Origin of the sequence: Streptomyces sp. NPDC000348 (assembly GCF_042898795.1) — a bacterium.
In the GTDB taxonomy this organism is placed as follows: domain Bacteria; phylum Actinomycetota; class Actinomycetes; order Streptomycetales; family Streptomycetaceae; genus Streptomyces.
On record NZ_JBIAZD010000021.1, the window covers coordinates 1 to 57,671 of the forward strand.

Annotated in this window: 48 protein-coding genes, 1 tRNA gene and 1 riboswitch; of the genes, 27 read left to right on the forward strand and 22 right to left on the reverse strand. The window is 71.8% G+C overall.

Annotation, left to right across the window (positions count from 1 at the left end; genetic code table 11):
• Positions 1-199: 199 nt before the first annotated feature.
• Both ACFY3N_RS30755 and ACFY3N_RS30760 read right to left on the reverse strand, forming a co-directional pair.
• Entirely contained in the window at positions 200-505 is a 306-nt protein-coding gene (locus ACFY3N_RS30755; RefSeq protein WP_390820062.1) for a hypothetical protein, read from the reverse strand.
• Positions 506-526: 21 nt separating this feature from the next.
• Positions 527-2,206 (reverse strand): sodium:solute symporter family protein, encoded by a 1,680-nt coding sequence (locus ACFY3N_RS30760; RefSeq protein WP_390820063.1) that lies wholly within the window; start codon positions 2,204-2,206, stop codon positions 527-529.
• 176 nt (positions 2,207-2,382) lie between these two features.
• On the opposite strand from ACFY3N_RS30760, the gene galT reads away from it, so the two are divergent.
• Genes galT through galK form a run of 3 tightly spaced genes read left to right on the forward strand, consistent with a single transcriptional unit; the run spans position 2,383 to position 5,637 of the window.
• The gene (gene galT / locus ACFY3N_RS30765; protein ID WP_390820065.1) at positions 2,383-3,468 is read left to right on the forward strand and encodes a galactose-1-phosphate uridylyltransferase; all 1,086 of its coding nucleotides are present in this window, start codon (positions 2,383-2,385) and stop codon (positions 3,466-3,468) included.
• Entirely contained in the window at positions 3,465-4,436 is a 972-nt protein-coding gene (gene galE, locus ACFY3N_RS30770) for a UDP-glucose 4-epimerase GalE (RefSeq protein WP_390820066.1), read from the forward strand. Before galT ends, galE begins: the two co-directional genes overlap by 4 nt.
• Before the next feature lie 28 nt (positions 4,437-4,464).
• Positions 4,465-5,637 (forward strand): galactokinase, encoded by a 1,173-nt coding sequence (gene galK / locus ACFY3N_RS30775; RefSeq protein WP_390820067.1) that lies wholly within the window; start codon positions 4,465-4,467, stop codon positions 5,635-5,637.
• A gap of 19 nt (positions 5,638-5,656) precedes the next feature.
• Here the strand turns inward: galK and ACFY3N_RS30780 are convergent, their stop codons facing one another.
• Positions 5,657-6,112, reverse strand: a complete 456-nt coding sequence (locus tag ACFY3N_RS30780; protein ID WP_390820068.1) for a GNAT family N-acetyltransferase — start codon at positions 6,110-6,112, stop codon at positions 5,657-5,659.
• Positions 6,113-6,396: 284 nt separating this feature from the next.
• On the opposite strand from ACFY3N_RS30780, the gene ACFY3N_RS30785 reads away from it, so the two are divergent.
• Complete coding sequence (locus ACFY3N_RS30785) at positions 6,397-7,164, forward strand: LuxR C-terminal-related transcriptional regulator (RefSeq protein WP_390820069.1); 768 nt, start codon at positions 6,397-6,399, stop codon at positions 7,162-7,164.
• Here the strand turns inward: ACFY3N_RS30785 and ACFY3N_RS30790 are convergent.
• Positions 7,123-7,620 carry a MarR family winged helix-turn-helix transcriptional regulator gene (locus ACFY3N_RS30790; RefSeq protein ID WP_390820070.1) on the reverse strand — a complete coding sequence of 166 codons (498 nt, stop codon included), beginning with the start codon at positions 7,618-7,620 and terminating at the stop codon, positions 7,123-7,125. The genes ACFY3N_RS30785 and ACFY3N_RS30790 overlap by 42 nt on opposite strands.
• Positions 7,621-7,734: 114 nt before the next feature.
• Between ACFY3N_RS30790 and ACFY3N_RS30795 the strand changes: the two genes are divergently transcribed.
• Entirely contained in the window at positions 7,735-8,541 is an 807-nt protein-coding gene (locus tag ACFY3N_RS30795; protein ID WP_390820071.1) for a trans-aconitate 2-methyltransferase, read from the forward strand.
• On the opposite strand, the gene ACFY3N_RS30800 is transcribed toward ACFY3N_RS30795, so the two are convergent.
• Genes ACFY3N_RS30800 through ACFY3N_RS30815 form a run of 4 tightly spaced genes read right to left on the reverse strand, consistent with a single transcriptional unit; the run spans position 8,542 to position 10,770 of the window.
• Positions 8,542-8,790 (reverse strand): type II toxin-antitoxin system RelE/ParE family toxin, encoded by a 249-nt coding sequence (locus tag ACFY3N_RS30800; protein WP_390820072.1) that lies wholly within the window; start codon positions 8,788-8,790, stop codon positions 8,542-8,544. It lies immediately after the preceding gene.
• Positions 8,787-9,041 carry a type II toxin-antitoxin system Phd/YefM family antitoxin gene (locus ACFY3N_RS30805; RefSeq protein WP_258776548.1) on the reverse strand — a complete coding sequence of 85 codons (255 nt, stop codon included), beginning with the start codon at positions 9,039-9,041 and terminating at the stop codon, positions 8,787-8,789. The genes ACFY3N_RS30800 and ACFY3N_RS30805 overlap by 4 nt, the downstream gene beginning before the upstream one ends.
• A gap of 41 nt (positions 9,042-9,082) precedes the next feature.
• Positions 9,083-9,760 carry a TetR family transcriptional regulator gene (locus ACFY3N_RS30810; RefSeq protein ID WP_390820073.1) on the reverse strand — a complete coding sequence of 226 codons (678 nt, stop codon included), beginning with the start codon at positions 9,758-9,760 and terminating at the stop codon, positions 9,083-9,085.
• Positions 9,757-10,770: an acyl-CoA desaturase gene (locus tag ACFY3N_RS30815; protein ID WP_390820074.1), complete on the reverse strand. Its 1,014-nt coding sequence runs from the start codon at positions 10,768-10,770 to the stop codon at positions 9,757-9,759. The genes ACFY3N_RS30810 and ACFY3N_RS30815 overlap by 4 nt, the downstream gene beginning before the upstream one ends.
• 290 nt (positions 10,771-11,060) lie before the next feature.
• Between ACFY3N_RS30815 and ppc the strand changes: the two genes are divergently transcribed.
• Positions 11,061-13,793, forward strand: coding sequence for a phosphoenolpyruvate carboxylase (ppc, locus tag ACFY3N_RS30820; protein WP_390820075.1), 2,733 nt, complete (start codon positions 11,061-11,063; stop codon positions 13,791-13,793).
• 61 nt (positions 13,794-13,854) lie between these two features.
• On the opposite strand, the gene ACFY3N_RS30825 is transcribed toward ppc, so the two are convergent.
• The 7 genes from ACFY3N_RS30825 to ACFY3N_RS30855 form a co-directional block, all read right to left on the reverse strand.
• Positions 13,855-14,340: a hypothetical protein gene (locus ACFY3N_RS30825; RefSeq protein WP_390820076.1), complete on the reverse strand. Its 486-nt coding sequence runs from the start codon at positions 14,338-14,340 to the stop codon at positions 13,855-13,857.
• 100 nt (positions 14,341-14,440) lie between these two features.
• Positions 14,441-15,055 (reverse strand): aminoacyl-tRNA hydrolase, encoded by a 615-nt coding sequence (gene pth, locus ACFY3N_RS30830; RefSeq protein WP_390820077.1) that lies wholly within the window; start codon positions 15,053-15,055, stop codon positions 14,441-14,443.
• A gap of 73 nt (positions 15,056-15,128) precedes the next feature.
• On the reverse strand, positions 15,129-15,728 hold the full coding sequence (locus ACFY3N_RS30835) for a 50S ribosomal protein L25/general stress protein Ctc (RefSeq protein WP_390820078.1): 600 nt from the start codon (positions 15,726-15,728) through the stop codon (positions 15,129-15,131).
• 216 nt (positions 15,729-15,944) lie between these two features.
• Entirely contained in the window at positions 15,945-16,925 is a 981-nt protein-coding gene (locus ACFY3N_RS30840; RefSeq protein ID WP_085575173.1) for a ribose-phosphate diphosphokinase, read from the reverse strand.
• An 88-nt stretch (positions 16,926-17,013) separates the two neighbouring features.
• Positions 17,014-18,459, reverse strand: coding sequence for a bifunctional UDP-N-acetylglucosamine diphosphorylase/glucosamine-1-phosphate N-acetyltransferase GlmU (glmU, locus tag ACFY3N_RS30845; RefSeq protein ID WP_390820079.1), 1,446 nt, complete (start codon positions 18,457-18,459; stop codon positions 17,014-17,016).
• 123 nt (positions 18,460-18,582) lie between these two features.
• Positions 18,583-18,657, reverse strand: a tRNA-Gln gene (locus tag ACFY3N_RS30850).
• Positions 18,658-18,686: 29 nt separating this feature from the next.
• Complete coding sequence (locus ACFY3N_RS30855; RefSeq protein ID WP_390820080.1) at positions 18,687-19,544, reverse strand: hypothetical protein; 858 nt, start codon at positions 19,542-19,544, stop codon at positions 18,687-18,689.
• Between the two features lie 167 nt (positions 19,545-19,711).
• Between ACFY3N_RS30855 and ACFY3N_RS30860 the strand changes: the two genes are divergently transcribed.
• Positions 19,712-21,019 (forward strand): sensor histidine kinase, encoded by a 1,308-nt coding sequence (locus ACFY3N_RS30860; protein ID WP_390820081.1) that lies wholly within the window; start codon positions 19,712-19,714, stop codon positions 21,017-21,019.
• An 18-nt stretch (positions 21,020-21,037) separates the two neighbouring features.
• Here the strand turns inward: ACFY3N_RS30860 and ACFY3N_RS30865 are convergent, their stop codons facing one another.
• Both ACFY3N_RS30865 and ACFY3N_RS30870 read right to left on the reverse strand, forming a co-directional pair.
• Positions 21,038-21,532 (reverse strand): SUKH-3 domain-containing protein, encoded by a 495-nt coding sequence (locus ACFY3N_RS30865; protein ID WP_390820082.1) that lies wholly within the window; start codon positions 21,530-21,532, stop codon positions 21,038-21,040.
• 41 nt (positions 21,533-21,573) lie between these two features.
• A complete protein-coding gene (locus tag ACFY3N_RS30870; RefSeq protein WP_390820083.1) occupies positions 21,574-22,110 on the reverse strand; it encodes a YwqJ-related putative deaminase in 537 nt (178 codons plus the stop codon).
• 341 nt (positions 22,111-22,451) lie between these two features.
• Here ACFY3N_RS30870 and ACFY3N_RS30875 point away from each other — a divergent pair, with 341 nt between their 5' ends.
• The 3 genes from ACFY3N_RS30875 (at position 22,452) to ACFY3N_RS30885 (ending at position 27,187) form a co-directional block, all read left to right on the forward strand.
• A complete protein-coding gene (locus tag ACFY3N_RS30875) occupies positions 22,452-23,441 on the forward strand; it encodes an SMI1/KNR4 family protein (protein WP_390820162.1) in 990 nt (329 codons plus the stop codon).
• A 9-nt stretch (positions 23,442-23,450) separates the two neighbouring features.
• A complete protein-coding gene (locus tag ACFY3N_RS30880; RefSeq protein ID WP_390820084.1) occupies positions 23,451-26,099 on the forward strand; it encodes an SUKH-4 family immunity protein in 2,649 nt (882 codons plus the stop codon).
• Positions 26,100-26,302: 203 nt separating this feature from the next.
• A complete protein-coding gene (locus tag ACFY3N_RS30885) occupies positions 26,303-27,187 on the forward strand; it encodes a cellulose-binding protein (RefSeq protein WP_390820085.1) in 885 nt (294 codons plus the stop codon).
• A gap of 87 nt (positions 27,188-27,274) precedes the next feature.
• Here the strand turns inward: ACFY3N_RS30885 and ACFY3N_RS30890 are convergent, their stop codons facing one another.
• On the reverse strand, positions 27,275-28,768 hold the full coding sequence (locus tag ACFY3N_RS30890) for an MFS transporter (RefSeq protein WP_390820086.1): 1,494 nt from the start codon (positions 28,766-28,768) through the stop codon (positions 27,275-27,277).
• A gap of 493 nt (positions 28,769-29,261) precedes the next feature.
• On the opposite strand from ACFY3N_RS30890, the gene ACFY3N_RS30895 reads away from it, so the two are divergent.
• From ACFY3N_RS30895 to mfd, 3 genes are all read left to right on the forward strand, one after another.
• The gene (locus ACFY3N_RS30895; protein ID WP_390820087.1) at positions 29,262-30,101 is read left to right on the forward strand and encodes an ABC transporter ATP-binding protein; all 840 of its coding nucleotides are present in this window, start codon (positions 29,262-29,264) and stop codon (positions 30,099-30,101) included.
• Positions 30,098-32,677 (forward strand): ABC transporter permease, encoded by a 2,580-nt coding sequence (locus ACFY3N_RS30900; RefSeq protein WP_390820088.1) that lies wholly within the window; start codon positions 30,098-30,100, stop codon positions 32,675-32,677. Before ACFY3N_RS30895 ends, ACFY3N_RS30900 begins: the two co-directional genes overlap by 4 nt.
• Before the next feature lie 283 nt (positions 32,678-32,960).
• On the forward strand, positions 32,961-36,494 hold the full coding sequence (mfd, locus tag ACFY3N_RS30905; RefSeq protein WP_390820089.1) for a transcription-repair coupling factor: 3,534 nt from the start codon (positions 32,961-32,963) through the stop codon (positions 36,492-36,494).
• A gap of 73 nt (positions 36,495-36,567) precedes the next feature.
• On the opposite strand, the gene ACFY3N_RS30910 is transcribed toward mfd, so the two are convergent.
• Positions 36,568-36,753: an antitoxin gene (locus tag ACFY3N_RS30910; protein WP_390820090.1), complete on the reverse strand. Its 186-nt coding sequence runs from the start codon at positions 36,751-36,753 to the stop codon at positions 36,568-36,570.
• A 170-nt stretch (positions 36,754-36,923) separates the two neighbouring features.
• On the opposite strand from ACFY3N_RS30910, the gene ACFY3N_RS30915 reads away from it, so the two are divergent.
• The gene (locus ACFY3N_RS30915) at positions 36,924-37,703 is read left to right on the forward strand and encodes an HNH endonuclease family protein (protein ID WP_390820091.1); all 780 of its coding nucleotides are present in this window, start codon (positions 36,924-36,926) and stop codon (positions 37,701-37,703) included.
• A 113-nt stretch (positions 37,704-37,816) separates the two neighbouring features.
• Here ACFY3N_RS30915 and ACFY3N_RS30920 read toward each other — a convergent pair whose 3' ends face one another.
• Entirely contained in the window at positions 37,817-38,296 is a 480-nt protein-coding gene (locus ACFY3N_RS30920; protein WP_390820092.1) for a hypothetical protein, read from the reverse strand.
• A gap of 200 nt (positions 38,297-38,496) precedes the next feature.
• Between ACFY3N_RS30920 and ACFY3N_RS30925 the strand changes: the two genes are divergently transcribed.
• From ACFY3N_RS30925 to ACFY3N_RS30985, 13 genes are all read left to right on the forward strand, one after another.
• Positions 38,497-40,587, forward strand: a complete 2,091-nt coding sequence (locus ACFY3N_RS30925; protein WP_390820093.1) for an N-6 DNA methylase — start codon at positions 38,497-38,499, stop codon at positions 40,585-40,587.
• Between the two features lie 153 nt (positions 40,588-40,740).
• A complete protein-coding gene (locus tag ACFY3N_RS30930) occupies positions 40,741-41,379 on the forward strand; it encodes a hypothetical protein (RefSeq protein ID WP_390820094.1) in 639 nt (212 codons plus the stop codon).
• A gap of 38 nt (positions 41,380-41,417) precedes the next feature.
• Complete coding sequence (locus ACFY3N_RS30935; protein ID WP_390820163.1) at positions 41,418-42,914, forward strand: protein kinase; 1,497 nt, start codon at positions 41,418-41,420, stop codon at positions 42,912-42,914.
• A gap of 179 nt (positions 42,915-43,093) precedes the next feature.
• The gene (locus ACFY3N_RS30940) at positions 43,094-43,741 is read left to right on the forward strand and encodes a SurA N-terminal domain-containing protein (protein ID WP_390820095.1); all 648 of its coding nucleotides are present in this window, start codon (positions 43,094-43,096) and stop codon (positions 43,739-43,741) included.
• Positions 43,742-43,811: 70 nt separating this feature from the next.
• Positions 43,812-44,804: a nucleoside triphosphate pyrophosphohydrolase gene (locus ACFY3N_RS30945; RefSeq protein ID WP_390820096.1), complete on the forward strand. Its 993-nt coding sequence runs from the start codon at positions 43,812-43,814 to the stop codon at positions 44,802-44,804.
• A 185-nt stretch (positions 44,805-44,989) separates the two neighbouring features.
• Positions 44,990-46,252, forward strand: a complete 1,263-nt coding sequence (locus tag ACFY3N_RS30950) for a cytochrome P450 (protein ID WP_390820097.1) — start codon at positions 44,990-44,992, stop codon at positions 46,250-46,252.
• 198 nt (positions 46,253-46,450) lie between these two features.
• Positions 46,451-47,470 (forward strand): transglycosylase family protein, encoded by a 1,020-nt coding sequence (locus ACFY3N_RS30955; RefSeq protein WP_390820098.1) that lies wholly within the window; start codon positions 46,451-46,453, stop codon positions 47,468-47,470.
• 205 nt (positions 47,471-47,675) lie between these two features.
• Positions 47,676-47,844, forward strand: a riboswitch (cyclic di-AMP (ydaO/yuaA leader).
• Between the two features lie 4 nt (positions 47,845-47,848).
• A complete protein-coding gene (locus ACFY3N_RS30960) occupies positions 47,849-48,565 on the forward strand; it encodes a transglycosylase family protein (protein WP_390820099.1) in 717 nt (238 codons plus the stop codon).
• 232 nt (positions 48,566-48,797) lie between these two features.
• Positions 48,798-50,078, forward strand: a complete 1,281-nt coding sequence (gene eno / locus ACFY3N_RS30965) for a phosphopyruvate hydratase (protein ID WP_390820100.1) — start codon at positions 48,798-48,800, stop codon at positions 50,076-50,078.
• Positions 50,079-50,170: 92 nt separating this feature from the next.
• Positions 50,171-50,647: a septum formation initiator family protein gene (locus ACFY3N_RS30970; protein ID WP_390820101.1), complete on the forward strand. Its 477-nt coding sequence runs from the start codon at positions 50,171-50,173 to the stop codon at positions 50,645-50,647.
• A gap of 30 nt (positions 50,648-50,677) precedes the next feature.
• Positions 50,678-51,211 carry a DUF501 domain-containing protein gene (locus ACFY3N_RS30975; protein ID WP_390820102.1) on the forward strand — a complete coding sequence of 178 codons (534 nt, stop codon included), beginning with the start codon at positions 50,678-50,680 and terminating at the stop codon, positions 51,209-51,211.
• The gene (locus ACFY3N_RS30980; protein ID WP_390820103.1) at positions 51,208-52,173 is read left to right on the forward strand and encodes an exopolyphosphatase; all 966 of its coding nucleotides are present in this window, start codon (positions 51,208-51,210) and stop codon (positions 52,171-52,173) included. The genes ACFY3N_RS30975 and ACFY3N_RS30980 overlap by 4 nt, the downstream gene beginning before the upstream one ends.
• A gap of 419 nt (positions 52,174-52,592) precedes the next feature.
• On the forward strand, positions 52,593-53,978 hold the full coding sequence (locus ACFY3N_RS30985; protein WP_390820104.1) for an NAD(P)/FAD-dependent oxidoreductase: 1,386 nt from the start codon (positions 52,593-52,595) through the stop codon (positions 53,976-53,978).
• A gap of 229 nt (positions 53,979-54,207) precedes the next feature.
• On the opposite strand, the gene ACFY3N_RS30990 is transcribed toward ACFY3N_RS30985, so the two are convergent.
• Both ACFY3N_RS30990 and ACFY3N_RS30995 read right to left on the reverse strand, forming a co-directional pair.
• Positions 54,208-56,736, reverse strand: coding sequence for an ABC transporter permease (locus ACFY3N_RS30990; RefSeq protein WP_390820105.1), 2,529 nt, complete (start codon positions 56,734-56,736; stop codon positions 54,208-54,210).
• Between the two features lie 65 nt (positions 56,737-56,801).
• Positions 56,802-57,602, reverse strand: a complete 801-nt coding sequence (locus ACFY3N_RS30995) for an ABC transporter ATP-binding protein (RefSeq protein ID WP_390820106.1) — start codon at positions 57,600-57,602, stop codon at positions 56,802-56,804.
• Positions 57,603-57,671: the final 69 nt, after the last annotated feature.

Sequence of the window (57,671 nt, forward strand, 5' to 3'; positions counted from 1 at the left end):
CGATGGGGGTCCCCCCGCTCGAGCGGAGCCGAGAGTGGGGGAGGGTGGGCGCTGGGGGTCCCCCCTCTGGGGGAGGCACCCTGCGAGCGCCGGGCTGCGCGAACACCCCCGGCCCGCCCTCACGCAGGGCACCCGCAGGACGCCAGGGTGCAACCCGGGCCCGGGCCCACGCGGGGCACCCGCAAAGCGCCGGGCCCCGCTACTCCTCCCGTTCCTCCGGAACGACACGCGGCGGAACCGTCGGCCTGAGCTTGAGCCAGAGGAGGAACAGCAACCCCAGGACCAGCATCCCCAACCCCGTCCAGAGGTTGATGTTGACCCCCTCGGCCTTGTCGATGTCCGCATCGGACGCGGTGAAGCCCGCGATCGTGACGATCACGCCGTACACGACGAACAGCCCACCGATGATCCGCCGGATGTCGAACAACCGCGCGGCCGTCGCGGACTTGGTCTCCAGCTCGGAGATCTCCTGCTGGAGCTCACGCTCGGAAAAGTGCTCGGACATGCTCTCTCCATCCTCCCGCGATCAGAACGAGAACGGGATGTAGCAGGCGGCAGCCAGGATCACCGCACCCCAGCCCAGCAACGCCGGCTTCCGGTACCACGCGTCGTCGCCCTCCGCGGGCGGCTCCGCCATGCCCGGGGAGCGCGTCCCGTAGACCAGGCCCTGCAGCTCCTCCGCCGGCTTGGGCGCGGTGAAGAGCGACACGGCGACCATGACCACCGCGCCCGCGACGAAGCCGGCGATCGCGGACACGAAGTTGGCGCCCTGGTCGGTGGGGATGTCGATGATGCCCTGCTTGTAGATGACGAAGTAGTTGACCATCGCGGCGGTGGTGCCGGCGATCAGGCCCCAGAAGCCGGACTTCATGGACGCCCGCTTCCAGAACATGCCGATGATGAAGACCACGAACATCGGCACGTTGAAGAAGGAGAACAGCGTCTGCAGGTAGCTCATGATGTTCGAGAACGAGGACGCGAGGAACGCCGTGCCGATGGAGGCCAGGACGCCGATCGCGGTGATCAGGCGGCCGAAGCGGACGTAGTAGCCGTCCTCGCGGTGCCTCACCACGTACTTCGCCCAGATGTCGGTGGTGAAGACGGTGTTGAAGGAGGAGACGTTGGCCGCCATGCCGGCCATGAACGCGGCCAGCAGGCCGGTGACGGCGATGCCCAGGACGCCGTTGGGCAGCAGTTGCTGCATCAGGTACGGGATCGCGTCGTTGTACTGCAGGTCCGAGTCGGCGGTGCCGATCGCGGGGACCATCACGGCGGCGACCAGGCCCGGGATCATCACCAGGAACACGATGAAGATCTTCGGGAACGCGGCGATGAGCGGGGTGCGCTGGGCCGCCGAGAGGTTCTTGGCGGACAGGGCGCGCTGCACCTCGGCGAAGTTCGTCGTCCAGTAGCCGAAGGAGAGGACGAAGCCGAGGCCGAGGACGATGGTCAGCCAGTTGGCGCCGAGCGGGTTGTCGCTGCCGATGCCGGTGCCGCCCCAGGCGGTCATGAAGTCGTCGCCGCGCGCCTCGGTGAGGGAGTCGGACAGGCCGTCCCAGCCGCCCACGCTCCTCAGGCCGAGCACCGTGATCGGGATGAGCGCGGCGAGGATGACGAAGAACTGCAGGACCTCGTTGTAGATCGCCGAGGACAGGCCGCCCAGGGTGATGTAGGCCAGGACGAAGAAGCCGGCGACGACGATCGCCACCCACTGCGGCCAGCCGAGGAGGGCCTCGACCACGATCGCGAGGGCGTACAGGTTGACGCCGGCGATCAGGATGGCCGCCGCCGCGAAGAGGATCGAGCTGAGCAGGTGGGCCGCCTTGTCGAAGCGCAGCAGCAGGAACTCGGGGACCGAGCGGACCTTGCTGCCGTAGTAGAACGGCATCATCACCAGGCCGAGGAAGACCATCGCGGGGATGGCGCCGATCCAGTACCAGTGGGTGGTGTAGACGCCGTACTGGGCGCTGTTGGCCGCCATGCCGAGGATCTCGGTGGCGCCCAGGTTGGCCGCGATGAAGGCCAGACCGGTGACCCAGGCGGGCAGGGAGCGGCCGGACAGGAAGAAGTCGAGGCTGGTCTTGACCGAGCGGCGGGCGGCGAGGCCGATGCCCAGGACGACGACGAAGTAGATCCCGAGGATCGTGTAGTCCAGCCAGTTGGTGGGGAGTCGAAGCTCTGCGGCTAGGTATGTGGGGGTTTGCATACACACTCGCTTCGTTCGCGAACTGATCCGGTGCGGAACCCATGCCTCTGTGTTCAGTGATTGAACACTTCCCGTGGCGTTCTTTGTTTGATTGTGATGAGCGGGGCTCGCTGGTGAGTTGTGATGTGTTATGTTTGATTGTGTTGAGTGAGGGACGGGTGCAGAGGAGTGCGGCAGTGAAGAAGACCTCGACCCGGCTGGCCGACGGCCGCGAGCTCATCTACTACGACCTGGGCGACGACACCGTCCGCGACGCCGTCGACCGCCGTCCGCTGGGCGCCACCGTCACCACCTCCGAGACCCGCCGCGACGCGCTGCTGGGCGACTCCGTCGCCATCGCCTCCCACCGCCAGGGGCGCACCTACCACCCGCCGGCCGACGAATGCCCGCTGTGCCCCTCCGAGGGCGACCGGCTGAGCGAGATCCCGGACTCCTCGTACGACGTGGTCGTCTTCGAGAACCGTTTCCCCTCGCTGGCCGGGGACTCGGGCCGGTGCGAGGTCGTCTGCTTCACCTCCGACCACGACTCCTCCTTCTCCGGTCTGAGCGAGCGGCAGGCGCGGCTGGTGCTCGACGCCTGGACCGACCGGACCTCCGAGCTGTCGCATCTGCCCTCCGTCGAACAGGTCTTCTGCTTCGAGAACCGGGGGGCCGAGATCGGCGTCACCCTCCAGCACCCGCACGGGCAGATCTACGCCTACCCCTTCACCACCCCCCGCACCGCCCTGATGCTGCGCCAAGTGGCCGCACACAAGGAGGCGACGGGCGGCGAGAACCTGTTCGACGCGGTGCTGGAGAGGGAGCTGGCCGACGAACGGATCGTCCTTGAGGGTGAACACTGGGTGGCCTTCGTGCCGTACGCGGCGCACTGGCCCTACGAGGTCCACCTCTACCCCAGGCGCCGGGTGCCCGACCTGCTCGGACTGGACGAGGCGGCGCGCACAGAGTTTCCCCAGGTGTACCTGGAACTCTTGAAGCGCTTCGACCGGATCTTCGACGGGCGGGACGGAGGAAACGAAGGCGGGGGCGAGCCCCCGACGCCGTACATCGCGGCCTGGCACCAGGCGCCGTTCGGGCAGTTGGAGGACTTCGAGGGCGTCACCCGCGACGACTTCGCCCTCCATCTGGAGCTTTTCACCATCCGCCGCACATCCGGCAAGCTGAAGTTCCTCGCGGGCTCCGAGTCCGGCATGAACGTGTTCATCAACGACGTGCCACCGGAGCGCGCGGCCGAGCGACTGCGAGAGGTAGCGAGTTCATGAGCGGGAAGTACCTGGTGACGGGCGGGGCCGGTTACGTCGGCAGTGTCGTCGCCCAGCATCTGCTGGAGGCCGGCCACGAGGTCGTCGTGCTCGACAACCTCTCCACCGGGTTCCGGGAAGGCGTCCCCGCGGGTGCGTCGTTCATCGAGGGCGACATCCGCGACGCCGCCGCATGGCTGGACCCGTCGTACGACGGCGTCCTGCACTTCGCCGCGTCCTCGCAGGTCGGCGAGTCGGTGGTGAAGCCGGAGAAGTACTGGGACAACAACGTCGGCGGCACCATGGCGCTGCTCGGCGCGATGCGCGGGGCGGGCGTGCGCCGGCTCGTGTTCTCCTCCACGGCGGCGACCTACGGCGAGCCGGAGCAGGTCCCGATCGTCGAGTCCGCGCCGACCAGCCCCACCAACCCGTACGGCGCCACGAAGCTCGCCGTCGACCACATGATCACCGGTGAGGCGGCGGCGCACGGGCTGGGCGCGGTCTCCCTGCGCTACTTCAACGTGGCCGGCGCGTACGGGCGGTACGGCGAGCGGCACGACCCCGAGTCGCACCTCATCCCGCTCGTGCTGCAGGTGGCGCAGGGACGGCGCGAGGCGATCTCCGTCTACGGCGACGACTACCCGACGCCCGACGGCACCTGCGTGCGCGACTACATCCACGTCGCCGACCTGGCCGAGGCCCACCTGCTCGCGCTTGAGGCCGCCGTCCCGGGCGAGCACCTGATCTGCAACCTCGGCAACGGCAACGGCTTCTCCGTCCGCGAGGTCGTCGAGACGGTCCGCCGGGTCACCGGCCACCCGATCCCCGAGGTCGTGGCCCCCCGCCGGGGCGGCGACCCGGCGGTCCTGGTCGCGTCGGCCGCCACCGCCCGCGAGAAGCTGGGCTGGAAACCGTCGCGCGCCGACCTCGCGGGGATCGTCGCGGACGCGTGGGAGTTCGCGCAGCAGCGCGCCGAGCAGGCCGAGTAGAACGTCACGAAGGGGCAGGGGTCAGGGCATGAGCGAGTCCAGCGAAGCCGTCGCGGGGTCCGTCGCCGAGCGGTTCGAGGAGCTGTACGGGGCCGCGCCGGACGGGGTGTGGGCGGCACCGGGCCGGGTCAACCTCATCGGTGAGCACACCGACTACAACGACGGCTTCGTCATGCCGTTCGCCCTGCCGCACACCGCGGTCGCGGCGGTGTCCCGGCGCGAGGACGGCGTCCTGCGCCTGCACTCCGCCGACGTGGACGGGCCGGTCGTGGAACTGGCGGTGGACACCCTGACCCCCGAGTCCGACAAGCGGTGGACCGCCTACCCGGCGGGTGTGGTGTGGGCGCTGCGCGAGGCCGGGCACGCCGTGACCGGCGCGGACGTCCACCTCGCCTCGAACGTCCCGGCGGGCGCGGGGCTGTCGTCCTCGGCGGCCCTGGAGGTCGTCGTCGCGCTCGCGCTGAACGACCTGTTCGGCCTCGGTCTGCGCGGCTGGCAGCTGGCCCGGCTCTGCCAGCGCGCCGAGAACGTCTACGTCGGCGCCCCGGTCGGCATCATGGACCAGACGGCCTCGGCCTGCTGCGAGACCGGCCACGCCCTGTTCCTCGACACCCGTGACCTCTCCCAGCGGCAGATCCCCTTCGACCTGGCCGCCGAGGGCATGCGCCTGCTCGTCGTCGACACCCAGGTCAAGCACAGCCACAGCGAGGGCGAGTACGGCAAGCGCCGCGCGGGCTGCGAGAAGGGCGCGGCCCTGCTGGGCGTCGACGCCCTGCGGGACGTCCCGTTCGCCGAGCTGGACGCGGCGCTTCAGCGGCTCGGTGACGAGGAGGAGGTCCGCCGGCTGGTCCGGCACGTGGTGACGGAGGACGAGCGGGTCGAACGGGTGGTCTCCCTGCTGGAGTCGGGCGACACCCGGGCCATCGGCCCGGTCCTGGTGGAGGGGCACGCCTCGCTGCGTGACGACTTCCGCGTCTCCTGCCCGGAACTCGACCTGGTGGTGGAGAGCGCCGTCGCCTCCGGCGCCCTCGGCGCCCGCATGACCGGCGGCGGCTTCGGCGGCTCGGCCATCGTCCTGGCGGAGGAGGCGGACGTCCCGGCGATCACCAAGGCGGTGGAGGAAGCCTTCGCGGCGGCCGGCTTCGCGGCCCCCCGCGTCTTCGAGGCGGTCCCGGCGGCGGGCGCGCGGCGCCTGAGCTGAGGCGGTGCGGCGGCACCGGTCAGCCCAGCCGCTTGGTCAGGGTGTACTCGGTGATCCCCGGCGGGTAGTCGGGGATCACGCACACCACGTCGTAGCCGTGCTTCCGGTAGAAGCCGGGGGCCTGGAAGTCCCAGGTCTCCACGCGGGAGGCCGTGCAGGCGCGTTCGGCCCGGGCGAGGCGTTCCGCCTCCGTGAGGAGGCCGGAGCCCAGGCCCGCTCCCCGGTGGCGGGCGTCGACCCACAGGTAGGTCACGTGGAGCCAGCTCGTCCAGGTGTGGCCGACCAGGCCGCCCGCGAGATCACCGTCCGCGTCCAACGCCCACACGTGCAAAGGCGCTTCGCGTTCGCCCGGGGTTCCGCGCAGGGCGCGCAGGACCGGCGAGGCCGCCGTATTGGTGTCCCTCAGCCGCCTGTGGAGCAGATCACGTCGGGCCTTGTCGACTTCTGTCTCAAGACGGAACATGCGACTCACCATAAACGCGTAAGACCGCCAGTTCTGCAAATAACCTTCCGCTCCCGGCCCCCGCCCGTACGCTGATGAACAGCGCCGGTGGGGGCCGGCGCCGTTCAGGGGGCGAGACGGTCGGGTACGGCGTCCGGGAGGGGCGGCGGTTGTCGCGCGGCGGCGGCCGTGCGGCGGCGGCCCGTCCCACGTCCGGTCGGTGAAGTGACAGGGGCCTCGGCGTCGTACCCGCGCCGGTGTCGTCTTCCGACGATGGGGTAATCCCCTGCTCCGAGGAGCTTGGGGAAGGGGGTTTCGTGGTTCGCATTCGAGTCCTGGTCGTCGACGACCATCGCATCTTCGCCGAGTCACTGGCCGCGGCCCTGGCCGCAGAGCCCGACGTCGACGTGTCCGCGGCGGGCAGCGGCCCGGCCGCGCTGCGCTGTCTGGAGCGGGCGGCCGGCGAGGGACGGCGGTTCGACGTGCTGCTCGTCGACGCCGACCTGGGCGGCAAGGTGCCGGGCGGCCGGCCGGCCGTGCCCGTGCAGGCCGGTGACGAGGACGGTCTCGTCGACGGGATATCGCTGGTCACCGGGGTGCGTTCGGCGCAGCCGCAGGTACGGACCGTCGTTCTCGCCGAGAAGGACGACGCGGCCCGGGCCGCGCTCGCCCTGCAGGCGGGAGCCTCCGGATGGGTGGCCAAGGACTGCTCGCTGAACCGGCTGCTCACCGTCATCCGAGGGGTGCTGCGCGACGAGACGCACCTGCCGCCCGCGCTGCTGACGGGTGTGCTGCGGGAGCTGACCGCCGCCCGGCGGCACCGCACGGAGAGCGAGCGGCTCGTGGAGGCCCTGACCCCGCGCGAGCGGGAGGTGCTGCGGTGCATGGTCGCGGGGCTGGGGCGCAAGGCGGTCGCCGAGCGCCTGTACCTGTCCCCGCACACCGTACGGACCCATATGCAGAACGTCCTCGGGAAGCTGGGGGTGCACTCCACCCTCGCCGCGGTGGCCCTCGCCCGGCGGGCGGGGGTCGGGCCCGTCGACCTAACCGGGGACGTTGTCGAACGGGGCGGTCAACTGGCGTAGCAGCCCGGCCAGTTCGCCGCGCTGGGCGCGGGTGAGCTCCGAGAGGATCGCCCGCTCCTGCGCCAGCAGCCCGGCCAGGGCCTGGTCGGCGCGGTCCCGGCCCTCGTCCGTGAGCCGGACCAGCACACCGCGCCGGTCGCTGGGGTCGGGCAGCCGCTCCACCAGGCCCTTCTTGGTGAGGCGGTCGATGCGGTTGGTCATCGTGCCCGAGGTGACCAGCGTCTGCGTGAGCAGCTGCCCCGGCGAGAGCTGGTACGGGGTGCCCGCGCGGCGCAGCGCGGTCAGGACGTCGAACTCCCAGGACTCCAGACCGTGCTCGGCGAAGGCGAGCCGGCGTGCCCGGTCCAGGTGCCGGGCCAGTCTGCTCACCCGGCTGAGTACCTCGAGCGGTTCCACGTCGAGGTCCGGGCGCTCCCGGCGCCACGCTGCGACCAGCCGATCGACCTCGTCCTCCATGACGATCAGTGTAGTGGTTGTGTCGATGTGAAGTCTCTTGATGTCGAGCTTCTTGACGTCAAAACGGTTGGCGGGTGACGCTGGACATCCGTCCACCTGCCACCGGGAGCCCCCATGTCCGCGGCGAACCCCACCTGGGACCCCGCCCAGTACCTGCGTCACGCCGGCCACCGCGCCCGGCCCTTCACCGACCTCCTCGCCCGCGTCCCGGACCTTGCGGGGGACCCGCCCCGCATCGCCGACCTCGGCTGCGGCGCCGGCAACGTCACCGCCCTCCTCGCCGACCGCTGGCCCGCCGCCCGCACCACCGGCTACGACAACTCGCCCGAGATGCTCGACAGGGCCCGCGCCGACCACCAGGGCGGCGGGCTGGACTTCGCCCACGCCGACGTCCGCACCTGGACGCCCGGGGAGCCGTACGACCTGATCGTCAGCAACGCCACCCTGCACTGGGTCCCGGGGCACGCGGACCGGTTCGGCGACTGGGTCGAAGGGCTCGCCCCCGGCGGCATCCTCGCCTTCCAGGTGCCCGGGAACTTCGGCGCCCCCAGCCACACCCTGCTGCGCGAACTCGCCGCCTCCCCGCGCTGGCGCGCCCGCCTGGACGGCGTCCTGCGCCACGAGGACGCCGTGCTCCGCCCGGAGGCCTACCTGGAGCACCTGACCGCCCTCGGCTGCACCACCGACGCCTGGGAGACGACGTACATCCACCTGCTGACCGGGGAGGACCCGGTCCTGGACTGGGTCAGGGGCACCGCCCTGCGCCCCGTCCTCACCGCCCTCGCCGACGACCCCGGGGCGCGGGACGCCTTCGTCGCCGAGTACCGGACGGCCCTGCGCGCGGCCTATCCGGCCGGCCCGCACGGCACCCCGTTCCCCTTCCGCCGCGTCTTCGCGGTCGCCGTCAAGGGGGACAGATGATCAGGTGGTGCGTCCCAAGTGGGTGACGAGGATACGGATTACCTCATCGTCGATGACGTACAGGACTCGGTAGTCGCCGATGCGTAGACGCCGGATGTCCGGCCCGTACGGAACGGTCGCTGCCGGGCGAGGGTCATGGGCGAGCTTGTCGATGCTGTCGAGAACCAAGGAAAGGCCCTCGGGATCCTCCTTGAGGAACCGGGCTGCGGCATCGAGGGTGTGCGGCTCGAAGACGATTTCGTAGGTCACTTCTGTTCGAGCCCCAACCGCTTGCGCACCTCGGCCATGGGGATGCCCGGTCCGAGCGTTCCCTCGGCCTTGCGCCGCTGGTAGTCGGCAACCGCCAACGCGTCTTCCAGATCCTCTATCACCTGGGGCGAAACGAGCAGCGCGGCCACGTGCCCGTGATCCGTGAGCGCGATGGTCTCGCGGCCGTGGGCCGCGCGACGGACGAGGTCGCCGAGCTGGGCACGGGCTGCGCTGATCGTGATCTCAGTCATGCACACATGGTTGCACAAGATTAATCCAGTGCACCATTGATTCAGCTCTTCCGGTGGCCTATCAGCCGCGGCTTCGGCTCCAGGCCGTCCAGCCCGTGCCAGGCCAGGTTGACCAGGTGCGCCGCCACCTCCGCCTTCTTCGGCTTGCGCACGTCCAGCCACCACTGGCCGGTCAGCGCCACCATCCCGACCAGGGCCTGCGCGTACAGCGGGGCCAGCTTGGGGTCGAAGCCGCGGCTCTTGAACTCGCGGCCCAGGATGTCCTCCACCTGGGTGGCGATGTCCGAGATCAGCGAGGCGAAGGAACCCGTCGACTGGGGGATGGGGGAGTCACGGACCAGGATGCGGAAGCCGTCCGTGTACTCCTCGATGTAGTCCAGGAGGGCGAAAGCGGCCTGCTCGCACAGCTCGCGGGGGTGGCCGGCCGTCAGCGAGCCGGTCACCATGTCCAGCAGGCGCCGCATCTCACGGTCCACCACCACCGCGTACAGCCCCTCCTTGCCGCCGAAGTGCTCGTACACCACCGGCTTGGAGACCCCGGCCTTCGCCGCGATCTCCTCCACCGACGTGCCCTCGAAGCCCTTCGCCGCGAACAGGGTGCGGCCGATCTCCAGCAGCTGCTGGCGGCGCTCCGCACCGGTCATCCGGGTGCGACGCACACGCCGCGGCTTGTCATTGCTCGGGGTGCTGCTGGAGTCGGTGGCCACGGCGACCATCATGCCGCCTCGACGGGTTCCTTCCCGCGCCGGGCGGCGCCTTCCGAGGCGTTACGGCGCGAATCGATACGCGAGCGTGACGGCCACCGCACGTCGTACGCCCAGCCCAGCTGCTCGAACCAGCGGATCAGACGGGCCGAGGAGTCCAGCTGCCCGCGCTCCACGCCGTGCCGCGCGGACGTCGGATCGGCGTGGTGCAGGTTGTGCCAGGACTCGCCGCAGGACAGGATCGCCAGCCACCACACGTTGCCCGAACGGTCCCGCGACTTGAAGGGACGCTTGCCGACCGCGTGGCAGATCGAGTTGATCGACCACGTCACGTGGTGCAGCAACGCCACCCGGACGAGTGACCCCCAGAAGAACCCGGTGAACGCGCCCCACCAGGACAGGGTGACCAGACCGCCGATCAGCGCGGGCAGCGCCAGCGACAGCGCCGTCCACAGCACGAACTGCCGGGAGATCGCCCGCAGCGTCCTGTCCTTGATCAGGTCCGGCGCGTACTTGTCCTGCGGCGTCTGCTCCTCGTCGAACATCCAGCCGATGTGCGCCCACCACAGGCCCTTCACCAGCGCCGGGACCGTCTCCCCGTACTTCCACGGCGAATGCGGGTCGCCCTCGGCGTCGGAGAACTTGTGGTGCTTGCGGTGGTCGGCCACCCACCGCACCAGGGGGCCCTCCACCGCCATCGACCCGGCGATCGCCAGCGCGATCTTCAGCGGCCGCTTCGCCTTGAACGAACCGTGGGTGAAGTGACGGTGGAAACCGATGGTGATGCCGTGGCAGCCGAGGAAGTAGAAGAAGACCAGCAGACCGAGGTCCAGCCAGCTCACCCCCCACCCCCACGCCAGCGGCACCGCCGCCACCAGCGCCAGGAAGGGGACGGTGATGAAGAGCAGCAGCGTGATCTGCTCGATGGAGCGCTTGCGCTCGCCGCCCAGGGTGGCGGAGGGCGCCGCGTCGTCGGACCCGGGTTGTTCGGGAGCTTCGTGCAGCACGTCGGAGCCTGAGGTCATGCGTGTCCTCTGTGGGTATGTGGACTGAGGGTGGGTGCCGGGCCGCCGGAAACGCACTGTGTTCCTACGCTTCCGTAACCTACGGCAACGTAAGTATGGCAGCGCGTCGCCCGGCGGCAAGAGCCCGTGAGCCTGCGCGTCCGGGTCGACACCTATCCTTGAAGTCGGTCGGACAGCGCGGTCCGCTCTGATTTCTTCCCGGACGTCCGGCCCACGAGCGGCGCACGCCGCGCGGGACGCCGTCCGGGTTCCCTCCCAGACGAGCTTCAACACTGCAAGGAGCCGCACCTGTGAGCAGTGCCGACGACCAGACCACCACGACGAGCAGCGAGCTGCGAGCCGACATCCGCCGACTGGGCGACCTCCTGGGCGAGACCCTGGTCCGGCAGGAGGGCCCGGAGCTGCTCGACCTCGTCGAGAAGGTGCGCCGACTCACCCGTGAGGACGGCGAGGCCGCCGCCGAGCTGCTGCGGGGCACCGAACTGCAGACCGCGGCCAAGCTGGTCCGCGCGTTCTCCACCTACTTCCACCTGGCCAACGTCACCGAGCAGGTCCACCGCGGCCGCGAACTGCGCGCCCGCCGCGCCGCCGAGGGCGGGCTGCTCTCCCGCACCGCCGACCGCCTCAAGGACGCCGACCCCGAGCACCTGCGCGAGACGGTCCGCAACCTCAACATCCGGCCCGTCTTCACCGCGCACCCCACCGAGGCCGCCCGCCGCTCCGTCCTCAACAAGCTCCGCCGGATCGCCGCCCTCCTCGACACCCCGGTCATCGCCTCCGACCGGCGCCGCCTGGACACCCGGCTCGCCGAGAACATCGACCTCGTCTGGCAGACCGACGAACTGCGCGTGGTCCGCCCCGAGCCCGCCGACGAGGCCCGCAACGCCATCTACTACCTCGACGAGCTGCACGCCGGAGCGGTCGGCGACGTCCTGGAGGACCTCACGGCGGAGCTGGAGCGCGTCGGCGTCCACCTCCCCGACGACACCCGCCCCCTCACCTTCGGCACCTGGATCGGCGGCGACCGCGACGGAAACCCCAACGTCACCCCCCAGGTCACCTGGGACGTCCTCATCCTCCAGCACGAGCACGGCATCAACGACGCCCTGGAGATGATCGACGAGCTGCGCGGCTTCCTCTCCAACTCCATCCGCTACGCCGGAGCCACCGAGGAACTGCTGGCCTCCCTCCAGGCCGACCTCGACGCCCTCCCCGAGATCAGCCCCCGCTACAAGCGGCTCAACGCCGAGGAGCCCTACCGGCTCAAGGCCACCTGCATCCGGCAGAAGCTGGAGAACACCAAGCTCCGCCTCGCCAAGGGCACCCCGCACGAGCCCGGCCGCGACTACCTCGGCACCGGCGAACTCCTCGCCGACCTGCGGATCATCCAGGCCTCCCTGCGCGAACACCGCGGCGGCCTCTTCGCCGACGGCCGTCTCGCCCGCACCATCCGCACCCTGGCCGCCTTCGGCCTCCAGCTCGCCACCATGGACGTACGCGAACACGCCGACGCCCACCACCACGCCCTCGGCCAGCTGTTCGACCGGCTCGGCGAGGAGTCCTGGCGCTACGCCGACATGCCCCGCGAGTACCGCTCCAAGCTCCTCGCCAAGGAGCTCCGCAGCAGAAGGCCGCTCGCCCCCACCCCGGCGCCCGTCGACGCCGCGGGCGAGAAGACCCTCGGCGTGTTCCAGACCGTCAAGCGGGCCCTGGAGGTCTTCGGACCCGAGGTCGTCGAGTCGTACATCATCTCCATGTGCCAGGGCGCCGACGACGTCTTCGCCGCCGCCGTCCTCGCCCGCGAGGCCGGACTGATCGACCTGCACGCCGGCTGGGCGAAGATCGGCATCGTGCCGCTCCTGGAGACCACCGACGAGCTCAAGGCCGCCGACACCATCCTCGAGGAGATGCTCGCCGACCCCTCCTACCGGCGCCTCGTCGCGCTCCGGGGCGACGTCCAGGAGGTCATGCTCGGCTACTCCGACTCCTCCAAGTTCGGCGGCATCACCACCAGCCAGTGGGAGATCCACCGCGCCCAGCGCCGACTGCGCGACGTCGCCCACCGCTACGGGGTACGGCTGCGCCTGTTCCACGGCCGCGGCGGCACCGTCGGCCGCGGCGGCGGCCCCACCCACGACGCCATCCTCGCCCAGCCCTGGGGCACCCTCGAAGGCGAGATCAAGGTGACCGAGCAGGGCGAGGTCATCTCCGACAAGTACCTCATCCCGTCCCTCGCCCGGGAGAACCTGGAACTGTCCGTCGCGGCCACCCTCCAGGCGTCCGCCCTGCACACCGCGCCCCGCCAGTCCGACGAGGCGCTCGCCCGCTGGGACGCCGCCATGGACGTCGTCTCCGACGCCGCCCACACGGCCTACCGCAGGCTCGTCGAGGACCCCGACCTGCCGACGTACTTCCTGGCCTCCACGCCGGTCGACCAGCTCGCCGACCTGCACCTGGGCTCGCGGCCCTCCCGCCGCCCCGGCTCGGGCGTCTCGCTCGACGGACTGCGCGCCATCCCGTGGGTGTTCGGCTGGACCCAGTCCCGGCAGATCGTCCCCGGCTGGTACGGCGTCGGCTCCGGCCTCAAGGCACTGCGCGAGGCCGGCCTGGACACCGTCCTGGACGAGATGCACCAGCAGTGGCACTTCTTCCGCAACTTCATCTCCAACGTGGAGATGACCCTCGCCAAGACCGACCTGCGCATCGCCCAGCACTACGTCGACACCCTCGTCCCCGACGAGCTCAGGCACGTCTTCGACGCCATCAAGGCCGAGCACGAGCTCACCGTCGCCGAGGTCCTGCGCGTCACCGGCGAACAGGAACTCCTCGACGCCAACCCGGTCCTCAAGCAGACCTTCGCCATCCGCGACGCCTACCTGGACCCGATCTCCTACCTCCAGGTGGCCCTCCTCAAGCGCCAGCGCGACGCCGCCGGCGCCGGCGAACAGCCCGACCCGCTGCTCGCCCGCGCCCTGCTGCTCACCGTCAACGGTGTCGCGGCCGGCCTGCGCAACACCGGCTGACCCGCCGAAAGAAGGGGTGCCCCCGGCCTCGTACGGCCGGGGGCACCCCTTCGTCGTGTTCTCAGACCGTCAGGAAGGCCGCCGTCAGCAGCGCCGTCCCCGACAGCGCCAGCACCCACGCCGCCCGCGTCCGCAGCAGACCGCCGGCCACGACGACCGACGCGAGCAGCAGCGCGCCGCCCAGCGGAACCCAGGCGTAGAGGATCCCGGCGGGACCCGAGCGGACGGCGTCCGTACCGCCCGGCTTCAGCACCACCGGGTACGTCCGCCCCTCCGCCACGGCCACCGAGTTCTCCAGCACGACCTCCGCGCGCGGCTGCGACCCCGGCGACAGCGGTGTGTACGGCCCCGTGCACGTCGTCGCGCCGCACCGCGTCACCGCCACCGTGCCGCGCTCGCGCCCCTTCGTCAGCATCGCGTGCTGCGCCGTGCCCCACGACGCCCACACACCCGCGACCAGGATCAGCGCGGCGACCGTGCCCATCGCCGCGAACCGGCCGAACCGCAGGGCGGAGGAGCCAGGGGAGGAGCGGACCGCAGGAGACATGGCCGAGATCCTTGGCCATGACCTCGCGTCCGGTCAACTCGGGTGGACCCCAGCTTGCCCCGGCCGGGGGGACAAGCCGACCGACGCACCCCTCGGCACCTCACGAGTTGTAGGTGCCCTGCGCCCGCTCCAGTCCCTCGATCACCAGACACTCCACCGCGTCCGCCGCCCGGTCCACGAAGTAGCCCAGCTCCTTGCGCTCCGCCGACGAGAAGTCCTTCAGCACGAAGTCCGCCACCTGCATCCGCCCCGGCGGCCGCCCGATCCCGAACCGCACCCGGTGGTAGTCCCGCCCGAACGCCTTCGTCAGCGACTTCAGCCCGTTGTGACCGTTGTCCCCGCCGCCCAGCTTCAGCCGCAGCGTCCCGTAGTCGATGTCCAGCTCGTCATGGACCGCCACCACGTTCGCCGCCGGCACCTTGTAGAACTCCCGCAGCGCGTTCACCGGCCCGCCCGACAGATTCATGTACGACATCGGCTTCGCCAGGACCACCCGCCGGCCGGCAGGACCCGGCGGCCCGATCCGCCCCTCCACCACCTGCGCCTGGGCCTTGCCGGCCCGCTTGAACCGGCCCCCGATCCGCTCCGCCAGCAGATCCGCCACCATGAACCCCACGTTGTGGCGGTTCATCGCGTACTCCGGCCCCGGATTGCCCAGCCCCACGATCAGCCAGGGACCCGCCGCACCGGCCGCCGCATCCGTCGTCACGTCCATGTCTCCTTCATACGCGTCGGCCGCTGCCCCGTACGGGAACAGCGGCCGACGAAACGACGACTCGGAACGAGGATCAGGCCTCGGCGGCCTCGGCGCCCTCGCCCTCGGCACCCTCGGCGGGCGCCTCCTCGGCCTGCGCGGCCAGCACCTGGATGACGACCGCGTCCTCGTCGACGGCCAGCTTGGTGCCCTTCGGGAGGGTGATGTCCTTGGCGAGGATGGAGGCACCGGCCTCCAGACCCTCGACGGAGACGGTCACGCTCTCCGGGATGTGCGTGGCCTCGGCCTCGACCGGCAGCGCGGCCAGCACGTGCTCCAGCAGGTAGCCGCCCGGGGCCAGCTCACCCTCGGTCTGCACCGGGATCTCGACCTGGACGGTCTCGCCCCGCTTCACCAGCAGCAGGTCCACGTGCTCCAGGAAGCCCTTCAGCGGGTCGCGCTGCACGGACTTCGGGATCGCCAGCTCGGTCGACTTGCCGTCGATGTCCAGCGCGATCAGCACGTTCGGCGTACGCAGCGCGAGCAGCAGCTCGTGGCCCGGAAGGGTCAGGTGCAGCGGTTCCGAACCGTGCCCGTACAGCACACCCGGAACCTTGTTGTCACGGCGGATACGGCGCGCGGCACCCTTGCCGAACTCGGTGCGCGTCGCGGCGGAGATCTTCACCTCGGACATGGTCACTCCTCGAAGTCAGAAACGGACGTGGTCACCCGGCCACGAACGGCCTGCTACGAAGAGCGCGTCGATAACGGACCGCCGGACCCGCCCTGAAAAAGCGGTACGGCCTCCCTCGCCGAGCAACTTCGACAGTCTACTCGGACCAGGAGGCCGAACCCAAAACGATCACCAGCGGACCCGGTGCAGAACCCTTACTGCACGGACCGCACGCGCCTACTGCTCGTCGAACAGGCTCGTCACCGAACCGTCCTGGAACACCTCACGCGCCGCACGCGCGATCGTCGGCGCGATCGACAGCACCTTGATCTTGTCCAGGGACTCGCTCAGCTCACCCGGCGTCGGCAGCGTGTTCGTGAACACGAACTCACTCACCCGCGAGTTCTTCAGCCGGTCCGCGGCCGGACCCGACAGCACACCGTGCGTCGCCGTCACGATGACGTCCTCCGCACCGTGCGCGAACAGCGCGTCCGCCGCGGCACAGATCGTGCCACCCGTGTCGATCATGTCGTCGACCAGCACGCAGATCCGGCCCTCCACGTCACCGACGACCTCGTGCACCGTGACCTGGTTCGCCACGTCCTTGTCCCGGCGCTTGTGCACGATCGCCAGCGGCGCGCCCAGCCGGTCGCACCAACGGTCCGCCACCCGCACACGGCCCGCGTCCGGAGACACCACCGTCAGCTTCGAACGGTCCACCTTCGCACCCACGTAGTCCGCGAGCAGCGGCAGCGCGAACAGGTGGTCCACCGGCCCGTCGAAGAAACCCTGGATCTGGTCCGTGTGCAGATCCACGGCCAGCAGCCGGTCCGCACCCGCCGTCTTCATCAGATCCGCGATCAGACGCGCCGAAATCGGTTCACGACCCCGGTGCTTCTTGTCCTGCCGCGCGTAACCGTAGAACGGCACGATGACCGTGATGGACCTGGCCGACGCACGCTTCAGCGCGTCGATCATGATCAACTGCTCCATGATCCACTTGTTGATCGGAGCGGTGTGGCTCTGGATCAGGAAACAATCGGCACCACGCGCCGACTCCTGATATCGCACGTAGATCTCGCCATTGGCGAAGTCGAAGGCCTTCGTCGGCACGACCCCGACATCCAGCTGTTGGGCGACCTCCTCGGCAAGCTCGGGGTGGGCGCGGCCGGAGAAGAACATCATCTTCTTCTCGCCGGTCGTCTTGATCCCGGTCACAGCACAATCTCCTCAGAGGTGTCGCAGCTGGTGGCGGTGCGGAAGTGCACTTATCACGGTACGCCCTGTTCGAGAGGACCGAATCCGGTCAGTCCTCGACGGCCGGCTCCCGGGACGCCGCCTCCGCCGCCTTCGCGGCGGCACTCCCCGGACGCTTACGAGCCACCCAACCCTCGATGTTCCGCTGCTGGCCACGGGCCACAGCCAGCGAACCCGGCGGCACATCCTTCGTGATCACCGACCCGGCAGCCGTATAAGCACCGTCCCCGACCGTGACAGGCGCCACAAACATGTTGTCCGAACCCGTCCGGCAGTGCGACCCGACCGTCGTGTGATGTTTGTCCTGCCCGTCGTAATTGACGAACACACTCGCCGCACCGATGTTCGAAAACTCGCCGATCGTCGCATCACCCACATACGACAGATGCGGAACCTTCGTCCCCTCACCGATCGACGCGTTCTTCGTCTCCACGTACGTACCGATCTTCGCCTTGCGCGCCAGCCGCGACCCCGGACGCAGATACGCGTACGGCCCCACACTCGCCTCGGGACCCACCTCGGCACCCACCGCCACCGCGTTGTCCACCCGCGCCCCCGCACCCACACGGGTGTCCGTCAGCCGCGAGTTCGGCCCCACCTCACACCCCTCGGCGAGATGCGTCGCCCCGTGCAACTGCGTCCCCGGGTGAACCACCACGTCCTGCTCGAACGTCACCGCCACATCGACCCACGTCGTCGCCGGATCGATCACCGTGACACCCGACAGCATGGCGGCGGTCAGCAGACGGTCGTTGAGGATCCGCCGCGCCTCGGAGAGCTGCACCCGGTTGTTGATCCCCGCGATCTCCCGGTGATCCCCCGCCACCGAGGCACCCACCCGGTGCCCCGCCTCACGCAGGATCCCGAGCACGTCCGTCAGGTACTCCTCACCCTGACTGTTGTCCGTACGCACCTTCTTCAACGCGTCCGCCAGCAACGCCCCGTCGAACGCGAACACACCCGAGTTGATCTCCCGGATCGCCCGCTGCGCGTCCGACGCGTCCTTGTGCTCCACGATCGCCGTGACCGCACCGCCGTCGTCCCGCACGATCCGCCCGTAACCGGTCGCGTCCGGCACCTCGGCCGTCAGCACCGTCACCGCGTTGCCGTCCGAGACGTGGGTGTCGGACAACCGCCGCAGCGTCTCACCGGTCAGCAACGGGGTGTCACCGCATACGACGACCACGGTCCCGTCCACGGAGCCACCCAGCTCCTCCAGCCCCATCCGCACGGCGTGCCCGGTACCGTTCTGCTCCGCCTGCACGGCGGTACGCACGGCCGGGGCGATCTCCGCGAGGTGCGCGGTCACCTTCTCGCGGGCGTGGCCCACGACGACGACCAGGTGCTCGGGCTCCAGCTCACCGGCTGCGGCAAGCACATGACCCACCAGGGAACGGCCACAGATGTCGTGGAGGACCTTCGGTGTGGCCGACTTCATACGGGTGCCCTCACCCGCTGCGAGAACGACGACGGCTGCCGGGCGACTGGTGCTCACGGGATGCCCTTCGGCTGTGATGGGGGAGGGGGTGACATCCGCAGGATACCGGGGGTGTTTGTGAGGGAGGCATGAGAGCGGGCCCTGACGGAAATGTCAGGGCCCGCTCTCATGCTTGCCTGTTGGCTCCCCTGCCAGGACTCGAACCTGGAACAAATCATCCAAAGTGACCCGTGTTGCCAATTACACCACAGGGGAGTGTATAGCGGACCAAAACGGACAATTTGTCAGTCCGTTGAGGTTGCGGCACCTACTATGCCGCACCACCAGCCCTCGATGCGACGGTACAAGTCGGCACCTTGTAGGACTCGGATCACGAGGCAGCCGCGATACGAGTCGCCAACGTTCTTGCGGACAGTCTTGGGATTGTGTTTCTTCAGGGTGGTGGCTTGAAGGGACTCCCGGGCGACGCCGACGAGGTCGGCCCAGTACTGCTCGGCGGCGCTCACGTCAGCGGTCTCGTGGATCATGACGCGGAAACGCAAGCGCTCGCGATGTACGCCCAGCAGGTTGAGCCAGGCCAGGTAGACTTGAATCACGCCGGGGTCGCTGTTGACGAAAATGACGGCCTCGCGGCGGCTGTACGGCTTGCTCTTCTGGCCCTCGGCCCAATACAGGGCGACGCCAGCCACGAATAGGTCCCTGTCGGTGAGCTCGCCGATCTCCTCGGCGGCGTCCGCCTTGACGCGCTCCCGCTCCTCGTCCCGGACACGCAACCTCGCTTCCCAGCCCTTGCGTGCGATGGCTGCGGCTTCCTCAGAAGTGCGCTTGCGTTCCGGCTTGGGTAGATCCCGGACCCACAGCGAGATCGAGCCCTTCGAACAGCCCAGCTCGGCCTCGATCTGGTCATATGTCCAGCCCTGAAGTCGTAGCTCCCGCGCCTTCTCCCGTAGGTCGTCCTTCGCTCGCGAGCGTTTCGTCCAGGCCGGCGGAGGCTCCCCCTTCACCAGCTGGTTGAGGATGTCGTTGTTGTAGATCTTCAGCTCGTCGCGGATCTGGCGGAGGCTGTGGCCCGCCCGTCGCAGGGCGACCGCCTGTTCCCGCAACCTCTCGAAGTCGGCGTATTTGCCGGGTGCGTGTGTCACGCGCATACCGTCCGGGCGGAATGGTCGGTTCCCCCCTCGAACGGTGTCCGATTCAGCAGTTCGAGGGATTTCGGGCCGTACCGCAGCCGAACGGTCACCCCCTGTGGTGTGGTCCGGACGTGGAAACTCGCCGGAAAAGCGGCGCTGCCCGCCCGTAGGCTGGACGCATGACCACGACGGGGGAAGAGCGTGTGACGGCCCGGGGAGGGCCGTGGTGGTGGGACAGACGGCGTGGTGCCGTGCTGGATGTGGGGCTCGCGGTGGTGTCCGCGCTGGAGTGCGGGCTGGAGGGGGTCCCGTTCGCGCGGGAGGCGGGGATCCCGGCGGCCGTGGGGGTCGTCTTCGGTCTGCTGGCCGGTGCGGTGCTGCTGGTGCGGCGGAAGTGGCCGATCGCGGTGGTGCTGGTGGCGGTCGCGGTGACGCCGGCGGCGATGGGCTTCCTCATGGGTGTGGTCGGCCTGTATTCGCTGGCGGCGTCCGAGGTGCCGCGGCGGATCATCGGTTCGCTGGCCGGGATGCAGTTGGTGGGCGTGCTCGTCGTGATGTTCGTGCGGATGCGGCAGGACCTCGCGAAGGAGGACGTGGACGTCGGTGACTGGCTGGTGCCGTTCGCGTCGATCACGACGGCGTTGGGGATGACGGCGCCGCCGTTGTTGCTGGGGTTGTACGTGGGGGCGCGGCGGCGGTTGATGGAGAGTCTGCGGGAGCGGGCGGACAGTCTGGAGCGGGAGCTCCAGTTGCTGGCGGAGCGGGCCGAGGAGCGGGCGGAGTGGGCGCGGAACGAGGAGCGGACGCGGATCGCCCGTGAGATGCACGACGTGGTGGCGCACCGGGTGAGTCTGATGGTGGTGCATGCCGCCGCGCTTCAGGCGGTGGCGCGGAAGGATCCGGAGAAGGCGGTGCGGAACGCCGCTCTGGTGGGGGACATGGGGCGGCAGGCGTTGACGGAGCTGCGGGAGATGCTCGGGGTGCTGCGGTCCGGTGGGGTCGGGGAGCAGCGGCGGGAGCGGGCGTCGGTGCCGTTGGCGGCGGTGGGGGCGGCTGCGGCGGCTGCGGCGTCCCGGGCTGTGGAGGAGGGGGAGGGGCCGTGTCTGTCGGAGCTCGATGAGCTGGTGGGGCAGTCGGCGGCCGCGGGGATGGTGGTGGACCTGTCGGTGGTGGGGGAGGTCCGGTCGTATGCGCGGGAGGTGGAGTCGACGGCGTACCGGGTGGTGCAGGAGGCGTTGACGAACGTGCACAAGCATGCGGCGGGTGCGAAGACGTATGTGCGTCTTGCGCATCGGGTGTCGGAGATCGCGATGCAGGTGGAGAACGAGCCGCCGCCGCCGGAGGTGGCGTCGTCGGCGGGGTTGCCGTCGGGGGGCAATGGTCTGGTGGGGATGAGGGAGCGGGTGTCGGCGCTGGGTGGGGTGTTCGTGTCGGGGCCGACGGATGCGGGGGGTTTCCGGGTGTCGGCGGTGATTCCGGCGTCGTAGTGCGGTTGCCGGTGGTGGTCAGCCGGTGGTGAGGCGTGCGGGTTGTATGCCGGAGACGAGGGTGGCGAGGGCGTGGTCGATGTCGGGGCCGAGGTACCAGTCGCCGGTGTGGTCGAGGGCGTAGGCGCGGCCCTGGGCGTCGATGGCGAGGAGTGCCCGGGTGGTGGTCTCGGTGCCGAGGGGGGAGACCTCGGTGTCGAGGGCGCGGCCGAGGTCGCCGAGGGTGCGGGCCATGTGGAGGCCGTGGAGGGGGTCGAGGTGGAGGGTCGCGGGGGCGATCTGGCGGCCGGGGCCGGTGGGGTTGATGTGGAGTCCGCCGAATTCGGCCCAGGCTTCGACGGCGGCGGGGAAGACGCTGTGGCGGTGTCCGGCGGGTGAGGTGTGGTCGCGGAGGGTGTCGGCCCAGATCTCCGCTTGTTTGATGTCCCAGCGTCCGGGTCGCCAGCCGGCGGTGCGCAGGGCCGCGTCGACGGGTACGGCGAAGCGGGTGGTGGAGGTGCGGTCGGTGTGCATCTGCCCTTTGTTCGTCTGGGTTGTGGGGTGTGGGGCCGGGGTCAGCCGTGGGTGGCGGGGTCGACCATGCGGACGCCGAAGTGGGCGGTGAGGGCGGTGCAGGCGCGGCAGGGGGTGGCGTAGGCGCCGTGGAGGGGGTCGCCGTCCTCGCGGATGTGGCGGGTGGTGAGTTTGGCGTGTTTGAGGGTTCTGCGTGCTTCGCCGTTGGTCATGGGTCTGCGTGCGGCGCGTTTGCTGCGTGCGGCGTCGGCGGTGGTGATGTGCCGTGAGATGAGGATGGTTTCGGCGCAGCGGCCGGTGAAGCGGTCGCGTTGGTCGCTGGTGAGGGTGTCGAGGAAGTCCTGGACGAGGGGGTGGAGGGCGGGGGGTGTGTCGCCGCGGGCGGCGGTGCAGGTGAGGGTGGTGCCGCGGACGGAGAGGGCTGCGGCGATGGTGGGGAGGATGCCGTCGCGGCGGTGCTGGAGGGTGGGGGTGTGGGGGGTTTCGGTGGCGCTCCAGCCGATGCGGGGGTCACCGGGGCGAGGGTTGCCGGATGGGCGGCTGTGCGGCCCCGTCTGCGTCACGTTCATGATCATCATCCCCTCCCGGGCGTCCACCCGGAGGTCACAGAGTGCCAAACGGGGTGGGCGATGCGGAAGCTGGGGCGGGGTGACACGCCCGGGTTTGGGCGGGCTGTCACGGGAGGGTGACGGCTGGTCACGGAAGCGGAGGGGTGGGGGCCGGTGCCGGTGACCGGTGGAGTCGTACCGCATAGGCTGTCGGCACCGCGATCCGTGCGGTGATCCGCGTGCCGGTGCGTGCGGGCGCCGTGGGGGTCTGGCGGTGAGCAGTCGAGACAGACGTGACAGTCGAACACGTTCCGTAGTGGTCCGAAGGTGGGCGGTGCGGGACGTACAGAGTGCCGCAGGGGGCAACCGCCATGACGACAGGTCGGCTCGGGCAGAAGGCCGTGCCGCCGAACGCGGCCTATGCCGGGCAGGTCGTGCACTTCCCGGATCCGGTGCGGGCGGCGCGTCACCCGAGGGGGGTGCGGGTGGACGAGCGTGGTTACCCCGATTTCTCGCCCTACGCGCGTGCGGCCGCGGAGGTGGCGGAGCCGCCGGAGGGTTTCGGCGTGGACGAGTTGCGGCTGACGGACTACGTGTCGGCGAACGCGGCGCTGGCGGCGAGCGGGCACGAGTTGTGGGACACGGTGCCGGCGGTGGCGACGCCGCACGGCTGGACGTGGCATCACGTGGTGGGGTCGCGGCGGCTGGAGTTGGTGCCGGTGGAGGTGAAGGCGCTGCTGCGGCATCACGGTGGGGTGGCGACGTCGGCGGTGGACCATGAGAAGCGGGGCACGCGGCCGTTGCAGGAGACGCGTCCGGCGCATTTCGGGCTGCCGAAGTCGGGTGTGGCGGTGACGGAGTCGCAGGTGCTGGGGGTCGAGGAGGATCTCGGGTACCGGCTGCCGGGCGCGTACCGGTCGTTCTTGAAGGCGGCGGGTGGGTGCGCGCCGGTGGGCACGGCGTTGGACGCGGAGCTGGGGCTGTTGGTGGACCAGCCGTTCTTCACGGTGCGGGACGAGGCGGCGGTCAATGATCTGGTGTACGTGAACAAGTGTCTGCGTGACCATCTGACGAAGGACTATCTGTGCGTCGGTTTCGTGCAGGGGGGTCTGCTGGCCGTGAAGGTGCGGGGTGAGCGGCAGGGTTCGGTGTGGTTCTGCGCGTACGACGACGCGCGGGACGTGGATCCGTCGTGGCCGCCGGCCGAGCGGGTGGAGCGGCTGCTGCTGTCGTGCGGGGACGATTTCGATGTGTTCCTGTCCCGGCTGGCGGGGTCCCCGCCGGAGCTGGAGACGGTGGCGAATCTGATGGTGGACGGCGGGTTCGCGCGTGCCGTTCCGGTTTCTTCCGCGGGGGAGTGAGCTTCGGCGATGGTGACGTTCGCGCAGGCGCAGGAGCGTGCGGAGGAGTGGGTCAACGGGGAGGTGCCGGCGTATCAGCATCGTGAGGTGCGGGTGCGGGAGTTCGACCTCGGGTTCGTGGTGTGGGCGGAGGACCGTGCGGACGGGCCCCGTTCGGACGGGGGCGCGCAGCGGCTGGTGATCGCCCGTGACAGTGGTGAGGCGACGCTGTGGCCGGCGCTGCCGGTGGGTGAGGTGATCCGCCGGTACGAGGAGGAGTACGGCCGTGACGACTCGGCGCCCGAGCCGGCGCCGGCGCCGGCGGAGCGGGTGGATCTGAACCAGACGTCGTTCTTGTTGAGTCCGCCGGAGTGGTTGCAGGAGGCGGCGGACCGGCTGGGGATTCCGGATCGGCGCGGGGAGGGTTCGGGCGCGTCCGCCGGGGGTGCGGCTTCGGCCTCGTCCGCGGGTTCCGCTCCGGGGCCGGCGGATGCGACGGCCGGGTCTTCGGGGGCCGGTTCCGGTGCGGGGGCTCCTGGGTCGGGTACGGCTGCCGGTGCGGGGAGCGGTGCCGGGTGGCCCGCCGCCGGGGGGAGTGGTTCCCGGGCGGGGGCCGGTGTGCCGGCCGGGGCGACTCCGTGGGCGGGTACGGACACCAACGCCGATGCCGGTGAGGACCGTTCCGTGCCGTTGCCGGAGACCGTGTTCGCGTCGCAGTTGAGCGAGTCCGGCGACGACGCTCCGCCGTCCGCGGCTCCGCCGGAGGCGAAGACGGCGCTGATGTCGGGCGGCAGCGGGCTTCCGCCGACGGCTGTGGCGCCGGCGGTCCGGGATCCGGGCGCGCCGCAGGGGGCGCCGGGTACGCCGCCGCCCGTGCCCGGTGGGGCGCCCGCGCCCCCGTCGGCCGGTCCGGGTGTGCCGGAGCGGCCGCTCGCGCCGAACGCGGGGGACATCGCGGACGCCGCGACCAGCAAGGCGGCTCCGCCCCCGCGGCGCGGCCCGGGTGCGACGCCCCCGCCTCCGCCGGGCGCCCCGGGCGCTCCGGGTGCGCGTCCGGGCGGCACGCCTCCGCCGCCGTCCGCTCCGGCGGGCGGGTACGTGCCGACGCAGATGGTGTCGTCGCTCGGCCCCGACGGGCCGGGGGCGCAGGATGGTTCGACCCCGCCGCCCGGGACGCCGGCCCCGCCTCCGCCGCCCGGTGCTGTCCACCACGCGGCGACGATGCTCGCCGGCCCGGGCGGGCCGGGTACGCCCCAGCCTCCGGGACCGCCTGGCGTTCCGGGTGTTCCCGGTGCCCCCGGCGCTCCCCAGCCTCCTGGTCCGCCTGGTGTGCCGGGTGCTCCCCAGCCTCCTGGTCCGCCTGGTGTGCCGGGTGCTCCTCAGCCTCCTGGTCCGCCTGGTGTGCCGGGTGCTCCCGGTGTTCCGTTGCCTCCTGGTCCGCCCGGTGTGCCGGGTGCTCCCGGTGTTCCGTTGCCTCCTGGTCCGCCCGGTACGGGCGGGCGCGGGCCCGTGCATCACGCGGAGACCGTGCTGGCCGCGCCGCCGGTGGGCGGGCCCGGTGCGCCTCCGCCCCCGGCGCCCCCGGGAATGCCCGGCGGTGCTCCGCCGATGCCGCCGGGCGGGATGCCCCCCGGCACGCCTCCGCCCGGTGTCCCCGTGCCGGGGCAGCCGCCGGCGTACGGCTATCCGCAGCCGCCCGCCGGTCTGCCGACCGTCGGCCCCGGTTACCAGGCCGTGCTGCGCTACCGCGCGCAGGACGGTTCGGAGCAGCAGCTGATCCGGCGTTCGGCGCCGGGCACGCCGCACCCGGAGTGGCAGATCTTCCACGAGCTGCGCGCCATGAACGTGCCGCCGGGCCAGGTGCTGGAGCTGCACACCGAGCTGGAGTCGTGCGAGCTGCCGGGTGCCTACTGCGCGCGGATGATCCGTGAGCAGTGGCCGCAGGCGCGGATCACGTCCATCGCCCCGTACGGCACGGATCACGCGAGCCGGCAGCAGGGCATGGGGCAGCTGCTCGCCCACCAGGGTGAGTTGCACCAGGTGGCGGACGGTCCGGCGCGTCCCGCGCCGGTGCGTGCGCCGATTCCGCCGGTGCAGCCCGCGCCGCCGGTTCCGCCGGAGGCCGTCGCGCAGGAGCTGGCGGGGGCGTTCGGGCCGGGCGTGTTCCGGTTCGAGCAGGCGGCGGTGTCCCGGCAGGGCGTGCCGCCGGTCGTGGCGCACACCCTGGTGGTGGCGGGGCTGCCGCTGGACATGGGCCCGTTCTTCTGGGCGCAGGCCCAGCCGGGCCGGCCGGTGCCGACGCTGGCGGAGCTGGCGCTGGAGCGGGGTGTGCAGCCGGCCTCGGACGCGGGGTCGTACCTGGTGATGGGGAGCGACTTCGGCAAGGCGATCTGTGTGCAGTACGGCACGGCGAACATCGTCGCGGTGCCGGTGGAGCCCGGGCCGGGCGGGGCGCCGGTCGCGCCGCAGTTCGTGAACACCGGTCTGCCGGAGTTCGTGCGCTGTCTGGCGCTGCTGGGTCGGATGTGGCGGCTGAGGTTCGGGCTGAACCAGGAGCAGGCGGGCCGCTGGACGGTGGACTTCCAGGCGCAGTTGGCCGCGCTGGACCCGGCGGCGCTGGGTTCGCCGGAGAGCTGGTGGTCGGTGCTGCTGGAGCAGATGTGGGACGGGTTGCTGTGAGCCGTCGCGGCTGAACCCCGTGTGGCGCGAGGAGCCGGGCCCGGTCGTCAGGACGACCGGGCCCGGCTTTTGCGTGCCCTCCTCGCGGAGTGTCGCGTTATGAACACTTCCGTGTCATCCACCAAGATGTGCGCGATTCATCCCATTTCGTGCTCGGTCTTTCGTGCTGGGCTTCGTGTCCGTCGGTGGAGAGGGGTTCCAGGGTGAGCAGCGCATCGGTGTCGTCGCAGGGCTTCGAGGTCGTACGGGGGCGTGGCTACCGTCCCTTGCAGGTGATCGCGTACGTCGAGGCCCTCTCGAATCGTCGTGACGCCGCCTGGGAGCGGGCCGCGCGGCTCACCGTCCTCGCCCGGGAGATGGAGGAGGAGCTGGCACTGCTGCGGGTGCGGGTGGCAGGGCTGGCGCCGCAGACGTACGAGTCGCTCGGGGAGAGCGCCAGGCGGCTGTTCGAGCTGGCCCGGGAGGAGGCGGCGGCCGTGCGGGAGTCGGCGCGGCAGTACGCGCGGGACGTGACGGACCTGGCGGAGGACGACGCAGCCGGCGTGCGGGAGGCCGCGCGGGCGCACGCCGGGACCGTGCGCGCCGAGGCGGACGAACACGCCGGGGAGGTGCTGCTGGCGGCCCGCGCGGAGGCCGACCGGATCCGGGTCGAGGCCCGGCTCGAGGTGAAGGAGCGGCGCGCGCGGACGCTGGCGGTGCTGCGGGAGATGCGGGAGCGCACCTCCGGGATGCTCGCCGAGGCGGCCGGGGCGCAGGCGGAACGGCTGGACGCGGTGGCCCGGGAGGAGGCCGCGCGGGTGGCCGCGCTGGAGGCCCGGCACGCGGAGGCGGAGGAGGGTGCCGAGCGTCTGCTGGCCGAGGCGCGGCAGGTCTTCGCCGACGCGGAGGAGGCGGCGCGGCGCTGCGCGGAGGAGGCGCGGGAGCGGGCGGCGGAGCTGCTCGCCGGGGCGCGTGCCCGCGCGGAGGGCGTCGCGCGGGAGACCGAGCGGGTGCTGCGCGAGCACGCCGGGACGCGGGAGGAGCTGCAGGCGCAGCTGGACCAGGTGTGCGCCGGCCTCAGCGCGCTGACGGGCCGGGCCGTGGAGTGACCCGGCGGTGGGCGCGCGCCCTTGCCGCGGCCGGTGCGGGAAGGGCCGTGCGGGGTGCGGCAGGGGCCGTGCGGGGTGCGGGGCCGGTCAGTCCTTGAGCACCGGGAACGTGCGCGGCGCGAGGACCAGCAGGACCAGGAACGCCAGGGCCGCCGCGCACCCCGCTCCCAGGTAGACGGTGTGCACGGCGTCCGCGACGGCCCGGCGGGTCGTCTCGGGGACGGCGCCCGCGTCCAGGCCGCGGGTGACGGAGTCCAGGTCGTGGGCGCCGCCGAGGCGCGCGGCCAGGACGCCGTTGGCGACCGCGCCGAAGAGGGCCGCGCCGACGGTCTGGCCGGTCTGCCGGCAGAAGAGGATCGAGCCGGTCGCCGTACCGCGTTCCGCCCATTCCACCGACGACTGCACCCCGATGATCAGGGGCAGCTGGAACAGGCCGAGGGCCGCGCCCAGCAGCAGCATCAGCAGGGCCGGCTGCCACGCCTCGCCGGGATAGGGCAGGAAGGGGAACGCGAAGAGGACGAGCGCGGCCGTGCCGATGCCGAGCATGGCGGTGTCGCGGAAGCCGATGCGGCGGTACACGTGCTGGCTGAGGGCGGCCGACACCGGCCAGGACAGCGTCCACACGGAGAGGACGAATCCGGCGGCCACCGGGGCGAGACCGAGGACGGACTGGGCGTAGGTGGGCAGGAAGACCGTGGGGGCCACCATCAGCAGGCCCAGGGCGCCGAGGGCCAGGTTGACGGCGGCGATCGTACGGCGGCGCCACACCCAGCCGGGGATGATCGGCTCCGCCGCACGGCGTTCCGCCACCACCACGACCGCCAGGAGGGCGGCTCCCGCCGCGAACAGGGCGAGCGAGGGGGCGGACAGCCACGGCCAGGCGATCCCGCCCTGCACGAGCGCGGTGAGGAGGACGCCCCCGCAGGCGAAGACCGCGACCGCGCCCGCCCAGTCCACGCGCGCGGGGCGGGCGTTCTCCCGCGGCGGTTCGTGGAGGTGACGGACGATCAGCCACAACGCCACCGTGCCGACGGGCAGGTTGACGAGGAAGATCCAGCGCCAGTCGGCGTAGGAGGCGAGCAGTCCGCCGAGGCCGGGGCCGGCCACCGCGGAGAGGGCCCACACGGTGGAGAGGCGGGCCTGGATCCTCGGGCGTTCCTGGAGCGGGTACAGGTCGGCGGCGAGGGTCTGCACCGTGCCCTGGAGCGCGCCGCCACCCAGCCCCTGCACGACACGGAACGCGATGAGCGAGGCCATGTTCCAGGCCGCGGCGCACAGCAGCGAGCCCAGCAGGAACAGCGCGGCGCCCGCGACGAGGACCGGTTTGCGGCCGAAGGTGTCGGAGAGCTTGCCGTAGACGGGGAGGGTGACCGTCACGGCCAGCAGGTAGCCGGAGAAGAGCCAGGAGAAGGAGGAGAAGCCGCCCAGGTCGCCGACGATCTGCGGGACGGCCGTGGACACGACGGTGGAGTCGAGTGCCGCCAGGGCCATCGCGAGCATCAGCGCGGCGACGACGGCTCCGCGCCGCCCGGTCGCGGCGGATCGTCCGCTGTCGTGTGTCACCGGTCTGGTGCCGTCCACCCGGAGTCCCTTCCTCGCGGTTGAGTGCCCCTTGCACCTGTCTGCGCGGCACAGCTTCGCATCCGCCCCGTCCGGCGTTCGACCGGCACCCCTCGACGGCGCACTTCGCGCGACCGCCTCCCGTTTCGGGCCGCGGGAGGGCGGAGCCCCGGTGGGCCGACAGGGGGAGTGACCCCGAGACGGTGTCCACCCGTCGGAGGAGAGCCCTTAGGGGTACCTCCGTACTACGGGTCGGGGAGGGTTCGTACCGGCGGAGGACGAGACGGGGCGGGGGCCGTCCTTAACCTGGTCTTACGCCGCTGGGGGGCGGCAGGCGCACCGGCGGGGGTGGGGTTTTCCTCAGTAGAAGACTGCGCTGAACACCAGGGCGCGGGACCCCTGCCGGCCGCCAGACTGAAGCACGTCGCACGGACACGCACGGAGCGGCCGCCGGGTACCACGGGCGGGCGCCGGGGCACCGCTTTCACTTGTTGACCGACATAGGAGACTTACCGTGACATCGGCTGTGACCATTCCCGGGCACGGGGGCGATTCCGAAGGTGTGGCGCGAAGCGCCTCGATGAGGGGTGGCGGCCGGGTGGCGGGAGGGAGGACGGCCGTTGCCGCGCGGGCGCGGCAGGTCGTGAAGGCGTACGGGTCGGGTGAGACCCGTGTCGTCGCCCTCGACCACGTCGACGTGGACATCGACCGCGGCCGGTTCACCGCGATCATGGGCCCTTCGGGGTCCGGCAAGTCCACGCTGATGCACTGCCTCGCCGGGCTCGACACCGTCACCGGCGGTCAGATCTATCTGGACGACACCGAGATCACCGGCCTGAAGGACAAGAAGCTCACACAGCTGCGCCGGGACCGGATCGGCTTCATCTTCCAGGCGTTCAACCTGCTGCCGACGCTGAACGCGATCGAGAACATCACGCTGCCCATGGACATCGCCGGCCGCAGGCCCGACAAGGCGTGGCTGGACCGGGTGGTGGAGACCGTCGGACTGGCGGAGCGGCTCAGGCACCGGCCGACGCAGCTGTCCGGCGGCCAGCAGCAGCGGGTCGCGGTGGCGCGGGCGCTGGCGGCCCGGCCGGAGATCATCTTCGGTGACGAGCCGACCGGGAACCTCGACTCCCGCGCCGGCGCCGAGGTGCTCGGCTTCCTGCGCCGCTCGGTGGACGAGCTGGGCCAGACCATCGTGATGGTCACCCACGACCCGGTGGCCGCCTCCTACGCGGACCGGGTGCTCTACCTCGCCGACGGCCGCATCGTCGACGAGATGCACCAGCCGACCGCCGAGCAGGTCCTGGACCGCATGAAGGACTTCGACGCCCGGGGGCGCACGTCATGACCGTCCTGAAGACCTCGATGCGCAACTTTCTCGCGCACAAGGGACGCATGGCGCTGTCGGCGGTGGCGGTGCTGCTGTCGGTGGCGTTCGTCTGCGGAACGCTGGTGTTCACGGACACCATGAACACGACGTTCGACAAGCTGTTCGCGGCCACGTCGTCGGACGTCACGGTCAGCTCCGAGGACGCCTCCGACAGCGGCGAGACGACCTCCGACAACGGCAGGCCGCCGGTGATACCGGCCTCCGTGCTCGACGAGGTCAAGGGCGCGGACGGGGTGAAGTCGGCCGAGGGCACGGTGTTCTCCACCTCGGTGACCGTCGTCGACGGCGACAAGGACAGCCTCTCGCCGACCAGCGGCGGCCCGACCATCGTCGGCAGCTGGAACGGCAACGACGCCCGCACCATGGAGATCACCTCCGGTGCCGCGCCCGAGGGCGCCGGCCAGATCATGGTCGACGCCGACACCGCCGACAAGCACGACCTGAGGCTCGGTGACGAGATCGGCGTCATCAGCGCCGTCGGCACGCACACCGCGAAGGTCTCCGGCATCGCCGACTTCACCGTCACCAACCCCGGTGCCGCGATGTTCTACCTGGACACGGAGACCGCGCAGCGGACCCTGGTCGGCGAGGGCGGCGTCTACACCAACGTCAACGTCACCGCCGCGGCCGGCGTCAGCGACGCGCAGCTGAAGAAGAACGTCGTGGCCGCGCTCGGCGGCGACTACAAGGTGCTGACCGCGGAGGAGACCGCCGAGGCCAACCAGAAGAGCGTCGGCGAGTTCATGAACGTCATGAAGTACGCGATGCTCGGTTTCGCCGGAGTCGCCTTCCTCGTCGGCATCTTCCTGATCATCAACACCTTCTCCATGCTGGTCGCCCAGCGCACCCGGGAGATCGGCCTGATGCGGGCGATCGGCTCGTCCCGCCGGCAGGTCAATCGTTCGGTGCTGGTCGAGGCGCTGCTGCTGGGCGTCTTCGGTTCGGTCCTCGGGGTCGGCGCGGGCGTCGGACTCGCGGTCGGGCTGATGGAGCTCATGGGCATGATGGGCATGGAGCTGTCCACGGACGACCTCACGGTGGCCTGGACGACCCCGGCGCTCGGGCTGCTCCTCGGCGTCGTCGTCACCGTGCTCGCCGCCTACCTGCCCGCCCGGCGGGCGGGGAGGATCTCCCCGATGGCCGCGCTGCGCGACGCCGGCACCCCGGCGGACGCCAAGGCCGGCTGGATCCGCGGCGGGATCGGTCTGGTCCTCACCGGCGCCGGCGGGGCCTGCCTCTACCTGGCGGGAACGGCCGACAAGGCCACCGACGGCTCCCTGTGGCTGGGCCTGGGCGTGGTGCTGTCCCTGATCGGCTTCGTCGTCGTCGGCCCGGTGCTGGCCGGCGGTGTGGTGCGGGTTCTCGGCGCGGTCCTGCTGCGCGCCTTCGGCCCCGTGGGCCGCATGGCCGAGCGCAACGCCCTGCGCAACCCGCGCCGCACCGGCGCCACGGGCGCCGCGCTGATGATCGGTCTGGCGCTGGTGGCGTGCCTGTCCGTGGTCGGCTCCTCCATGGTGGCGTCCGCCACCGACGAACTCGACAAGACCGTCGGCACGGACTTCATCATCCAGTCCGACAGCGGCCAGCTGATCACCCCGCAGGCCGTCGCGGCCGTGAAGAAGGCGCCCGAGGTGGACCGGGTCACCGAGTACAAGTGGACCGAGGCCGACTTCACCACGCCCGACGGCAGGACGCTGAAGGACACGGCGATCACGGCGGCCGACCCGACGTACGCGACCGACCTGCGGGTCGAGACGGTCGCGGGAGAGCTCGGCGACGCCTACGAGCCCGACTCGATGTCCGTCCACGAGGACTTCGCGAAGGACCACGGCATCGAGCTCGGCTCGAAGATCGAGATCGCGTTCAAGGACGGCGGGACGGGCACGCTGACGGTCCGGGCGATCACCAGCAGCGAGGCCGTCGTCGACGCGGGCGCGATGTACACGTCCATCGACACCCTCGCCGCGTACGTCCCGGCCGACAGGATGCCGCTGGACACCCTGGTCTTCGCCTCGGCGAAGGACGGGCGGACCGACGCCGCGTACACGGCGCTGAAGGACGCGCTGCACGACTACCCGCAGTACACGGTGCGCGACCAGAGCGACTACAAGGAGGCGCTGAAGGACCAGATCGGCCAGCTGCTGAACATGATCTACGGTCTGCTGGCCCTGGCGATCGTCGTCGCGGTCCTCGGTGTGGTGAACACCCTGGCCCTGTCGGTGGTGGAGCGCACCCGGGAGATCGGCCTGATGCGGGCCATCGGCCTCTCGCGCCGGCAGCTGCGCCGCATGATCCGCATGGAGTCGGTCGTGATCGCCCTCTTCGGCGCGCTGCTCGGCCTCGGACTGGGCATGGGCTGGGGCGCGACCGCCCAGCAGCTGCTCGCCCTGGAGGGCCTGAAGGTCCTCGACATCCCGTGGCCGACGATCATCGGCGTCTTCCTCGGCTCGGCCTTCGTGGGCCTGTTCGCCGCGCTGGTCCCGGCGTTCCGGGCGGGCCGCATGAACGTCCTGAACGCCATCGCCACCGATTAGCCACCGCACACGGGGGTTGCGGGGGAGACACCCGGCGCCGGGGAGTCCGCGGAGGACTCTCCGGCGCCGGGTGCGTACGACCGGCCCGTCCGGCGTCCGAGGACGAGGCCCGTCCAGAGGGATCCGCCCCCTGGAGGGCCGGCACCGGCACCGCCCACCGGTCGGCGGACGTTGTCCACAGCCCCCCGCGCCCGCCCGCGCAGCGACGTACGCTGGACACCCCCGGCCCGCCGCGCGCGTCGGGCCCGTCGTGTTGCACACCCCCGGACGGAAAGCGCCCCGAATGAGCCTGCACGGTCTGCTCGACGCCGTCGTCAAGGACACCGCCCTCGCCGAAGCGATCGCCGCGGCCGCCGACGGCAACCGCACGCACGTCGACCTGGTCGGCCCGCCCGCGGCCCGGCCCCTCGCGGTCGCCGCCCTGGCCCGTGACACCGGCCGCCCCGTGCTGGCGGTGACGGCGACGGGACGCGAGGCGGAGGACCTGGCGGCGGCCCTGCGCTCCCTGCTCCCGCCCGAGGGGATCGTGGAGTACCCGTCCTGGGAGACGCTGCCGCACGAGCGGCTCAGCCCCCGCAGCGACACCGTCGGCCGCCGCCTCGCCGTCCTGCGCCGCCTGGCCCACCCCCGCCCGGACGACCCCGAGACCGGCCCGGTCTCCGTCGTCGTCGCGCCCGTGCGCTCGGTGCTCCAGCCGCAGGTCAAGGGCCTGGGCGACCTGGAGCCGGTGTCCCTGCGCACCGGCCACAGCGCCGACCTGAACGAGACCGTCGAAGCCCTCGCCGCCGCCGCGTACGCGCGGGTGGAGCTGGTCGAGAAGCGCGGCGAGTTCGCCGTGCGCGGCGGCATCCTCGATGTGTTCCCGCCCACCGAGGAACACCCCCTGCGGGTGGAGTTCTGGGGCGACGACGTCGAGGAGATCCGCTACTTCAAGGTCGCCGACCAGCGCTCCCTGGAGGTCGCCGAGCACGGCCTGTGGGCCCCGCCGTGCCGCGAGCTGCTGCTCACCGACGACGTACGGGACCGTGCGCGGGCCCTCGCCGAGCAGCACCCGGAGCTGGGCGAACTGCTCGGGAAGATCGCCGAGGGGATCGCGGTGGAGGGCATGGAGTCCCTGGCCCCCGTCCTCGTCGACGACATGGAGCTGCTGCTGGACGTGCTGCCCGAGGGCGCCATGGCCGTCGTCTGCGACCCGGAGCGGGTGCGGACCCGGGCCGCCGACCTGGTGGCCACGAGCCAGGAGTTCCTGCAGGCGTCCTGGGCGGCCACGGCCGGCGGCGGCGAGGCGCCCATCGACGTCGGCGCGGCCTCCCTGTGGTCCCTCGCGGACGTCCGCGACCGGGCCCGCGAGCTGGGCATGATGTGGTGGTCGGTGTCGCCGTTCGCCGCCGGCGAGGAGCTGGACGGGGACACCCTGAAGCTCGGCATGCACGCCCCCGAGACCTACCGCGGTGACACCGCGCGGGCGCTCGCCGACACCAAGGGCTGGCTCGCCGACGGCTGGCGCACGGTGTTCGTCACCGAGGGCCACGGTCCGGCCGCCCGCACGGTCGAGGTGCTCGGCGGCGAGGGCATCGCCGCACGGCTCGACACGGATCTCGGCGAGATCACCCCGTCCGTGGTGCACGTCGCCTGCGGCTGCATCGACCACGGCTTCGTCGACCCGGCGCTCGGGCTCGCCGTGCTCACCGAGACCGACCTGACCGGCCAGAAGGCATCCGGCCGCGAGGGCGCGCGGATGCCGGCCCGGCGCCGCAAGACCATCGACCCGCTCACCCTGGAGGCGGGCGACCACATCGTCCACGAGCAGCACGGCGTGGGCCGCTACATCGAGATGGTGCAGCGCACCGTGCAGGGCGCCACCCGCGAGTACCTGGTCGTGGAGTACGCCCCCGCCAAGCGCGGCCAGCCCGGCGACCGGCTCTACATCCCCACCGACCAGCTCGAGCAGATCACCAAGTACGTCGGCGGCGAGGCGCCCACCCTGCACCGCCTCGGCGGCGCGGACTGGACCAAGACCAAGGCACGCGCCAAGAAGGCCGTCAAGGAGATCGCCGCCGACCTGATCAAGCTGTACAGCGCCCGCATGGCCGCCCCCGGCCACGCCTTCGGCGCCGACTCGCCCTGGCAGCGCGAGCTGGAGGACGCCTTCCCGTACGCGGAGACGCCCGACCAGCTCACCACCATCGCCGAGGTCAAGGAGGACATGGAGAAGTCGGTCCCCATGGACCGCCTGATCTGCGGCGACGTCGGCTACGGCAAGACCGAGATCGCGGTCCGGGCCGCCTTCAAGGCCGTACAGGACGGCAAGCAGGTCGCCGTGCTCGTCCCCACCACGCTGCTGGTGCAGCAGCACTTCGGGACGTTCAGCGAGCGGTACGCGCAGTTCCCGGTGGTCGTGAAGGCGCTGTCCCGCTTCCAGACCGACACCGAGGCCAAGGCGGTCCTGGAGGGTCTGCGGGAGGGCTCGGTGGACGTCGTCATCGGCACCCACCGGCTGTTCTCCTCCGAGACCAGGTTCAAGGACCTCGGCCTGGTCATCGTCGACGAGGAGCAGCGCTTCGGCGTCGAGCACAAGGAGCAGCTGAAGAAGCTGCGCGCCAACGTCGACGTGCTGACCATGTCCGCCACGCCGATCCCGCGCACCCTGGAGATGGCGGTCACCGGCATCCGCGAGATGTCGACGATCACCACCCCGCCGGAGGAGCGCCACCCGGTGCTCACCTTCGTCGGCCCCTACGAGCAGAAGCAGATCGGCGCCGCCATCCGCCGTGAACTGCTGCGCGAGGGCCAGGTCTTCTACATCCACAACCGGGTCGAGTCGATCGACCGGGCGGCGGCCCGGCTGCGGGAGATCGTGCCCGAGGCGCGCATCGCCACCGCCCACGGCCAGATGTCGGAGTCGGCGCTGGAGCAGGTCGTCGTCGACTTCTGGGAGAAGAAGTTCGACGTGCTGGTGTCGACGACGATCGTCGAGTCCGGCATCGACATCTCCAACGCCAACACCCTGATCGTCGAGCGCGGCGACAACTTCGGCCTCAGCCAGCTGCACCAGCTGCGCGGCCGGGTGGGACGCGGCCGCGAGCGCGGCTACGCCTACTTCCTGTACCCGCCGGAGAAGCCGCTGACGGAGACCGCGCACGAGCGTCTCGCCACGATCGCCCAGCACACGGAGATGGGCGCGGGCATGTACGTGGCGATGAAGGACCTGGAGATCCGGGGCGCGGGCAACCTCCTCGGCGGCGAGCAGTCCGGTCACATCGCGGGCGTCGGCTTCGACCTGTACGTGCGGATGGTGGGCGAGGCCGTCGCGGACTACCGGCGCCAGCTGGAGACCGGCGAGATCGAGGAGGAGCCGCCGCTCGAGGTCAAGATCGAGCTGCCCGTCGACGCGCACGTCCCGCACGACTACGCGCCCGGCGAGCGGCTGCGCCTCCAGGCGTACCGGGCGATCGCCTCCGCGAACTCGGAGGAGGACGTCAAGGCCGTACGCGAGGAACTCGTCGACCGCTACGGCAAGTTGCCGGAACCGGTGGAGAACCTGCTGCTGGTGGCGGGGTTGCGCATGCTGGCCCGCGCGTGCGGCGTCGGCGAGATCGTGCTCCAGGGCAGCAACATCCGCTTCGCGCCGGTGGAGTTGCGCGAGTCCCAGGAACTGCGCCTGAAGCGCCTGTACCCCGGCACGGTCATCAAGGCGGCCGCGCACCAGGTGCTGGTCCCGCGCCCGAAGACCGCGAAGGTGGGCGGCAAGCCGCTGGTCGGGCGGGAACTGCTGGGCTGGGTCGGGGAGTTCCTGACGTCGGTCCTGGGTTCCTGACGGGGCACCGACGCGGACGGCGGGCCGTCCACGGCGTGAGGCCGCCGTGGACGGCTCCGAGGGGTGCGAGGCCCTACGGCCGGTCGGGACGGTCGCGGTCCGTGCCGAGCCGGCGTCCGGCCCGCTGTCGTCCGGTGTCGATGTGCTGCTCGTGCGTGCCGCCGGTCCTCTCGTCCCTCTTCCGTTCGGCGGTGTCCGAGGCCCGTTCGGCCTTGTCGCGCGCCGCCTCGTCGCTCCTGAGCGTGTCGCGGGCGCCCATGCGGTGGCTCCTTCCGCAGGCGCCTCGGGGCCGACGATACGCGCGCTGTGCGCCGTATGCCCGTATGCCCGTATGGCACCGAATTGGCCTGGCCCTCTCACTCGTTACGGTGAGATCGGGATCGGCCCGCCCCGGCGGGGCAGAAGTCCGGAAGAGCGAGGGAGGGTGCGGTGACGCGAGACAGGCGACGGGGCATACGGGTCGGTGGCGCGGGGCCGGCGGTGATCGCCGCGGTGGTTCTCCTCACCGGCTGCGAGGCGGTCCAGGACGCGGGATCCCCGGCCGGCGACGGAGCCGGGAGCGCCGCCTCCGACGGGCGCGCCGTCAGCCCGCTGGACAACCCCGACGGCACCGGACCGGGCCTCGCGGCCGTGACCGGCGAGCCGGACCGGGCCGAGGCCGTCGACCTCATCACGAAGGTGACCACCAAGGGCCGCGGACCGAGAACGGGCTACGACCGCGACGAGTTCGGCTACGCCTGGATGGACACGGCGGACGGGGTACCGCTGGCGAGGAACGGTTGTGACACCCGGAACGACTTGCTGAAACTTCATGGACGGGACGTCGAGTTCCGTAAGGGTTCCGACTGCGTGGTCGTGTCGATGACCCTGGCCGACCCGTACACCGGCACCACCATCGAGTGGCGCAAGCAGGAGGCCGCCGAGGTGCAGATCGACCACGTCGTGCCGCTCTCCTACAGCTGGCAGATGGGTGCCTCCCGCTGGTCCGAGGCCAAGCGGGAGCGGCTGGCGAACGACACCCTCAATCTGATCCCGGTCGAGGGCCGGGCCAACTCGGCCAAGGGCGATTCCGGGCCCGCGACCTGGCTGCCGCCCGACAAGTCGATCCGGTGCGCGTACGCGGTCCGCTTCGCCCAGGTCGCCGTCAAGTACGAGATGCCGGTGACGCCGGCCGACAAGCGCATGATGCTGGAGCAGTGCGGCGGCTGAGCGGACCGGGCGGGTCGGCCCGGTGGTGCGCCGGTGTCCGCCCTGCCCTCGCCGCCACGGCCGGCGGGGCCGGCGAGCGCGGTGCGGCGCGGGGTGGACGTCCGCACGGAATCCTAGAAGTTGCCGTTGCCGATGATCTCGCCTTCGGCGTCGTACACGGTGACGAGGCCGTTGTCGCTCTGCTTCCATTCGGCGAACACGGAGGCGATGAGCTTGGCGGGGGCCGTGCCCTCGCCCATGATCCCGCCGGTGAAGTCGGTGTGGACGTCGGCGGAGTCGAGGACGTCGTTCTGCTCGTCCGCGCCCTGCACCTTGGTGACGTGCGAGACCGCCTCCTTCTCCTGCGGCGTCCCGTTCTTCTGCGCGAACGCCTTGAACCGCTCGGCCTGGGACGCCTTCTCGGCGCCCTTGTCCTCGGCGGGCTTCGCGTCCGCGGCGCCCTCCGGCTCCGTGCCGCCGGACCGCCGCTCCGCGGACGCCGGGGTGCCCTTGCCGCCGGAACCGCCGTCCGGGTCGCCGGAGTTCGCCGAGACGGCGCCGATGACGACGATCCCCACGACGGCGCCCAGCGCGATCCTGCTCCTCATGCCCATGGCGGTGTCCCTCCCCACGCGGCCACCGCCGCCTGCCGACGGTCGCTCGTTCGCGGGGCCAATGAGAACAGTTCTTGTGAATGGAGTCAACGCGATTCACGCTGGTGGTCTAGTACACGGCTGTGAATTCGAGATCCCGAGAACGCCGGTATGCTCGTCGCCACACGCGGAACAGAGGGAAGCGGGGCGGGGTGCCGGGCATGCAGGACGACGCGACGGAAGCGACCGCCGCCGGGATCGCGCGACCGGCCGGTGCCGGCCGCGCCGCCGTCGGCAACCGGCGCCGGCGGCACACCGACTTCCCCGGGCCGGTCGGCGGCACGGAGACCGGCCCCGCGTTCGCGCCGGCCGAGGTCGAGGGCCGGCTGCGCAGGCACGGCAAGCTCGCCGAGGCCCCGCTGAGGGAACGCGTCCGGCGACGGCTCGCCGGCCACCCCGCCGGACCGGTCACCGCCCTCACCCACGCCGGCTGCGTCCTGCTGCTGGTCCACGACCGCTCCCCGGTCTGGCTGGAGGTGAGCTCCGGCTCCGACGAGCGGCTCGCCGCGCTGCTGCCCGGAGCGCTGGAGCAGGTGCTCACCCCACGGCTCGGCGCGGTGAACGGCTCACGTGTGAACACCGCCGGCACTGTTCACAGCCCCGCCGCCCCGACCACCCGAAAAGTCCTCGAACCCCTCACCGCCTCCCACCTGCTCCCCTCCGTCCCCCTCCTCCGCGCCGTCGCCGAACTCGCCGCCGAACTCGGCGCCCGGCGCACCTTCGAGTTCCTGCTCGGCCGGCACCTCGACGCCCACCCGCGCCGGCACCCGCCCACCCCCGCCGGCCTCGCCGGTCTCATGGCCGACCTGGCCGGCACCGCCCGCACCGTCCTCGACCCGGCCTGCGGCACCGGCGCCCTGCTGCGCTCCGCCGGCCACGGCCCCGGCCGGCGGCTGTACGGCCAGGACGGCGCCCCCGAACTCGCCGCCCTCACCGCGCTCCGTCTCGCCCTGCACACCCGCCTCCCCGTGCACATCGCCGCCGGCGACGCCCTGCGCGCCGACGCCCACCCGGAGCTGCGGGCCGACGCCGTCCTGTGCCACCCGCCGTTCGGCGAGCGCGACTGGGGGCACGACGCACTCGCCCACGACCCGCGCTGGGAGTACGGCCTCCCGGCCCGCACCGAGTCCGAGCTGGCCTGGGTGCAGCACGCGCTCGCCCGGCTGCGGGACGGCGGCACCGCCGTGCTGCTGATGCCGCCCGCCGCCGCGTCCCGCCGCTCCGGGCGCCGGATCCGGGCCGACCTGCTGCGCCGGGGCGCGCTGCGCGCCGTCGTCGCGCTGCCGGCCGGCGCGGCGCCCCCGTACGGCGCCCCGCTGCACCTGTGGGTGCTGCGCCGGCCCGAACGGGCCCCGGCGCAGCCGGAGGTGCTGCTCGCCGACACCGGGCGGTTCGCCGGCGAGGGGGGCGGCGGACCCGACTGGCCGGGGGTGCGTGAGACGGTCCTCGACGCCTGGCGCGCCTTCGACCGGGCCGGCCGGCTCGACGAACGGCCGGGACCCGTCCGCTCCGTGCCCGTCGTCGAACTCCTCGACGACGACGTCGACCTGGCCCCGGCCCGCCGTCTGCCGCCCCCGGCCGCCGCGGACGGGGCCGGCCGGCTCGCCGGCGTACGCGAACGGCTCGGCGAGACGCTGCGCCTGGCCGCCGGCCTCGCCCCGCCGCCCGTCGACCCCGCGCCGCCCGCCGCCGGGCGCCCGCCCCTCACCACCGTCGGCGAACTCGCGTACGCGGGCGCCCTGGTGATGCGCACGGGCGGGAACGGCGGCCACGCGCGCGTGCCCGTCCTCACCGACCACGACGTACGCTCCGGAAGCGGCCCCTCCGGCACGCTCCCGCAGAGCGAGGAGGAGGCGGTGCTCACCGCACCCGGCGACGTCGTCGTGCCCGTGCTCGGCGGGGGCGCCGTCGCGCGGGTGATCGACGACGCGACCGCCGGGGCCGCCCTGGGCCGCGACCTCGTGCTGCTGCGCCCCGACCCGGAGGTGCTCGACGCGTGGTTCCTCGCCGGGTTCCTGCGCGGCACCGCCAGCCGCCGCCGGGTCGGCGGCCACGCGTCCACCGCCCCCCGGCTCGACGTGCGCCGGCTGCGGCTGCCCCGGCTCGCACCGGCCGAACAGCGGCGCTACGGCGCCCGCTTCCGGGACCTGGACGAGTTCGAGCGGGCGCTCGGGCGGGCGGCCCGGCTCGGCGAGCAGCTCGTCCGCGGGATGTACGACGGACTGACCGACGGGACGGTCTCCCCCGGCTGAGCCCGCGGGGGCCGGGCCCGCGGAACGGCCCCGGCGCGCTTCCGGGTTGCCCCGATACGACAACGGTTCGGTACATCCCGGGACCGGTTGTCGCCGTCGGCCTATACGCTCGGACTCCGAGTTCCCACCGGCTACACCTGTCCAGGAGCAGTCATGTACGGCCACGGCGCGGCGCCGCCCACCCCCAGCGCGGCAATGGTCATCACGCAGCGCGTGTTGTACGCCGCCGCCGGAGTCCTCTGCTGCGGCCTGCTGGCCTGCGTACCGCTGTTCCGGGTCGCGTTCCTGCGGGGACGGCTGCTCGACTGGGCGGTGGCCTGGGTGAGCCTCCCGCTGTCGATAGCCTGCCTGGTGGTGATCGGCGCGCTGCCGGAGTCGGACCGCCGGACCGACGCGGCCCTGGCCGTCGTCCTGCTCCTCGGCGCGAGCGCGGCCGTGTACTACCTGATCGTGGACATCCGCCTGCACCGGCGGCCGCACCCGTACGCGGGCCAGGTGCCGCCCTCGCCCCACGGCACGACGGTGCACGGCCCGGGCGTCCACGCCCCCTACGGCTACCCGCAGCAGGGCTCGCCGTACGCGCCCACGCCGGTGCCGCAGCCCCAGGCCCCCCACACCCCGGTGCCGCACACCCCCGTACCGCACACCCCCGTACCGCCGCCGCAGTCGCCGCAGCACCCCGGGCCGGCCCGGATCGACCAGGTGCGCGCCGAGCTGGACGAACTCAGCGACTACCTGCGCCGTCAGGACGGGCAGCAGGGACCGCACGGCAACCACGAGGGCGGAAGGTGAGCGTGACGACGGGACGTGTCGTCGCCGGCCGCTACGAACTGTCCACGCTCATCGGACAGGGCGGCATGGGGCAGGTCTGGACGGCCTACGACAAACGGCTGGACCGGCGCGTGGCGGTGAAGCTGCTGCGCCCGGACAAGGTGGCCGGCCAGGAGGCCGACGAACTGCGCCGCCGCTTCGTGCGCGAGTGCCGGGTGACCGCACAGGTCGACCACCCCGGCCTGGTCACCGTGCACGACGCGGGCAGCGAGGGCGAGGAGCTGTTCCTCGTCATGCAGTACGTCGACGGCGCCGACCTCGGCGACCACCTCGCCGAACACGACCCGTACCCGTGGCAGTGGACCGTGGCGGTGGCCGCGCAGCTGTGCGCGGTCCTGAGCGCCGTGCACGCCGTGCCGATCGTCCACCGCGACCTCAAGCCGCGCAACGTGATGGTGAAGCAGGACGGCACGGTCACCGTGCTCGACCTCGGTGTCGCCTCCGTCATGGACAGCGACACCACCCGCCTGACGCACACCGGCTCGCCCATCGGCTCGCCCGCCTACATGGCGCCCGAGCAGGCGATGGGCGGCGCGGTCGGCCCCTACACGGACCTGTACGCGCTCGGGGTGCTGATGCACGAGCTGCTCAGCGGCGACGTGCCGTTCGCGGGCTCCACGGCGCTCGGGGTGCTGCACCGGCACCTGTACGAGCCGCCGGTGCCCGTGCGCCGGCTCCGCCCGGAGGTCCCCGAGGCCCTGGAGACGCTGGTGCTGCGCCTGCTCGCCAAGGACCCGCAGCACCGCCCGGGCTCCGCGCAGGAGGTCTACGAGGACCTGGCGCGGCTGCTCCCCGCGCGGGGGACGCCCACCGGCGCGCCCCTGGACCCCACCCGGCCCTTCCTGCGCCCGCACGCCCCCTGGCCGGACCGCGCCCGCACACCCGCCCCCCAGCCGGCGCCCGCCGCGCCGCCCGCGCCCGTGGCGGAGAAGGCCGACGTCGCCGCCGCCGTGGACGAGGTGAAACGGCTGCTCGGCGAGGGCCGCATCACCCAGGCCGTCGACATCCTCGGCTCGATCCTGCCCGTCGCCGCCGAGCAGCACGGCGAGCACTCGCCGGTCGTGCGCACCCTGCGCAAGCAGTACGCGGCCACGCTCCTGGACGACGGCCAGTACCGGCGCGCCCTGCCCGAACTGCGCCGCCTCGCCGACGAACGCGCCGCCGAGGCCGGCCAGGCCGACCCGCAGTCCCTGCGCCACCGCTACGAGGCCGCCCAGTGCCTGGAGCAGCTCGGCGAACCCGCGGCGGCGCTCGCCGAGTACCGGGCGCTGCTGGCGTACTACGAGAACCAGTACGTGGCCGCCGGCGACCCGCAGCTCGCCCATGACGTCCGCCGCCGCATCGGCCATCTGCTGCTCGCCCTCGGCGACCGGGCCGCCGCGCACGACACGCTGGCGCGGCTGCTGCACGACGTGGAGCGCGTACAGGGGCTGGGGCACCCGCTGGCCGCCGACATCCGGCGGACGCTGCAGTGGCTGGGGCAGGTGCGCGGATAGCGGGACGGCGGGAGCGAAGGCCGTTCAGGGGGGTCGTACGGCCGGACGGGGCGGACGCCGGTGCCGGAAGTGGCCGTGAATCGTTGGTCGAATGGGTTGGCCAGAGCTTGGCCGATGCCTACCATCGATCACCGCAAGACTTTGTGCACCGCCGCACAAGCTCTCCTCAGGAGGTCTCCTTGCACCGCCGCCGTCGCACCGCGCTCCTCCTCACCGCCGCGATCGCCGCGGCGGCGCCCCTGCTCACCGCCTGCGGGAACGACGCGCACCCCGGTGCGGCAGCCGTCGTCGGCGGCGAGCGGATCACCGTGTCGCAGCTGGAGCACCGGGTCGACGAGGTCCGCGCGGCCCAGCGGGCCGCCGTACCGGACGACGCCCAGTACCGGCAGGCCATCGCCCGGACCGGCAGCCTCACCCGCGACACCCTGCACAGCATGGTCCTGGACCGGGTGCTGGAGCGCGCCGCGCGGGACGCCGGCGTGACGGTCACGGACCGCGAGGTCCAGCGGATGCGGTCCGGTCTGGAGCAGCAGGCCGGCGGCGCCGAGGGGCTGGAGGCGGCCTGGCTGCAGCAGTACGGCATCCCGCCGCGGCGCCTCGACGCCAACCTCCGCCTCCAGATCCAGGCCCAGAAGCTCGCCCAGGAACTCGGCACCGACACCGGCCGGCCCGAGTTCTGGCAGGCGCTCTCCGAGGCGGGCGAGGAGCTCGGCGTCGACCTCAACCCGCGCTACGGCGCGTGGGACGCGGAGAAGAGCAGCCGGGTCGACGCCAGGACGCCGTGGGTACGGGACGTCACGGCGGCCGGGGCGCCGCAGACGCTCTGACCGGCCGCCTGTGGACAACCGGCCTGTGGACGACCCGGGGGCTGTCGGCGCGGTGGGCTAGTTTCGGAGCGTGAACGCAATCAGCCCCGCACCGAGCTCCGAGGCCGCCCCCGGCCGTGTCGTCCTGCTCACCACCAGCCACCGCGTCGCGCCCGGCCTGCTGTCCTGGCCGGCCTGGCAGGCCCTGCACGCCGCCGACAGGGTGCTGTGCGCGGACGGCGCCCACCCGCAGCTGCCGTACCTGCGGGAGGCGGGGATACCGGTCGAGGAGGCGTCACCGACCGCCGAGGAGATCGTCGACGCCTGTGCGGGCGGGCGGACGGTGGTGGTCGTGGCGACGGGGGAGGGCGAACCCGCGCTGACCGACGGGCTGGCACGGCTGGCCGGGAGCGGCAGGGTGAGGATGCCCGAGCTGGAGCTGCTGCCCGCCTCCTACGACCTGCCGGGCGCCCGGCTGCTCGACCTCGTGCAGGTCATGGACCGCATCCGCGAGGAGTGCCCGTGGTCGTCCCGGCAGACCCACAAGGGCCTGGCGAAGTACGGCATCGAGGAGGCGTACGAGCTCGTCGAGGCCATCGAGGAGGGCGACCGGGACGAGCTGCGCGAGGAGCTGGGGGACGTGCTCCTCCAGGTCGTCTTCCACGCGCGGATCGCCGAGGAGCACCCGGAGGAGCCGTTCTCCGTCGACGACGTGGCGGGAGGCATCGTGGCCAAGCTGATCCACCGGCATCCGCATGTCTTCGGCGGGGCGACGGCGGACACGCCGGAGGACGTCAAGGCGCACTGGCTGCGGACCAAGGCGGAGGAGAAGCGGCGCAGTTCGGTGACGGAGGGGGTGCCGCTCGGGCAGCCCGCACTGGCGCTGGCGGCGAAGCTGGGGTCGCGGGCGCGGACGGCGGGGCTGGACGTGCCGTTGCCGGCGGGGGAGGGGGTCGGTTACGAGCTGCTGGGGCTGGCGGTGCGGGCCGAGGCGGCGGGGGTCGATCCGGAGGCGGCGCTGCGGGCGGCCGCGCGGGTGTACCGCGACGCGATACGGGCCGCGGAGGGGCAGGGCGGGAGCTGAGGCGTGCGGGTGCCGCGCCCCTGAAGGGGCGCGGGGAACCGCGCGAACCCCCACGGCGCGCCCGCGCCCGCCGGACGCCCGAGCCCTGCCGCGCCGCCCTCGCCCGCGCCCGCCGGACGCCCGCGCCCGCCGAGCCGCCCTCGCCCGAGCCCTGCCGCCCCGTCCCCGCCCGTTAGGGTCGCCGCATGCATGACCAGCCCCTCACTCCCGAACTGTTCAGCTGGGAGTTCGCCGCCGATCCCTATCCCGCCTACGCCTGGCTGCGCGAGCACGAGCCCGTGCGCAGGACGCGGCTGCCGAGCGGGGTGGAGGCGTGGCTGGTCACGCGGTACGCCGATGCCAAGCAGACCCTCGCCGACAACCGGCTGTCCAAGAACCCCGCGCACCACGACGAGCCCGCGCACGCCAGGGGCAGGACCGGTATCCCCGGGGAGCGCCAGGCGGAGCTGATGACGCATCTGCTGAACATCGACCCGCCGGACCACACCCGGCTGCGCCGGCTGGTCAGCAAGGCGTTCACCCCGCGCCGGGTCGCCGAGTTCGCGCCCCGGGTGCAGGAGCTCACCGACGGGCTCATCGACCGGTTCGCGGACAGCGGCTCCGCCGACCTCATCCACGAGTTCGCCTTCCCCCTCCCCATCCACGCCATCTGCGACCTGCTCGGTGTCCCGCGCGAGGACCAGGACGACTTCCGGGACTGGGCGGGCATGATGATCCGTCACGGCGGCGGGCCGCGCGGCGGGGTCGCCCGGTCCGTGAAGAAGATGCGCGGCTACCTCGCCGAGCTGATCCACCGCAAGCGCGAGGCGCTCCCCGCCGAACCCGCCCCCGGCGAGGACCTCATCTCCGGCCTCATCCGCGCCTCCGACCACGGTGAGCACCTCACCGAGAACGAGGCCGCCGCCATGGCGTTCATCCTGCTGTTCGCCGGTTTCGAGACCACCGTCAACCTGATCGGCAACGGCACCTACGCCCTGCTCACCCACCCCGGACAGCGCGACCGCCTGCAGCGGGCCCTCGCCGCGGGGGAGCACGGGCTGCTGGAGACCGGGGTCGAGGAACTCCTGCGCTACGACGGCCCCGTGGAGCTCGCCACCTGGCGGTTCGCCACCGAGCCGGTCACCATCGGCGGGCAGCGCATCGCGGCCGGCGACCCCGTCCTCGTCGTGCTCGCCGCCGCGGACCGGGACCCGGAGCGGTTCGCCGACCCGGACGTGCTCGACCTCGGCCGGCGCGACAACCAGCACCTGGGGTACGGCCACGGCATCCACTACTGCCTGGGCGCCCCGCTGGCCCGTCTGGAGGGCCGGACCGCGCTCGCCACCCTGCTGACGCGCCTGCCGGACCTGCGGCTCGCCGTGGAACCGGCCGAACTGCGGTGGCGGGGCGGGCTCATCATGCGCGGACTGCGCACGCTCCCGGTGGAGTTCACCCCCGCGCGGAAGTGACGGAACGGGCGGCCGCCCGCCCTGCCCCCGAGCGGACCGGCGTAAACATGACGCGCCCTCAACTCTGTGATCTTCACGTGATCTGCGCGGCATGAACTTGTGACAAGTGATCGTCTGCCGATACGTTCACCCATCAAGCGCGGCACACCGAGTTCCGTTCGCCGCGCCGGTCATTGCTGTCTCGCGAAAGGTTTCCGCATGCTCTCCGGGAACGGCCGGCACCGTCGGCCCCGCCAGGCTCCGGCTCTCCTCGTCGCGGCCGGAGTGACCGGCTCCGCCATCGCGATCCCGCTCCTCGGGGCCGGCAGCGCCAGCGCGGCCGACGGCGCGACCTGGGACCGGGTCGCCGAATGCGAGAGCGGTGGCTCGTGGAGCCAGAACACCGGCAACGGCTACTACGGCGGCCTGCAGTTGACCCAGGACGACTGGGAGAGCTACGGCGGCCTGGACTACGCGACCAGCGCCGACCAGGCCAGCCGCGGCCAGCAGATAGCCGTGGCCGAGAGAATCCTCGCCGACCGGGGGGTCGGCGCGTGGCGCACCTGCGGACTGACGGCGGGCCTCGAGCAGGACTCGGCGTCGGCCGACATCGACACGGGCGTGGCGGAGGACGCGACCTCGGGCACGCCCGGCTCCTCCGGCTCCACGGACTCGTCCGGATCGCCGGACTCCGGTGACGCGTCCGCTTCGCCCTCCCCGTCGGCCACGTCCGACGCCGAGAACACCGAGGATGCCGAGGGGGACGAAGGCGCGGCCGGTGAATCGGCCAAGTCCGGCAGGTCGAGCGGCTCGGGCAAGGAATCGGACACCGGCTCCGACGGCGGATCCGGCACCTCCCCCTCCGTCTCGGCCACCCCCAAGAGCGACGAGTCGGACAAGTCCGGGCAGACCACCGGTTCTTCCGAAGTCACCGAGACCGAAGACGGCGGCACCGGCCGGCACCGCGGCTCCAGCGCCGAGGAGGGCGTGCTGGAGGACCGTACGTCGGAATCGTCCGGCCGGCATGCCTCGCGCGGCACCGACGCCTCGCGCGATGCCGCCGACGGCTCGTACACCGTGCGCAACGGCGACAGCCTCTCGTCCATCGCCGACTCCCTTGAGCTCGACGGCGGATGGCGGTCGCTCTACGCCGAGAACGAGCAGGTCGTCGGCGCCGACCCGGACCTCATCCTGCCGGGCCAGGAGCTCGAGGTCGGGGTCGAACCGGGCGAAAAGTGACGCTCGAAAGGGCCTGGGTTCGGCGGCAGTTGACGTCATGTTTCGAGACGAATGTCCGGTTTAAAGGCTGTGAGAGATAGGTCTCAGAAGCCCTGATCGTCTTTGAAATTCCGCGGATCGCGTGTCTACGGTCGTGACCGCTCGCCACCGCGGGCCCCGGCTGCCGCCACGCCGAATCCTGCCAGTGGCAGCACGGGAACAGTCGTCGCGTCATGCGCCGCAGGCAGGAGCGGGGGACCCAAGGTAAGCGCCCCTTCCGGTGGTTGACACCGGATCGGGCTTGGGGTGGAGCCGCGTCCCGTGAGGGACGTGGCCGGGCAACTCAACCGGCCCGAACCCGACAGCTCACCTCGTAGGCGTCGGTGAGGGGATCCATCCATGCTGTTTTCCGGCAAGGGCAAGCACCGTCGTTCCTCCAGGGCCACCCGCGCGATCGCCGTCGCCGGCATCGCCTCCGCCGCCGTCGCCGCCCCGCTGATGGCGGCCGGCAACGCCTCCGCCGCCACCGCCTCCGAGTGGGACGCCGTCGCCCAGTGCGAGTCCGGCGGCAACTGGTCCATCAACACCGGCAACGGGTACTACGGCGGTCTGCAGTTCTCCGCCTCCACCTGGGCCGCGTACGGCGGCACGCAGTACGCCTCCACCGCCGACCGGGCCAGCAAGGCGCAGCAGATCGAGATCGCCGAGAAGGTCCTCGCGGGCCAGGGCAAGGGCGCCTGGCCGGTCTGCGGCACGGGCCTGTCCAACGCCGCCTACACCGGCTCCTCCTCCGGCGGCTCCTCGGCCGGCTCCTCGCAGGGCACCGGTTCCACCGGGACCCGTGAGACCGAGCAGAAGGCCTCCCGCTCCACCGAGCGCCCGGCCGCCGAGCAGAAGACCGAGGAGCGGGCGGAGGAGAAGACCGTCACCACCCCGACCGGCGAGAAGGTCGAGAAGGGCGACGGCGAGTACAAGGTCGTCAAGGGCGACACCCTCAGCTCCATCGCCACCGAGCACGGCGTCAAGGGCGGCTGGGCCGGGCTGTTCGAGCTGAACGACGACATCGTCGACGACGCCGACCTCATCTACCCGGGCCAGCAGCTCCACCTGAAGTAAGCGGCCGCCCCCTGCTCCCCGCCCCGGTGCGTCTCCCCCCGTACGCACCGGGGTGGGGTTTTTGCGGCCGGGTTTCAGGAAACGGCTTTGTTCCGTTCGGAAACAATTTACTCTCGGTTCTGTCCACGCAACGGGCGGCCGGATGGCCGATCGCCCGGAGCCGGTTAGGCTCGGACTCGCACGACCCTCCGGGGTCCTGCTCACCCGCGTCACATCCAAGAAGGAGATGCTCGTGCCGTCCATCGACGTCGTCGTAGCCCGGGAAATCCTGGACTCCCGAGGCAACCCCACGGTCGAGGTCGAGGTCGGCCTCGACGACGGCAGCACGGGTCGTGCCGCCGTCCCGTCCGGCGCCTCCACCGGCGCCTTCGAGGCCATCGAACTCCGTGACGGCGATGCAGGCCGTTACCTGGGCAAGGGCGTCGAGAAGGCCGTGCTGGCCGTCATCGAGCAGATCGGCCCGGAGCTCGTCGGCTACGACGCCACCGAGCAGCGCCTGATCGACCAGGCGATGTTCGACCTGGACGCCACCGACAACAAGGGCTCCCTCGGCGCCAACGCCATCCTCGGCGTCTCGCTCGCCGTCGCCCACGCCGCCTCCGAGGCCAGCGACCTCCCGCTCTTCCGCTACCTGGGCGGCCCCAACGCGCACCTGCTGCCGGTGCCGATGATGAACATCCTGAACGGCGGCTCGCACGCCGACTCCAACGTGGACATCCAGGAGTTCATGATCGCCCCGATCGGCGCGGAGTCCTTCTCCGAGGCCCTGCGCTGGGGCGCCGAGGTCTACCACACCCTGAAGAAGGTCCTTAAGGGCAAGGGCCTGGCCACCGGCCTCGGCGACGAGGGCGGCTTCGCCCCGAACCTCGGCTCCAACCGCGAGGCCCTCGACCTCATCCTCGAGGCCATCAAGGAAGCCGGCTACACCCCCGGCGAGCAGATCGCCCTCGCGCTCGACGTCGCCGCGTCCGAGTTCTACAAGGACGGCTCCTACACCTTCGAGGGCAAGGAGCGCTCCGCCGCCGAGATGACCGAGTACTACGCCGAGCTCGTCGACGCGTACCCGCTCGTCTCCATCGAGGACCCGCTGTTCGAGGACGACTGGGAGGGCTGGAAGACCATCACCGCCAAGCTCGGTGACAAGGTCCAGCTCGTCGGCGACGACCTGTTCGTCACCAACCCCGAGCGCCTGGCCCGCGGCATCGAGGAGGGCGCCGCCAACGCCCTGCTGGTCAAGGTCAACCAGATCGGCTCGCTCACCGAGACCCTGGACGCCGTCGAGCTGGCCCAGCGCAACGGCTTCAAGTGCATGATGTCCCACCGCTCCGGCGAGACCGAGGACGTCACCATCGCCGACCTGGCCGTCGCCACCAACTGCGGCCAGATCAAGACCGGCGCCCCGGCCCGCTCCGAGCGCGTCGCCAAGTACAACCAGCTGCTGCGCATCGAGGAGATCCTCGACGACGCCGCGGTGTACGCCGGCCGCTCGGCCTTCCCGCGCTTCAAGGGCTGATACGTAGGAAGCGTCGCACGTACGTCCCCGTACCCGGTCCCGTACCGTGTGCGGGGACGTACGCACGTATGAAGGCGAACCGGAGGCGGAACATGGCGGTCAAGGACCGGGACCGTTTCTCCACCGCGACCAGGATCCGGCTGATCGGTGAGCAGACCGCGGCCCGGGTCTACCGCTCGCAGACCAAACGCCAGGCCCGTCGCTCCCGGCTGACCGGCCGGGCCGCGCTGCTGGCCCTGGTGGTCTGCTCCCTGATCGTCGCCCTCGCCTACCCCATGCGCCAGTACGTCTCCCAGCGCGCGGACATCGCCGACCTCCAGCAGGAGCAGGACGAGACCCGCAGGCGGGTCGAACGGCTGCGCGACCTGAAGGCCCGCTGGCAGGACGACGCGTACGCCGAGCAGGAGATCCGCCGGCGGCTGCACTACGTCATGCCCGGCGAGACCGGCTACATCGTCATCGACCCGGGTACGGCGCAGCAGTCCCGCACGGATCTCGAGGCCGCCGACCGCCCCTGGTACGCGAACGTCTGGGACGGCGTCGACAAGGCCGACGCCGCCGACCAGTGACCCCCTGTCGAAGACCGCAGAAAGACACGCATGGAAAAGCCCCCGCCCACGACCCCGCGCACCGAACCCACCGACGCGGACGTCGAGGCCTTCAAGCAGCAGCTCGGGCGGCCCCCGCGCGGGCTGCGCGCCATCGCGCACCGCTGCCCCTGCGGGCAGCCGGACGTCGTGGAGACCGCGCCGAGGCTGCCCGACGGCACCCCCTTCCCGACGCTGTACTACCTCACCTGCCCGAGGGCGAACTCCGCGATCGGCACGCTGGAGGCAGGCGGTGTGATGAAGGAGATGACGGAGCGGCTGGCCACCGACCCCGAGCTGGCGGCCGCGTACCGCGCGGCGCACGAGGACTACATCCGGCGCCGCGACGAGATCGAGGAGCTGAGGAACTTCCCCAGCGCGGGCGGCATGCCGGACCGCGTGAAGTGCCTGCACGTGCTCGTCGCCCACTCGCTGGCCGCGGGCCCCGGGGTCAACCCGCTGGGCGACGAGGCGCTGGCGATGCTTCCGGAGTGGTGGCGCAAGGGCGCCTGCGTGACGCTTCCCGAGAAGGAGGACGGCCGGTGACCCGGGTGGCCGCCATCGACTGCGGTACGAACTCCATCCGGCTGCTGGTGGCCGACGCCGATCCCGCGACCGGCGAACTGACCGAGCTGGACCGGCGGATGACGATCGTGCGGCTCGGCCAGGACGTCGACCGCACGGGCCGGCTGGCGCCCGAGGCGCTGGAGCGGACCTTCGCCGCCTGCCGCGAGTACGCGGAGGTCATCGAGGAGCACGGCGCGCGGCGCCTGCGCTTCGTCGCCACCTCGGCCTCCCGCGACGCCGGGAACCGCGACGACTTCGTGCGCGGGGTGCTGGACATCCTGGGTGTGGAGCCCGAGGTCATCACCGGCGACCAGGAGGCCGAGTTCTCCTTCACCGGGGCCACCAAGGAGCTGACGGGCCGGACCGACCTGCACCGCCCGTTCCTGGTGGTGGACATCGGCGGCGGCTCGACCGAGTTCGTCGTGGGCGACGACCACGTCCGTGCCGCCCGCTCCGTGGACGTCGGCTGCGTACGGATGACCGAGCGGCACCTGGTGCGGGACGGGGCCGTGACGGACCCGCCGGCCGAGGAGCAGATCGCGGCGATGCGCGCCGACATCGAGGCCGCCCTCGACCGGGCCGAGGAGACGGTCCCGCTGCGCGAGGCGCGCACCCTGGTCGGCCTGGCGGGCTCGGTCACCACCGTGTCGGCGATCGCCCAGGACCTCCCCGCGTACGACTCCGGGGCCATCCACCACTCCCGCGTCTCCCGCGACCGCGTCCGCGAGATCACCGAGTGGCTGCTGCGCTCCACCCACGCCGAGCGCGCGGCGGTGCCCTCCATGCACCCGGGCCGGGTCGACGTGATCGGTGCCGGGGCCCTGGTCCTCCTCTCGATCATGGAGCGGACCGGTGCGGAGGAGGTCGTGGTCTCGGAGCACGACATCCTCGACGGCATCGCCTGGTCCGTGGCCCGGACCCCTCTCGCTACTGACCGGTAGCACTCCGCTGAGCAGTCGGGATGGCGTTTGAGCGGTGTCCGGGGGGCCCTTTCGGGCCCTCCGGCGAGGCCCCGCCGGGAAAGTTCGTGAAGTTCTTCACAAGGAATTGGTCCCGGGAGGACGAAGAACTGCGCTCGGTTGACCCATTCGGGCCCTCAACACCCATTTGAACACGTTCAGAAGGCGGTGGCGGGCGTCCTGTCGGAGGCCGTCACGAAGGTCCGCCGACCGGCCTCACGCCGCCTGCTGACGGGCGGAGAGGCAGCTCACGCGGCATTGACAACGTCCCGCGCGGGGTGCCGGTTCCCGTTTCGCGCTGTGATCTGGATCAAGAAGCGGGGGATGGTAACACAGGCCCTGTCGGAGCTTGTGAAGGGGCGCACGAGGTACCCCCCTGAGGCGGGTGGATACTCGATGGCATGAGCACCACGGAGCGTCCCAGGATCCTCGTAGTAGGCGGTGGGTACGTAGGCCTGTACGCAGCTCGGCGCATCCAGAAGAAGATGCGTTACGGCGAGGCGACCGTCACCGTCGTCGACCCGCGGTCGTACATGACCTACCAGCCCTTCCTCCCCGAAGCCGCCGCCGGCAGCATCTCCCCCCGGCACGTCGTCGTCCCGCTGCGACGCGTGCTTCCCAAGGCGGAGGTCCTCACCGGCCGGGTCACCACCATCGACCAGGACCGCAAGGTCGCCACGGTCGCCCCGCTCGTCGGCGAGGCGTACGAGCTGCCCTTCGACTACCTGGTCATCGCGATGGGCGCGGTCTCCCGCACCTTCCCGATCCCCGGCCTCGCCGAGCAGGGCATCGGTATGAAGGGCATCGAGGAGGCCATCGGCCTGCGCAACCACGTCCTCGAGCAGCTCGACAAGGCCGACTCCACCACGGACGAGGAGATCCGGCGCAAGGCGCTCACCTTCGTCTTCGTGGGCGGCGGCTTCGCCGGCGCGGAGACCATCGGCGAGGTCGAGGACATGGCCCGCGACGCCGCCAAGTACTACAACAACGTGTCCCGCGAGGACATGCGCTTCATCCTCGTCGACGCCGCCGACAAGATCCTCCCCGAGGTCGGCCCCAAGCTCGGCGCGTACGGCAAGGAGCACCTCGAGGGCCGCGGCGTCGAGGTCTACCTGTCCACGTCGATGGACTCCTGCGTCGACGGCCACGTGGTGCTGAAGAACGGCCTCGAGGTCGACTCCAACACGATCGTGTGGACGGCGGGCGTCAAGCCGAACCCGGCGCTGTCCCGCTTCGGTCTGCCGCTGGGTCCGCGCGGTCACGTCGACACCGAGCCGACCCTCCAGGTCAAGGGCACCGACTACATCTGGGCCGCGGGCGACAACGCCCAGGTCCCGGACCTCGTGGGCCGCAAGGCCGGCAACGAGAACGCCTGGTGCCCGCCGAACGCCCAGCACGCGCTGCGCCAGGCCAAGGTCCTCGGCGACAACGTGGTCTCCGGCATGCGGGGCTTCCCGCAGAAGGAGTACAGCCACGCCAACAAGGGCGCGGTGGCGGGCCTCGGCCTGCACAAGGGCGTGGCGATGATCGTCATGGGCAAGATGAAGATCAAGCTCAAGGGCCGGCTCGCCTGGTACATGCACCGTGGCTACCACGGCATGGCGATGCCGACCTGGAACCGCAAGATCCGCGTCTTCGCCGACTGGACCCTCGGCATGTTCCTCAAGCGCGAGGTCGTGTCCCTGGGCGCGATCGAGTCCCCGCGCGAGGAGTTCTACGAGGCGGCGAAGCCGGCGCCGGCGGCCGCCCAGCAGGAACCGAAGAAGACCGAGGCCAAGGCCTCCTGACCTCCGGTCACCCACTGAAGGGGCCGCCCGCCATCCGTGGTGCGGGCGGCCCCTTCGGCGTTCCCGAGGACCCGACGGGAGTACGCCCACCCGCCCTGCGCACTCGTGCCCGGAACCGGCTCGTGCCCGGAACCGGCTCGTGCCCGGAACCGGGCCCGCACACGACGACGGGCCCCGCTCCACCCGGAACGGGGCCCGCGCCTCAGCCACAGCCGTGGCTCCTGCCCGGCTACTCGGCCTTGATCGCCTGCAGCATGTTCAGCCGGGCCGCCCGCCGGGCCGGCCACAGCGCGGCCAGCACACCCACCACCGCGGCCAGCAGCAGGAAGAGCCCCATCCGGCCCCATGGCAGGACCAGTTCGTACGTCGCCATGCGCGACCCCACCAGCTCACCGGCCGCCCAGCCGAAGAACACGCCCAGCCCCAGGCCCAGCACCGCGCCGAACAGCGAGATCACCAGGGACTCCAGCCGGACCATCCGCTTGACGCCCTTGCGGTCCAGGCCGATCGCCCGCAGCATGCCGATCTCCTGGGACCGTTCGAACACCGACATCGCCAGGGTGTTGACGACGCCGAGGACCGCCACGATCACCGCCATCGCCAGCAGGCCGTAGACCATGTTCAGGATCAGGGTGAACATCTTCGCGATCTCGTTGGAGAGGTCCTGCTTGTCCTGGACCGTGATCACCGGGTTGGCGCCGAGGGCCTTCTCCAGCGCCTCCTTCATCGCGTCGGACGTACCGTCGGCGGTCTTCACCATGACCATCATGTCGGCCGGTTCCGACTCGTGCGAGTCGAGGGCCGCGGTGTCGACCAGGATGCCGCGCACCAGCTCGTTGGCCTGGTAGACACCGGAGACCGTGAGCTTCCGCTTCGCGCCGTCCTCGCGGACGAGGGTGAAGGCCGAACCGGTCTTCCAGCCGTACGACTTCGCGGTGTCCTCGTCCACGACGGCCCGCGTGGCGCCGATCTCGAAGGCGCCCTGCGCCATCGGGAAGTCGGTCAGCTCGCCGATCGTGGCGCCGTTCACGCCGGTCAGGTACTCGTCCTGGCCGTCGACGCTGGCGTACGCGTTGCGCATCGGGCTGGTGGCGGTGACGCCGTCGGCCCGCTTCAGCTCCTTCTCGACGTCCGGCGACAGCGGGCGCCCGTTCACCATGGACACCATGTAGTCCGCCTCGATCGCGGAGGCCGCCATCTTGTCGATGGACTTCTGCAGGCTGCCGGCCATCACCGTCATACCGGTGATCAGGGTGAGCCCGATCATCAGCGCGGACGCGGTGGCGGCGGTGCGGCGCGGGTTGCGCACCGAGTTCTGCCGGGCCAGCTTGCCGGAGACCCCGAAGACGCGCAGCACCGGGGCCGCGGCGGCGATCAGCGGGCGGGACAGCAGCGGGGTCAGGACGAAGACGCCGATGATCAGCAGCACGGCGCCGATCCCCATGGGGACCTGGCCGTCGGACCCGTCCATCGTCGTGGCCGCGAGGACCACCGCGACACCGGCCGCCGAGAACAGCGCGCCCAGCGTGTTGCGCAGCACCAGCGACTTGGTGGTCGCCGTCGCGTGCATCGCGCTCATCGCCGCCACCGGCGGGATCTTCGCGGCCCGGCGGCCGGGCAGCCACGCGGCGAGCATGGTCACCAGGATGCCGACCACGAACGCGGAGCCGACCGTGCCCGGGCTGACCACCAGGGGCCCGTCGGGCATGGGCGCGTCCAGCGTCCCCATCAGGGAGCGCAGCCCCGCGCCGATGCCGACACCGGCGACGAGTCCGGCGACGGCGGCGACCGTGCCGACCACGAACGCCTCGATCAGCACCGACCGCGTGACCTGGCGCCGGGAGGCGCCGACCGCGCGCATCAGGGCCAGCTCCTTGGTGCGCTGGGCGACCAGCATGGTGAAGGTGTTGGCGATGATGAACGTACCGACGAACAGCGAGATCCCGGCGAACACCAGCAGACCCTGCTTCAGGCCGCTCATCGAGGAGGCGATCGCCTTGGCCTGGTCGTCGGCGAGCCGCGTACCCGTCGTGGTCTCCACGGCGTCGGACGGCAGGGCCTTCTCCAGCTGGGCCCGCAGCGCGGTGTCGCTGACGCCGTCCTTCGCCTCGACGGCGATCTCGTCGAAGGTGCCCTCCTTGCCGAGCAGCTTCTGCGCGCTCGCCGTGTCGAACAGCGTGAGGCTGCCGCCGGCCGCGACGTTGCCGTCGTCGGTGGTGAAGACGCCGGTGACCACCGGCTCCAGGACGGGACCGTCGACCGACATCCGCACCGTGTCGCCGACCTCGTAGCCGGCCCGCTCCGCGGTCCTGGAGTCGATGAGGATCTCGCCCTCGCCCTTCGGCGCACGCCCGCTGACCAGCGGGTACCGGGGATCCTCGGCGCCCCAGTAGTTGCCGCCCTGCGACTGGAAGCCGTCGCCGATCAGCTTGCCGTCCTTGTCGGCGAGCGCGGTGAAGCCCTGGACGGTGCCGATGGCCCGCGCGGCGCCGGGCACGGCGGCACTGGCGTCGACCAGTTCGCGGGTCAGCTCGTGGTAGGAACCGGCCTCGTCGCCCTCGCCCTCCTTCCACCGGGGGGTGACGGCGACGTCGACGTGGTCGAAGCCCTTGGCGGACTGCTTCTGCAGGGCGTCGGAGAGGCTGTTGGTGAAGACCAGGGTCCCCGACACGAAGGCCACGCCGAGCATCACGGCGAGCACGGTCATCAGGAGCCTGGCCTTGTGCGCGGACACGTTGCGCAAGGCGGTACGGAACATGGAAGTCTTCTCGGTTCCAGACGTACGGAGGAGGGGGCGGGCTGAGGAGGGGACGGGCGGGGGCGTCAGCTGGTGCGGCCCTTGGCGTCGGACCCGGGGGTCCGGGGGGACCCCCCAGGAAGATTCCGCATGCGGTCGAGCACCGAGTCGGCCGTCGGCCCGTGCGCCTCGTCCACGATCCGGCCGTCCGCGAGGAAGACCACCCGGTCCGCGTAGGCGGCGGCGACCGGATCGTGCGTCACCATGACCACGGTCTGTCCCAGTTCGCGCACGGAGTTGCGCAGGAAGCCCAGCACCTCGGCGCCGGAACGGGAGTCGAGGTTCCCGGTCGGCTCGTCGCCGAAGATGATCTCGGGCCGGGAGGCCAGCGCCCGCGCCACGGCGACCCGCTGCTGCTGTCCGCCGGACAGCTGTGAGGGCCGGTGGCCCAGCCGGTCCGCCAGGCCGACCATCCGGATCACGGTGTCCAGCCACTCCTTGTCCGGCCTGCGGCCCGCGATGTCCATCGGGAGGGTGATGTTCTCCAGCGCGGACAGCGTCGGGAGCAGGTTGAACGCCTGGAAGATGAAGCCGATCTTGTCCCGGCGCAGCCTGGTCAGCTGCTTGTCCTTCAGCGAGCCCAGCTCGGTCTCGCCGATGCGCACGGAACCGGAGGAGAAGGTGTCCAGGCCGGCCACGCAGTGCATCAGCGTGGACTTGCCGGAGCCGGAGGGGCCCATGATCGCGGTGAACTCGGCCTGCTGGAAGGCGACGGAGACCCGGTCCAGGGCGACCACCCGGGTCTCGCCCTGGCCGTAGATCTTCGAAAGCTCCGTGGCGCGCGCGGCCGCGGTGGTGGTCCGGTCGGCGAGGGATGCGGTGGTCACGGGATGGCGCTCCTGTCGGGACGGCGTGCTCTCGGGGGACGCCGTCCATCGTTCCGCCGCTTCGCCGCC

Coding starts and splice junctions, on each gene's coding strand:
- ACFY3N_RS30755 (WP_390820062.1), bottom strand. CDS start 505: ATGTCCGAGCACTTTTCCGAGCGTGAGCTCCAGCAGGAGATCTCCGAG.
- ACFY3N_RS30760 (WP_390820063.1), bottom strand. CDS start 2,206: ATGCAAACCCCCACATACCTAGCCGCAGAGCTTCGACTCCCCACCAAC.
- galE (WP_390820066.1), top strand. CDS start 3,465: ATGAGCGGGAAGTACCTGGTGACGGGCGGGGCCGGTTACGTCGGCAGT.
- galK (WP_390820067.1), top strand. CDS start 4,465: ATGAGCGAGTCCAGCGAAGCCGTCGCGGGGTCCGTCGCCGAGCGGTTC.
- ACFY3N_RS30780 (WP_390820068.1), bottom strand. CDS start 6,112: ATGGTGAGTCGCATGTTCCGTCTTGAGACAGAAGTCGACAAGGCCCGA.
- ACFY3N_RS30790 (WP_390820070.1), bottom strand. CDS start 7,620: ATGGAGGACGAGGTCGATCGGCTGGTCGCAGCGTGGCGCCGGGAGCGC.
- ACFY3N_RS30795 (WP_390820071.1), top strand. CDS start 7,735: ATGTCCGCGGCGAACCCCACCTGGGACCCCGCCCAGTACCTGCGTCAC.
- ACFY3N_RS30805 (WP_258776548.1), bottom strand. CDS start 9,041: ATGACTGAGATCACGATCAGCGCAGCCCGTGCCCAGCTCGGCGACCTC.
- ACFY3N_RS30810 (WP_390820073.1), bottom strand. CDS start 9,760: ATGATGGTCGCCGTGGCCACCGACTCCAGCAGCACCCCGAGCAATGAC.
- ACFY3N_RS30815 (WP_390820074.1), bottom strand. CDS start 10,770: ATGACCTCAGGCTCCGACGTGCTGCACGAAGCTCCCGAACAACCCGGG.
- ACFY3N_RS30825 (WP_390820076.1), bottom strand. CDS start 14,340: ATGTCTCCTGCGGTCCGCTCCTCCCCTGGCTCCTCCGCCCTGCGGTTC.
- pth (WP_390820077.1), bottom strand. CDS start 15,055: ATGGACGTGACGACGGATGCGGCGGCCGGTGCGGCGGGTCCCTGGCTG.
- ACFY3N_RS30835 (WP_390820078.1), bottom strand. CDS start 15,728: ATGTCCGAGGTGAAGATCTCCGCCGCGACGCGCACCGAGTTCGGCAAG.
- ACFY3N_RS30860 (WP_390820081.1), top strand. CDS start 19,712: ATGACCACGACGGGGGAAGAGCGTGTGACGGCCCGGGGAGGGCCGTGG.
- ACFY3N_RS30865 (WP_390820082.1), bottom strand. CDS start 21,532: ATGCACACCGACCGCACCTCCACCACCCGCTTCGCCGTACCCGTCGAC.
- ACFY3N_RS30870 (WP_390820083.1), bottom strand. CDS start 22,110: ATGATGATCATGAACGTGACGCAGACGGGGCCGCACAGCCGCCCATCC.
- ACFY3N_RS30875 (WP_390820162.1), top strand. CDS start 22,452: ATGACGACAGGTCGGCTCGGGCAGAAGGCCGTGCCGCCGAACGCGGCC.
- ACFY3N_RS30880 (WP_390820084.1), top strand. CDS start 23,451: ATGGTGACGTTCGCGCAGGCGCAGGAGCGTGCGGAGGAGTGGGTCAAC.
- ACFY3N_RS30900 (WP_390820088.1), top strand. CDS start 30,098: ATGACCGTCCTGAAGACCTCGATGCGCAACTTTCTCGCGCACAAGGGA.
- mfd (WP_390820089.1), top strand. CDS start 32,961: ATGAGCCTGCACGGTCTGCTCGACGCCGTCGTCAAGGACACCGCCCTC.
- ACFY3N_RS30910 (WP_390820090.1), bottom strand. CDS start 36,753: ATGGGCGCCCGCGACACGCTCAGGAGCGACGAGGCGGCGCGCGACAAG.
- ACFY3N_RS30920 (WP_390820092.1), bottom strand. CDS start 38,296: ATGGGCATGAGGAGCAGGATCGCGCTGGGCGCCGTCGTGGGGATCGTC.
- ACFY3N_RS30925 (WP_390820093.1), top strand. CDS start 38,497: ATGCAGGACGACGCGACGGAAGCGACCGCCGCCGGGATCGCGCGACCG.
- ACFY3N_RS30930 (WP_390820094.1), top strand. CDS start 40,741: ATGTACGGCCACGGCGCGGCGCCGCCCACCCCCAGCGCGGCAATGGTC.
- ACFY3N_RS30950 (WP_390820097.1), top strand. CDS start 44,990: ATGCATGACCAGCCCCTCACTCCCGAACTGTTCAGCTGGGAGTTCGCC.
- ACFY3N_RS30955 (WP_390820098.1), top strand. CDS start 46,451: ATGCTCTCCGGGAACGGCCGGCACCGTCGGCCCCGCCAGGCTCCGGCT.
- ACFY3N_RS30960 (WP_390820099.1), top strand. CDS start 47,849: ATGCTGTTTTCCGGCAAGGGCAAGCACCGTCGTTCCTCCAGGGCCACC.
- ACFY3N_RS30970 (WP_390820101.1), top strand. CDS start 50,171: ATGGCGGTCAAGGACCGGGACCGTTTCTCCACCGCGACCAGGATCCGG.
- ACFY3N_RS30975 (WP_390820102.1), top strand. CDS start 50,678: ATGGAAAAGCCCCCGCCCACGACCCCGCGCACCGAACCCACCGACGCG.
- ACFY3N_RS30985 (WP_390820104.1), top strand. CDS start 52,593: ATGAGCACCACGGAGCGTCCCAGGATCCTCGTAGTAGGCGGTGGGTAC.
- ACFY3N_RS30990 (WP_390820105.1), bottom strand. CDS start 56,736: ATGTTCCGTACCGCCTTGCGCAACGTGTCCGCGCACAAGGCCAGGCTC.